This is a genomic window from Nocardia sp. NPDC049149, assembly GCF_043197455.1.
In the GTDB taxonomy this organism is placed as follows: domain Bacteria; phylum Actinomycetota; class Actinomycetes; order Mycobacteriales; family Mycobacteriaceae; genus Nocardia.
Genome location: NZ_JBICTD010000003.1, coordinates 932485 through 989074 on the forward strand (window position 1 = coordinate 932485; position 56590 = coordinate 989074).

50 protein-coding genes (1 of these 50 cut by a window edge) are annotated in these 56590 nt (G+C 67.1%); 24 read left to right on the forward strand and 26 right to left on the reverse strand.

Features of this window, described 5'->3' with window-relative positions:
* Window positions 1–571, forward strand: partial view of a PucR family transcriptional regulator gene (locus ACGFNJ_RS14990; protein WP_393447467.1) — the 3' portion only. 686 nt of this gene lie to the left of the window's left edge; 571 of the gene's 1257 nt are visible here — the last part of the coding sequence; its start codon lies beyond the left edge, outside the window; the stop codon is at window positions 569–571.
* An 11-nt stretch (window positions 572–582) separates the two neighbouring features.
* Here ACGFNJ_RS14990 and ACGFNJ_RS14995 read toward each other — a convergent pair whose 3' ends face one another.
* Together ACGFNJ_RS14995 and ACGFNJ_RS15000 are read right to left on the reverse strand one after the other, a co-directional pair.
* A complete protein-coding gene (locus ACGFNJ_RS14995) occupies window positions 583–1419 on the reverse strand; it encodes an alpha/beta fold hydrolase (protein WP_393447852.1) in 837 nt (278 codons plus the stop codon).
* Between the two features lie 312 nt (window positions 1420–1731).
* Window positions 1732–2568, reverse strand: coding sequence for a DUF72 domain-containing protein (locus ACGFNJ_RS15000; RefSeq protein WP_393447469.1), 837 nt, complete (start codon window positions 2566–2568; stop codon window positions 1732–1734).
* 84 nt (window positions 2569–2652) lie between these two features.
* On the opposite strand from ACGFNJ_RS15000, the gene ACGFNJ_RS15005 reads away from it, so the two are divergent.
* Window positions 2653–3075, forward strand: coding sequence for a PPOX class F420-dependent oxidoreductase (locus tag ACGFNJ_RS15005; RefSeq protein WP_393447471.1), 423 nt, complete (start codon window positions 2653–2655; stop codon window positions 3073–3075).
* A gap of 307 nt (window positions 3076–3382) precedes the next feature.
* Here the strand turns inward: ACGFNJ_RS15005 and ACGFNJ_RS15010 are convergent, their stop codons facing one another.
* Window positions 3383–4213, reverse strand: a complete 831-nt coding sequence (locus ACGFNJ_RS15010) for an SDR family NAD(P)-dependent oxidoreductase (RefSeq protein ID WP_393447473.1) — start codon at window positions 4211–4213, stop codon at window positions 3383–3385.
* 311 nt (window positions 4214–4524) lie between these two features.
* Between ACGFNJ_RS15010 and ACGFNJ_RS15015 the strand changes: the two genes are divergently transcribed.
* The 5 genes from ACGFNJ_RS15015 (at window position 4525) to ACGFNJ_RS15035 (ending at window position 8756) form a co-directional block, all read left to right on the forward strand.
* Entirely contained in the window at window positions 4525–5097 is a 573-nt protein-coding gene (locus tag ACGFNJ_RS15015; RefSeq protein WP_393447475.1) for a hypothetical protein, read from the forward strand.
* Window positions 5097–5408, forward strand: a complete 312-nt coding sequence (locus ACGFNJ_RS15020; RefSeq protein ID WP_393447477.1) for a hypothetical protein — start codon at window positions 5097–5099, stop codon at window positions 5406–5408. Before ACGFNJ_RS15015 ends, ACGFNJ_RS15020 begins: the two co-directional genes overlap by 1 nt.
* 2 nt (window positions 5409–5410) lie before the next feature.
* Window positions 5411–6256: a hypothetical protein gene (locus tag ACGFNJ_RS15025; RefSeq protein ID WP_393447479.1), complete on the forward strand. Its 846-nt coding sequence runs from the start codon at window positions 5411–5413 to the stop codon at window positions 6254–6256.
* Entirely contained in the window at window positions 6253–6846 is a 594-nt protein-coding gene (locus tag ACGFNJ_RS15030) for a hypothetical protein (RefSeq protein WP_393447481.1), read from the forward strand. Before ACGFNJ_RS15025 ends, ACGFNJ_RS15030 begins: the two co-directional genes overlap by 4 nt.
* 611 nt (window positions 6847–7457) lie before the next feature.
* Complete coding sequence (locus ACGFNJ_RS15035) at window positions 7458–8756, forward strand: fatty acid desaturase family protein (RefSeq protein WP_393447483.1); 1299 nt, start codon at window positions 7458–7460, stop codon at window positions 8754–8756.
* Window positions 8757–8762: 6 nt separating this feature from the next.
* Here ACGFNJ_RS15035 and glpK (ACGFNJ_RS15040) read toward each other — a convergent pair whose 3' ends face one another.
* Window positions 8763–10301 (reverse strand): glycerol kinase GlpK, encoded by a 1539-nt coding sequence (gene glpK / locus ACGFNJ_RS15040; protein WP_393447485.1) that lies wholly within the window; start codon window positions 10299–10301, stop codon window positions 8763–8765.
* A 36-nt stretch (window positions 10302–10337) separates the two neighbouring features.
* Window positions 10338–11096: an IclR family transcriptional regulator gene (locus tag ACGFNJ_RS15045; RefSeq protein WP_393447487.1), complete on the reverse strand. Its 759-nt coding sequence runs from the start codon at window positions 11094–11096 to the stop codon at window positions 10338–10340.
* Window positions 11097–11348: 252 nt separating this feature from the next.
* On the opposite strand from ACGFNJ_RS15045, the gene ACGFNJ_RS15050 reads away from it, so the two are divergent.
* The 3 genes from ACGFNJ_RS15050 to glpD all read left to right on the forward strand — a co-directional run bounded on the left by ACGFNJ_RS15050 (window position 11349) and on the right by glpD (window position 15485).
* Window positions 11349–12164, forward strand: a complete 816-nt coding sequence (locus ACGFNJ_RS15050) for an MIP/aquaporin family protein (RefSeq protein WP_393447489.1) — start codon at window positions 11349–11351, stop codon at window positions 12162–12164.
* Window positions 12165–12209: 45 nt separating this feature from the next.
* Window positions 12210–13730 (forward strand): glycerol kinase GlpK, encoded by a 1521-nt coding sequence (gene glpK / locus ACGFNJ_RS15055; RefSeq protein ID WP_393447491.1) that lies wholly within the window; start codon window positions 12210–12212, stop codon window positions 13728–13730.
* 75 nt (window positions 13731–13805) lie between these two features.
* Window positions 13806–15485 (forward strand): glycerol-3-phosphate dehydrogenase, encoded by a 1680-nt coding sequence (gene glpD / locus ACGFNJ_RS15060; protein WP_393447493.1) that lies wholly within the window; start codon window positions 13806–13808, stop codon window positions 15483–15485.
* Window positions 15486–15517: 32 nt separating this feature from the next.
* On the opposite strand, the gene ACGFNJ_RS15065 is transcribed toward glpD, so the two are convergent.
* Window positions 15518–16234: a tRNA-dependent cyclodipeptide synthase gene (locus ACGFNJ_RS15065; RefSeq protein WP_393447495.1), complete on the reverse strand. Its 717-nt coding sequence runs from the start codon at window positions 16232–16234 to the stop codon at window positions 15518–15520.
* Between the two features lie 177 nt (window positions 16235–16411).
* Here ACGFNJ_RS15065 and ACGFNJ_RS15070 point away from each other — a divergent pair, with 177 nt between their 5' ends.
* Entirely contained in the window at window positions 16412–17062 is a 651-nt protein-coding gene (locus ACGFNJ_RS15070) for a class I SAM-dependent methyltransferase (RefSeq protein ID WP_393447497.1), read from the forward strand.
* On the opposite strand, the gene ACGFNJ_RS15075 is transcribed toward ACGFNJ_RS15070, so the two are convergent.
* Window positions 17059–17493: a hypothetical protein gene (locus tag ACGFNJ_RS15075; RefSeq protein ID WP_393447499.1), complete on the reverse strand. Its 435-nt coding sequence runs from the start codon at window positions 17491–17493 to the stop codon at window positions 17059–17061. The genes ACGFNJ_RS15070 and ACGFNJ_RS15075 overlap by 4 nt on opposite strands.
* A gap of 129 nt (window positions 17494–17622) precedes the next feature.
* Between ACGFNJ_RS15075 and ACGFNJ_RS15080 the strand changes: the two genes are divergently transcribed.
* A complete protein-coding gene (locus tag ACGFNJ_RS15080) occupies window positions 17623–18333 on the forward strand; it encodes a M24 family metallopeptidase (protein ID WP_393447501.1) in 711 nt (236 codons plus the stop codon).
* 47 nt (window positions 18334–18380) lie between these two features.
* On the opposite strand, the gene ACGFNJ_RS15085 is transcribed toward ACGFNJ_RS15080, so the two are convergent.
* Together ACGFNJ_RS15085 and ACGFNJ_RS15090 are read right to left on the reverse strand one after the other, a co-directional pair.
* Window positions 18381–19343: a ketopantoate reductase family protein gene (locus tag ACGFNJ_RS15085; RefSeq protein WP_393447503.1), complete on the reverse strand. Its 963-nt coding sequence runs from the start codon at window positions 19341–19343 to the stop codon at window positions 18381–18383.
* 37 nt (window positions 19344–19380) lie between these two features.
* Complete coding sequence (locus ACGFNJ_RS15090; protein ID WP_393447505.1) at window positions 19381–19935, reverse strand: nuclear transport factor 2 family protein; 555 nt, start codon at window positions 19933–19935, stop codon at window positions 19381–19383.
* A 406-nt stretch (window positions 19936–20341) separates the two neighbouring features.
* Here ACGFNJ_RS15090 and ACGFNJ_RS15095 point away from each other — a divergent pair, with 406 nt between their 5' ends.
* From ACGFNJ_RS15095 to ACGFNJ_RS15105, 3 genes are all read left to right on the forward strand, one after another.
* Window positions 20342–21556, forward strand: a complete 1215-nt coding sequence (locus ACGFNJ_RS15095) for an Ig-like domain-containing protein (protein ID WP_393447507.1) — start codon at window positions 20342–20344, stop codon at window positions 21554–21556.
* 62 nt (window positions 21557–21618) lie between these two features.
* Window positions 21619–23007: a pyridoxal phosphate-dependent decarboxylase family protein gene (locus ACGFNJ_RS15100; protein WP_393447509.1), complete on the forward strand. Its 1389-nt coding sequence runs from the start codon at window positions 21619–21621 to the stop codon at window positions 23005–23007.
* Window positions 23008–23329: 322 nt separating this feature from the next.
* The gene (locus tag ACGFNJ_RS15105) at window positions 23330–24232 is read left to right on the forward strand and encodes an ABC transporter substrate-binding protein (RefSeq protein ID WP_393447511.1); all 903 of its coding nucleotides are present in this window, start codon (window positions 23330–23332) and stop codon (window positions 24230–24232) included.
* A 127-nt stretch (window positions 24233–24359) separates the two neighbouring features.
* On the opposite strand, the gene ACGFNJ_RS15110 is transcribed toward ACGFNJ_RS15105, so the two are convergent.
* Complete coding sequence (locus tag ACGFNJ_RS15110) at window positions 24360–24830, reverse strand: winged helix-turn-helix transcriptional regulator (protein ID WP_393447513.1); 471 nt, start codon at window positions 24828–24830, stop codon at window positions 24360–24362.
* Between the two features lie 132 nt (window positions 24831–24962).
* Between ACGFNJ_RS15110 and ACGFNJ_RS15115 the strand changes: the two genes are divergently transcribed.
* Window positions 24963–26213, forward strand: a complete 1251-nt coding sequence (locus tag ACGFNJ_RS15115) for a cytochrome P450 (RefSeq protein ID WP_393447515.1) — start codon at window positions 24963–24965, stop codon at window positions 26211–26213.
* 97 nt (window positions 26214–26310) lie between these two features.
* On the opposite strand, the gene ACGFNJ_RS15120 is transcribed toward ACGFNJ_RS15115, so the two are convergent.
* Window positions 26311–26964 (reverse strand): SDR family NAD(P)-dependent oxidoreductase, encoded by a 654-nt coding sequence (locus tag ACGFNJ_RS15120; protein WP_393447517.1) that lies wholly within the window; start codon window positions 26962–26964, stop codon window positions 26311–26313.
* Between the two features lie 445 nt (window positions 26965–27409).
* Here ACGFNJ_RS15120 and ACGFNJ_RS15125 point away from each other — a divergent pair, with 445 nt between their 5' ends.
* Complete coding sequence (locus ACGFNJ_RS15125) at window positions 27410–28897, forward strand: LCP family protein (RefSeq protein ID WP_393447854.1); 1488 nt, start codon at window positions 27410–27412, stop codon at window positions 28895–28897.
* 46 nt (window positions 28898–28943) lie between these two features.
* Here the strand turns inward: ACGFNJ_RS15125 and ACGFNJ_RS15130 are convergent, their stop codons facing one another.
* The gene (locus tag ACGFNJ_RS15130) at window positions 28944–29399 is read right to left on the reverse strand and encodes an SRPBCC family protein (RefSeq protein ID WP_393447519.1); all 456 of its coding nucleotides are present in this window, start codon (window positions 29397–29399) and stop codon (window positions 28944–28946) included.
* Between the two features lie 225 nt (window positions 29400–29624).
* A complete protein-coding gene (locus ACGFNJ_RS15135; RefSeq protein ID WP_393447521.1) occupies window positions 29625–31277 on the reverse strand; it encodes an FUSC family protein in 1653 nt (550 codons plus the stop codon).
* A gap of 187 nt (window positions 31278–31464) precedes the next feature.
* Here ACGFNJ_RS15135 and ACGFNJ_RS15140 point away from each other — a divergent pair, with 187 nt between their 5' ends.
* Complete coding sequence (locus ACGFNJ_RS15140) at window positions 31465–32874, forward strand: amidase (protein ID WP_393447523.1); 1410 nt, start codon at window positions 31465–31467, stop codon at window positions 32872–32874.
* Between the two features lie 1724 nt (window positions 32875–34598).
* Here ACGFNJ_RS15140 and ACGFNJ_RS15145 read toward each other — a convergent pair.
* From ACGFNJ_RS15145 to ACGFNJ_RS15155, 3 genes are all read right to left on the reverse strand, one after another.
* The gene (locus tag ACGFNJ_RS15145) at window positions 34599–35624 is read right to left on the reverse strand and encodes a cation diffusion facilitator family transporter (RefSeq protein ID WP_393447856.1); all 1026 of its coding nucleotides are present in this window, start codon (window positions 35622–35624) and stop codon (window positions 34599–34601) included.
* A 335-nt stretch (window positions 35625–35959) separates the two neighbouring features.
* Window positions 35960–36124, reverse strand: coding sequence for a hypothetical protein (locus ACGFNJ_RS15150; RefSeq protein ID WP_393447525.1), 165 nt, complete (start codon window positions 36122–36124; stop codon window positions 35960–35962).
* A complete protein-coding gene (locus ACGFNJ_RS15155; protein WP_393447527.1) occupies window positions 36121–37335 on the reverse strand; it encodes a sugar ABC transporter permease in 1215 nt (404 codons plus the stop codon). The genes ACGFNJ_RS15150 and ACGFNJ_RS15155 overlap by 4 nt, the downstream gene beginning before the upstream one ends.
* On the opposite strand from ACGFNJ_RS15155, the gene ACGFNJ_RS15160 reads away from it, so the two are divergent.
* Window positions 37334–37504: a hypothetical protein gene (locus tag ACGFNJ_RS15160; protein ID WP_393447529.1), complete on the forward strand. Its 171-nt coding sequence runs from the start codon at window positions 37334–37336 to the stop codon at window positions 37502–37504. The genes ACGFNJ_RS15155 and ACGFNJ_RS15160 overlap by 2 nt on opposite strands.
* Here the strand turns inward: ACGFNJ_RS15160 and ACGFNJ_RS15165 are convergent.
* Entirely contained in the window at window positions 37485–38222 is a 738-nt protein-coding gene (locus tag ACGFNJ_RS15165) for an ATP-binding cassette domain-containing protein (RefSeq protein ID WP_393447531.1), read from the reverse strand. The genes ACGFNJ_RS15160 and ACGFNJ_RS15165 overlap by 20 nt on opposite strands.
* Window positions 38219–39301, reverse strand: coding sequence for a sugar ABC transporter substrate-binding protein (locus tag ACGFNJ_RS15170; protein ID WP_393447533.1), 1083 nt, complete (start codon window positions 39299–39301; stop codon window positions 38219–38221). Before ACGFNJ_RS15170 ends, ACGFNJ_RS15165 begins: the two co-directional genes overlap by 4 nt.
* 103 nt (window positions 39302–39404) lie before the next feature.
* On the opposite strand from ACGFNJ_RS15170, the gene ACGFNJ_RS15175 reads away from it, so the two are divergent.
* Window positions 39405–40580 carry an ROK family protein gene (locus ACGFNJ_RS15175; protein ID WP_393447535.1) on the forward strand — a complete coding sequence of 392 codons (1176 nt, stop codon included), beginning with the start codon at window positions 39405–39407 and terminating at the stop codon, window positions 40578–40580.
* Window positions 40581–40735: 155 nt separating this feature from the next.
* Here ACGFNJ_RS15175 and ACGFNJ_RS15180 read toward each other — a convergent pair whose 3' ends face one another.
* The 6 genes from ACGFNJ_RS15180 to ACGFNJ_RS15205 all read right to left on the reverse strand — a co-directional run bounded on the left by ACGFNJ_RS15180 (window position 40736) and on the right by ACGFNJ_RS15205 (window position 48981).
* Window positions 40736–41332 carry a hypothetical protein gene (locus ACGFNJ_RS15180; RefSeq protein WP_393447537.1) on the reverse strand — a complete coding sequence of 199 codons (597 nt, stop codon included), beginning with the start codon at window positions 41330–41332 and terminating at the stop codon, window positions 40736–40738.
* On the reverse strand, window positions 41325–41606 hold the full coding sequence (locus tag ACGFNJ_RS15185; protein WP_393447539.1) for a hypothetical protein: 282 nt from the start codon (window positions 41604–41606) through the stop codon (window positions 41325–41327). The genes ACGFNJ_RS15180 and ACGFNJ_RS15185 overlap by 8 nt, the downstream gene beginning before the upstream one ends.
* A 43-nt stretch (window positions 41607–41649) precedes the next feature.
* Window positions 41650–42189: a hypothetical protein gene (locus ACGFNJ_RS15190; RefSeq protein WP_069167004.1), complete on the reverse strand. Its 540-nt coding sequence runs from the start codon at window positions 42187–42189 to the stop codon at window positions 41650–41652.
* A 65-nt stretch (window positions 42190–42254) separates the two neighbouring features.
* Window positions 42255–46823, reverse strand: coding sequence for a hypothetical protein (locus ACGFNJ_RS15195; RefSeq protein WP_393447541.1), 4569 nt, complete (start codon window positions 46821–46823; stop codon window positions 42255–42257).
* A gap of 123 nt (window positions 46824–46946) precedes the next feature.
* Window positions 46947–47285 carry a hypothetical protein gene (locus tag ACGFNJ_RS15200; RefSeq protein WP_393447543.1) on the reverse strand — a complete coding sequence of 113 codons (339 nt, stop codon included), beginning with the start codon at window positions 47283–47285 and terminating at the stop codon, window positions 46947–46949.
* 340 nt (window positions 47286–47625) lie between these two features.
* Entirely contained in the window at window positions 47626–48981 is a 1356-nt protein-coding gene (locus ACGFNJ_RS15205; RefSeq protein WP_393447545.1) for a flavin monoamine oxidase family protein, read from the reverse strand.
* 189 nt (window positions 48982–49170) lie between these two features.
* Here ACGFNJ_RS15205 and ACGFNJ_RS15210 point away from each other — a divergent pair, with 189 nt between their 5' ends.
* Window positions 49171–50532: a DUF2252 domain-containing protein gene (locus tag ACGFNJ_RS15210; protein WP_393447547.1), complete on the forward strand. Its 1362-nt coding sequence runs from the start codon at window positions 49171–49173 to the stop codon at window positions 50530–50532.
* Window positions 50533–50536: 4 nt separating this feature from the next.
* Here ACGFNJ_RS15210 and ACGFNJ_RS15215 read toward each other — a convergent pair whose 3' ends face one another.
* Window positions 50537–51037 carry a CGNR zinc finger domain-containing protein gene (locus ACGFNJ_RS15215; protein WP_393447549.1) on the reverse strand — a complete coding sequence of 167 codons (501 nt, stop codon included), beginning with the start codon at window positions 51035–51037 and terminating at the stop codon, window positions 50537–50539.
* Window positions 51038–51311: 274 nt separating this feature from the next.
* Between ACGFNJ_RS15215 and ACGFNJ_RS15220 the strand changes: the two genes are divergently transcribed.
* From ACGFNJ_RS15220 to ACGFNJ_RS15230, 3 genes are all read left to right on the forward strand, one after another.
* Window positions 51312–52568: a hypothetical protein gene (locus ACGFNJ_RS15220; protein WP_393447551.1), complete on the forward strand. Its 1257-nt coding sequence runs from the start codon at window positions 51312–51314 to the stop codon at window positions 52566–52568.
* A 340-nt stretch (window positions 52569–52908) separates the two neighbouring features.
* A complete protein-coding gene (locus tag ACGFNJ_RS15225) occupies window positions 52909–53784 on the forward strand; it encodes a cytochrome P450 (RefSeq protein WP_393447553.1) in 876 nt (291 codons plus the stop codon).
* 138 nt (window positions 53785–53922) lie between these two features.
* Window positions 53923–55176, forward strand: coding sequence for a hypothetical protein (locus ACGFNJ_RS15230; RefSeq protein ID WP_393447555.1), 1254 nt, complete (start codon window positions 53923–53925; stop codon window positions 55174–55176).
* Window positions 55177–55355: 179 nt separating this feature from the next.
* Here ACGFNJ_RS15230 and ACGFNJ_RS15235 read toward each other — a convergent pair whose 3' ends face one another.
* Window positions 55356–56447, reverse strand: coding sequence for a CSLREA domain-containing protein (locus tag ACGFNJ_RS15235; protein WP_393447557.1), 1092 nt, complete (start codon window positions 56445–56447; stop codon window positions 55356–55358).
* Window positions 56448–56590: the final 143 nt, after the last annotated feature.

Here is a 56590-nt window from a genome sequence, read left to right on the forward strand (position 1 = left end):
CGATGCCGCGCGGCCGTTGATGCTGTCGTCCGGTGTGCGCGGCATGTGGGTGTGGGTCGCCACCGCGGGCGTCCCCGATCTCACCGGGTTGCCGCTCGGCGGGCAGCCTGGGCTGCATGCCGCCGTCGGCTCGTCGGCGCCGGGCGCCACCGGGTTCAGGCAGAGCCATCGCGAAGCACTCGCCGCCCAGCGGGTGGCGATCGAAACCGACTATGCCCCAGCGGTTATCCGCTACACCGACGTCGAATTGGTCTGTCTCACCACCGGTGACGGCAGCGTCGAGGCGATAAGGGTCATGGCGGCAAGGGAATTGGGCGCGTTGACGAGCGCCGACGAGACCACCGCGCGGTTGCGCGAGACCGTGCTCGCCTACCTGGCGAGCGGCCGTAACGTGCCCGCCACCGCCCAGCTGCTGACCGTGCACCCCAACACGGTGCGCTACCGCATCAACCAATCCGAGGAACTGCTCGGTCATTCCATCGAGGAACGGGCCACCTATCTCGAATTGGCGTTGCGCTGCGCCCAGATCTACGGCGACAAGATCCTCGCCCCGGATCGCGCAGGCACCTGAATCAGCCATGCTCAGCCGTCGACATCGGCGAGGAACGACTGCAGCAGTGTCGTGACCACGGTCGGCTGCTCGAGCACGCAGCTGTGCCCGGCCCGTTCGATGATCTCCAACCGCGCCTTGGGGATCAGCGCCGCGAGCCGCTGCGCGTCCTGGATCGGGGTCACCGTGTCGTCGACGCCGACCGCGACCAGGGTCGGCACCGAGACGCCGGTGATCTCCCGATCAGCGGGCGCGCGGCCGACCACCCCGAGGATCGCCTTGCGGGTGCCGACGCTGTCGATGCGATCGAGCCGCTGGGCCCATTCGTCGAGGAGATCCGCGGCGGCGGGATCGCGCAGGAAGGCGGGCCCGAACAGTAGCCGCGCAAGTTTGCCGCGGACCGCGTCGACGCCGAAAAGCCTTACGGCCCAGGCGAGCCGGGTGTACCTGCCGATCTTGGCCGGATCCTCGGGTCCCGCGCTGGTGTCGAGCAGGGTCAGCGACCGCAACAGCTCGCCGTGTCTGGCGGCGACGCGCTGACCAACGAAACCGCCCATACCGACGCCGACCCAGTGCACCGGTGCGAGCGTCAATCCGCGGATCACCCCGACGGCGTCAGCGGTCAGCGTGTCCATGTCATAGCCGTCCGGCGTGGGCTGGGTGCCACCCTGCCCACGCCAGTCGATGGCGATGCACCGATAGTGCCTGCGCAGCACGTCGATCTGGGCCCGGAACATCCAGCCGCCGAACAGCAGGCTGTGCCCGAACACGATGACCGGGCTGCCTGAGCGACCGGTCGGGTCGCCGCTGTCGGTGTATCCGATCGGCACGCCGTCGACATCGATCGTCCGAATGACCGTGGACAGCATCACCGGTACGCCCGCCCCCGACGCGACGCGCGTACTCCCCGAGGTCCCTCACCCCCAGCGAGTCGAGCGGGCAAACCAACCGCCCGCGGCCCGGCCGCACGTTCGAAAGCAGGGATCTGGTCAGCGAAGCGATGAACAACGAGCCAGGGCACGAGATGCTCCTCAGGAGTTGCCTCAACCGAACACGGAAGAACGCTCCCTCATCGTCTCAGGGGAACGCCCCGATTCGCTTGGCGCAGCCACCAACACGATTGCCGGGGGTTGTCATCGGGCACAACCCGCAGCGCGCGCCGCCGCCGGGCGAAGGTGTTCTCAGAACAATGTCATCGGTCCGGTCGGGGCCGGTTCCGGGAGCGGTTCCAGCTCGGGCACCCTGGCGGCCACCTCGGCGTGGAAGCGGCGCGCCAGCGTGACGGCGTCGGCGTTGTTCGGGGTATGCAGGAAGACGGTGGGCGAGCGCCCCTCACGCAACCAGTCGGCGACGATGCCGACCCAGCGTTGCCAGCCCTCGACGGTGCGGTCGGTCGACTCGCGGCCGTGGTAGCGGACGATCGGGTACTCGGTGAGGGCACGGGTGCGTAGGGGGACGCGTGGCTTCTTCGACCACGCCTCCTGTTCTCCCGGAGTAGGCAGGCCGTCGAAAAGCACTGTGGTGTCGAAGGTCAGCCATTCCGCGTGCACTCGCGCGAGCACGCGTTCCAGGTAGCGGGTCGCCTGCTCGTTCTCGAAGAACGCCGGGTGGCGGACCTCGACGGCGCAGCGGTACGAGCGCGGCAGCTCGCGCAGGAAACCGGCCAGCGCGCCGAGATCGTTGGGGCCGAACGAGCTCGGCAATTGGATCCAGAGGGCATGCGCGCTCGGGCCGAGCGGCTCGATCGCCGACAGGAACGTGCGCAGCTCCTCGTCGGCGCCGTTCAGCCTGCGCTCGTGGGTGATCGACTTGTGCAGTTTGGGCAGGAAACGGAACTCCGGAGTGAGCTGTGCGGCCCACGACTCGACCGTGCGCACCGCGGGGATGGCGTAGAAGGTCGTGTTGCCCTCCACCGCGTTGCATCGCGCGGCGTAGGCGGCCAGCCGATCCCCCGACGCCGGTTGCCATTCCTGCCATGCCGCGTGCGTCCACATCGCACAGCCCACGTGAAGCCGCATGCCAGCGACGGTAGTACAACCGTCCGACGTGCTCGAAGCGCGGCGGCCGGGAATGAAAGCGACGGCCGCGGGGTAGACAACAGCATGAAACTCGACGACGAAGCCCGCGCCCTCATCGGCGCCGGTGCCGACGCCACGCTGGTCACGCTCAACCCGGACGGCAGCCCCCAGGTCAGCGTGGTGTGGGTGGCGCTGCAGTCGACGCCGGACGGCGACGAACTCGTCACCGCCCACCTCGGCGAATACAAGAAAGTACGCAATGTCCGGCGAGACGGCAGGGTCGCGGTGACGATCCTCGCGCAGGAACCCGGCGAGTTCATGCGCCCGTACCTGTCGGTCACCGGAACCGCGCGCATCGTCGAGGGCGGCGCCCCCGAATTGCTCACGGAGCTGGCCAAGACCCTGGCCAGTCCCAGCGTCGACTTCCCGCCCGCCGACGCGCCGCCCGGCCTGCTCACCCGCATCCGGATCGAGAAGGTCGGCGGTATCGGTCCGTGGGCATCCTGATCACGATTCGACGCGACTGACCCCACGAATATTCATTCGTCTCTTAAAGTTTCGGTAAAGCCGCAGTGGGCACCCGCCGTGTGCGGGCTGCCCCGCGTACCGTCACCGATTCCGAGGAGATCGTCCGTCGTGGTTCCTTCAGACAGCTCCACCCGTCCCAAGCAGGTGTCCTTGGACGCGACAGGCCGCGTCGGCCCCACGGTCGTCTGGCCCGAACCGAGCCCACTCGCGTCCTGGTGGCAGCAGGTCATGCGATCGGGCGCAGGCGAACGCGGGACCGGCGAAGCCGGGTGAGCTGCGCACCGTCCTAGATGTTGAATCCACCGCCGCAGACCAGCGTCTGGCCGCTCACGTAGTCGGATTCGGGGATGCAGAACAGATACACCGCGCCCGCCGCCTCGGCGGGGGTGCCGCCTCGGCCGAGCGGCACCATCTGCTCCATCGCGGCGAGCAGGTTCGGGTTCACGCCGACCTTGATTTCCTTGCCCTGCACGTCGATTGTGCCGCCGGTGCCTGCGGGCGCCTCGGTGAGCCGCGTCTTGATCAACCCGAACGCGACCGCGTTGACGGTGACGTTGTAGCGCCCCCATTCCTTCGACAGCGCCTTGGTGAGGCCGAGCACGCCCGCCTTGCCTGACGAGTAATTCGCCTGTCCCGCATTGCCTCCGGTGCCTGCCATCGAGGAGATGTTGACGACCTTGCGGCACGGCACGGGCTCGCCGGCTTCCTTGGCCCGCTTCACCGCCGCGGAGATGATCGGTTGTGCGGCACGCAGGATCCGGAACGGGGCCTTGAGATGGACGTCGAGGATGGCGTCCCATTGCTCGTCGGTCATCTTCTGGATCACCGAATCCCAGGTGTAGCCCGCATTGTTGACGATGATGTCCAGCCCGCCGAACTCGTCGACGGCGGTCTGCACGAAACGCTCGGCGAACCCGTCCTCGGTGACGCTGCCGACGCACGAGACCGCCTGTCCCCCAGCGGCTTCGATCGCGGCGAGGGTTTCCTTCGCCGGATCGTCGTCGAGGTCGTTCACCACAACCCGCGCACCCTCACCCGCCAGTTTCAGCGCGATCTCACGCCCGATGCCACGCCCCGATCCGGAGACAATGGCGACCTTGCCATCGAGAGTTCCCATGTCCTTCGTGTCCTTCCCAGCGACCCATGAACGACTGTTCACTTATTCAACCGCAGCCCTTCGGGAGCCGAGCACGAAAGCCGAAGACGGTCCCGTAGCCGTTGCGCTTGCCGCGTCCGCGAGCTGGCCAGTAGGGTCTGACCAGCACATCGTTCAGGGCGATCCGCCCTGGTCAGTGCCGATACACCACGGTTGGCGGCGCGGGGGCCAGTGACCAAGGGGGGTGTGCTGGACTGCCGCCATGGTCGCTTGATTCGATAGCCGCCCTTCGATGGATCGACACGCACAGCTGTCGTACAGAAGGGAACGCAGTGACTACTGGCTTGATCGGCGTCGGGCTTTTCACCATGACCCTCGACGAAGGCCGTCTCCCGACTCAGGTCGAGGTGAGTCGAAATATCCACGACCGCTTGAATCCATCCGATCTGTCGGCGGCCGCGATGACCGGCTACTACGTGGCGCTGTGGCAGCACGACGCGCAGGCCATCGCCTCGGGCAGATGGACCGAATTGACCGTATCGCCTTCTCGCCGAACAGAACTGATCACGCTGCTCGATACGGGATCGCTCGCCGAATTCGAGAGGGTCGAACGATCGCTGCGACAGAGTGACGAATTCGTCGGCCGAGGGCCGATAACCGACTTCGGGACGTCCTCGATCATGGTGGCCGCGAGCATCTCTCGCATCGGCAGCATCGAGATCGATCCGCGGTGGGCTGCCACTGCCAACCCCGCCGACATCGCGCACGACATCCTCGACTGTGCGAATCAGATCCGGAAGCAACGGCCGCGATTCCACGAAGACGGGTCGTGGGCCGATCGTACCGACGACGAGCTCGAACACGAACTATCCGAATACCAGCGCTACCTGACGAGGAACTCGTAATGGTCAATTTCTCAACGGATCTCAACCAGTTGGTCAAAGCTTCCCGTGCCTGGGATCACGCATCGGATGCGCTCACCGTGGCCGCGCAGCAGGCACAGAGCATTCACTTCAGTCACCAGGATGTTGTGTGGGGACTGTTCCGGGAAACCTGGGATGCCCAGCTGGCCGCCGCGCGGTATATGTACGACAGGCTCGTCGAGGGCCGAGACGAAACCGACTCCATCGCCAAGGTTCTCGACCATGTTGCGAAAGTCTTTCAGGAACAGGACCAGAACTTCGCCAATGTCCTGATCAAGCTGGAGGAGGATTAGCAATGGGCCTGACGAAATCTCTGGACGATATCAACAGCGTGCTCGACACGTTCTCCGACCAGATCGCGGAGATCCGGGACCAGCCTGCCAAGGTCGATGAGGCGTTCCGCAGGGCGGCGATCGCCGCGGCCGAGGTCGAGGGAGCATCCGTCTTCGGCTTGGTCGGTGCGGTGGCAGGCGCTGTCTACGGCTCGATCACCGAAGACGACTTCACCGGGTACATGCAAGAGCACAAGGAAGCGATCAAGAAGAAGATCCAGGAGCTGTTGGACAAACTGCAGAGCGCGGTCGACAGCCTGAAAGCGCCCATCGCCTTCCTGCGAACGAGCGAGGCGTGGACGACGTTGAAGGGCAAGATCGGCGAGGCACAGAACAATGAGGTGGTCAACGGGAGCATCACCGGCTACTGGGCCGGGGCGGCTGCACTCAAGTACACGGCGGCACGGACACTCCAAGACACCACAATGGATTCCGCGAAATCGACCTGCGACAAGATGGCGGACGCCCTCGCCAAGATATCGGATACCGCTTGGGACTTTTACTCGAAGATCGTCACGGACATCGCGGATCTGCTCATCAAGCTCGGGAAGGCGCTTGCCAAGATCGCTACCTTCATCGCCGCTCCGGTCGGCGTCTCCGACGCGATCGATGTCCTCGGAAAAGTGATCAGTAACGCCGTCGAGTACACCGACAAGCTCGTAAAGGCGCTCATCACGCAGCGCGAGAGCATTACCAAAATCGACGAATCGAAGACGAACCAGAAGGGGTTCCTCAACAACCGTTGGCCACGAAGTACTTCCGACGACTTCAACATCAACTCGCCCAACTCCGAATGGCAAGCGACATGAACTTGCATAAGCTACTGGCGATCTCGGCACTGTCGGTACTGCTATGCGGCTGCGGCCTGTTGTCGCGTCCACATCCCGAACAGCATGCGATACCGACGAGCAACCACACCATCCAGGAGTTGTGCGACGCCACAAGACATTTCTACGCCACCCGAGCTGGTACCGAGAATCTGAAGATCAGTCCCGGCGCCGGCGGTAAGGCGCTGACCGATAAAATCGACACCGGAAATGGCTGCTTCTACGAGACGGAAGACCCGTCCGCATCACCGTCTCACCTCGGATACGTATCGCTGTTTCGCATCATCGTCAGTGGCAACCCTCCGTTGTCCACCCCCGCACCGGCCAGCGAGAGCTACCCGACCAGGACCATCACCGTCGACGGCGTGACCGTCAAGGTGGCCACGGAGCCGATGCCGAAGGGGGGCGAGTCCGCCACCACACTGCTCGACGCCTACCTCACAGCCAGTATCGACGGATGGGAGGGGGAACTCCTCTTCAAAGGGACCGAGAAGGAAACGGCGCGAGATGATCAAACGACCCGAGCGGCTGCACAAGGCTTGGTGAAGATGATCCGCACCCTGAAGGGCTGAAACCCCGCGGCGCACCGCCACACTCACGCCACGAGCCCCCGCATCTCGTAGGCGGATGCGGGGGCTCGTGGCGCGTTCGATGTCAACCAGCGGGCGGCATGGCCTCCCTGGGAACAGAGCCGGGAACCTCTTCGGCCCTACTGAATACCGGCTGATGGTGTATGTCACTGCTTTCGGCAGGGGTGTACACCGGGATGGGTACGGTGTCGTGGCTGAATAGCCCGGACCCTTGCCCGCTTTCCTGACTCATCCGTCGAGCCTCCTCCGATCGGCCGCGAATAGCCAATCCCCTCTATTCAACCCCCTCGGTCCGCCGAGACGCGCATGATCCCGCCGCAACGCCGCCGTGTTCGGTGTGGCGCCCGTGCTCGGCGGGCGGCAATGTCCCCGATCCGGCGCGGACATGTCCCGTTGATCTGCCGTCCGCCTGCCGTTGCCGCACCGGTGTCCGGCACGGTGGTAGCTTCGAGGTACGAATCATCGTCGGCCTTTTCTCTCGACCGACCATCGAGCCCGGGTCACATCACCCGAGCAACGCCGATCACGACGCGCGTCGGCGGCCAGACCGGGCGTACCCGCGCCCGCGCAGCCGATCCATTCGAAGAGGACCAATGGCCATCACCGATATCGCCGTGTACGCACACCTGAGCAAGGAAGACATCGAGGCACTCGGCGCCGAGCTCGACACCATCCATCGTGACGTCAGTGAGTCCCTCGGCGGCCGCGACGCGGCCTATATCCGGCGCACCATCCGCTTCCAGCGCGCCCTCGAAGCCGCCGCCCGACTGCTCGTCGCGGTCAACCGGAACCGGACGGGCTGGCTGCTCGGCGCGGTCTCGCTGGCCGCGGCGAAGAGCATCGAGAACATGGAGATCGGGCACAACGTCTCGCACGGGCAGTGGGACTGGATGAACGATCCGGAGATCCACTCCAGCACCTGGGAGTGGGACATGGTCGGGCTGTCCACCCAGTGGAAGTACTCGCACAACTTCCGCCACCACCTCTACACCAACGTCATCGACATGGACGACGACATCGGCTTCGGCGTGATGCGGGTGACCAGGGACCAGCAGTGGCGGGCCGAGCATCTGCTGCAGCCGCTGCAGAACCTGCTGCTGGCCACCACGTTCGAGGTGGGCATCGGCCTGCACGGCCTGTACGCGGACCGGGACCGGTTCGAGTCGAAGGCCGAGAAGAAGGCCGTGACAATGGCTTTCCTGCGCAAGGCGTCCCGGCAGGCGATCAAGGACTACGTGCTGTTCCCCGCGTTGAGCGGAAAGCGTTGGCGCCGTGCGCTGACGGCAAACCTCGCCGCCAACGTCATGCGCAACGCCTGGGCGTACGTGGTCATCTTCTGCGGCCACTTCCCCGACGGCGCCGAGAAATTCACGGAGGCCGCGCTGGAGAACGAGACCAAGTCCGAGTGGTATCTACGCCAGATGCTCGGCACCGCGAACTTCGATGCCGGACCGACCCTGGCCTTTGCCAGTGGAAACCTGTGTTACCAGATCGAACACCACCTGTTCCCCGATCTGCCGAGCAACCGCTACGCCGAGATCGCGCAACGGGTTCGGGCACTGTGCGACAAGTACGACCTGCCCTACACCAGCGCATCGCTGCTGCGCCAGTACCTGCTCACCATGCGCACCATCCACAAGCTCGCGCTGCCAGACCGGTTCCTGATCGCCACCTCCGACGACGCGCCGGAAACCGCCTCCGAGAAGAAGTTCCAGGCTGCGCTCGCGGTCTCCGAGATCTCCGGTGTGACAACGGGGTTGCGGACCGCGCTGCACAATGCCCGGATGCGGCTCGAGCAGGAGGCCGGGGTGGAGGGCGGACGGCTGCGCCGCACCGCCGCCAAGGTCAAGGCGAATATCGTAGGGTCGCTGCGGGCTCCAGTTTCCGGCTAGCCCGCGCTACCCGGCGGGACGCGCCCGCGCCGCGTCCCGCCGTCGCTTGGACCGCATCCAGCCGAACGTCAATTGCACCGCGTGCTGCCAGTTTTCGTACTCGTCGGCGCGGTGCACCGGATCCATCTGCGGCCGCCACTGCCCGGCTAGTCGCCAGTTGTTGCGCAGACCTTCCAGATCCGGCCAGTAGCCGACGGCGAGCCCGGCCGCGTATGCCGCACCGAGCGAGACGGTTTCGGAGACGAACGGGCGCATCACGGGAATGTCGAGGACGTCGGCGACGATCTGCATGAGCAGGTTGTCCGAGGTCATCCCGCCGTCGACGCGCAGCGCACGCGCCTGCAAACCGGAGTCCGCGTTCATCGCGTCCACCACCTCGCGGGTCTGCCATGCGGTCGCCTCCAGGACCGCACGGGCGATGTGTCCCTTGGTGATGTAGGACGTGAGGCCCGCGATGAGTCCGCGGGCGTCGCTGCGCCAGTGCGGCGCGTACAGCCCGGAGAACGCGGGCACGATGTAGCAACCACCGTTGTCTTCCACTGTGCGAGCGAGGGTTTCGATCTCCGGCGCGCTGGTGACCAGGCCGATGTTGTCCCGCACCCACTGCACCAGCGAGCCGGTGACCGCGATCGGTCCCTCCAGCGCGTACACCGGCTGCGGGCCGATCTGGTAACCGATGGTGGTGAGCAGCCCGTGCTCGGACTGCACCAACTCTTGGCCGGTGTTCATCATCAGGAAGCCACCGGTGCCGTAGGTGCATTTGGTCTCCCCACGGGCGAAACAGGTTTGGCCGAACAGTGCGGCATGCTGGTCGCCGAGCGCGGCGGCGATCGGGATGCCTGGCACCACGCGGCGAGTGGTGCCGTAGGACGCGGTCGAGGCCTGGATGCGCGGCAGCATCGCGGCAGGAATGCCGAAGAAGTTCAGCAATTCCTCGTCCCAGGTGAGCGTGGTGAGGTTCATCAGCAGCGTGCGACTGGCGTTGGTGACGTCGGTGAGATGCAGGCCGCCGTCGACCCCGCCGGTCAGGTTCCAGATCAGCCAGGTCTCCATGGTGCCGAACAGCACCTCGCCGCGTTCGGCCCGATCCCGCAGGCCCGCAATGGTATCGAGCAGCCAGCGCAGCCGCGGCGCGGCGAAGTAGGTGGCGAGCGGCAGCCCGCACAGTTCCCGAATCCGGTGCGCGCCAGGCCTTTCCTCGAACTCGCTGACCAGGTCCTCGGTGCGGGTGTCCTGCCAGACGATGGCGCGCCGGATCGGCAGGCCGGTGTGGCGATCCCACACCACCGTGGTCTCGCGCTGGTTCGCGATGCCAAGGGCGGCAACCTGATCCGCGGTGATGCCGGAGTCGCGCAGCGCCTGCGGCACGATCCGGTCGACGTTGCGCCAGATCTCCATCGCGTCCTGCTCGACCCAGCCGGGACGCGGGTAGTGCTGCTGGTGTTCGCGCTGCGCGACGCCGACCAGGCGGGCGCGCTGATCGAACAGGATGCACCGGGTCGAGGTGGTGCCCTGGTCGATCGCGAGCACATAGCGTTGCGTCATCCGCGTCCTTTCGTGCTACGAGTCGATGAGTCGGTGTCAGGCACCCAAATCCCGGGAGACTGCCCGTGCGGCGTCGCGTACCTGGGTGACCAGTGCAGGCCGGTGTCGTAGTTGCGCATCGCAGAGCCGGTCGACCGGCCCGCTGATGCCGATGGCGCCGACCACGAGCCCGCCGTGTGCGCGGATCGGCGCCGCGATGCCCGCCTCGCCCGGCCGGAATTCCTCGGTCTCCCCCGCCCAGCCTGCCTGGCGGACTGCGGCGAGGGCGCGGTTGAGCGCGACCCGGTCGGCGATGGTGCGGCGGGTGAGCGAGGTGAGGTCGCCGCCGCGCACGGCGGCCGCGAGCTCCGCGTCGAAGGCGAGGAGAACCTTGCCGAGCGCGGTGGCGTGCGGCGGCAGCAGTTCGCCGACCGCGAGTGCCTGCTCGGTGTTGTCCGGGCGGAAGACGTGATGAACCACCACGACGGTGCCGTCGACCGGCGCCCCGATCCGCACCGATTCGCCGGTGCGTGCGGCCAGTGCGTCGGCCCAGTTGATCGCGCGGGAGCGCAGTTCGTTGGCATCGAGATAGCTGGTGCCGAGGTGGACCAGTGCGGCGCCGAGCTGATATTTGCCGGTCGCCGGGTCCTGTTCGACGAAGCCGACCCCCTGCAACGTGCGCAGGATGCCGTGCACGGTCGGTTTGGCGAGTCCGAGCGCGCCCGCGATCTCACCGACCCCGAGGCGCCCGGCACCGCGGGCGAGCAGCCGGAGAATGGCCGCCGCTCGCTCGATCGACTGGATCGGACCGGGCATGACCGAAACCTAACGTTTCCATTCGACAATGTCGAACATGTGGTGAACAGGTGGCAACACTCCCGAAGGCCGGTGTGACGTGCGTCATGCCCGCTTACTCGGGCGCCTGACCGTAGCGGCGGAGGCCCCGCCCAACCAGCCCTACCGTTCGGCATTGTCGAACGGGCGCTATGTCCGGTCTGTCGCTCGCGTCGTAACGTCGTGCTCCGCAGGGTCGCGACGGCGACCAACAGGGCGAACGGAGACTCAACGGTGAACTTCGGCTCGATCTTCCTCAGCGAAGCACTCGGCACGGGCGTGCTGATATTGCTTGGCGCTGGCGTGGTCGCGAACGTGTTGCTGACCAAATCCAAGGGATTCGACGGCGGCTGGTTACTGATCAACTTCGGGTGGGGGCTCGGAGTTATGGCAGGCGTCTATGTCGCCTACAAGAGCGGTGGCCATCTCAATCCCGCCTACACCATCGGTGTGCTGTTCAGCGGCGCGGACGAATACGCGCCAGGCGTCAGCATCACTGTCGCCACCACCCTCGCCTACGTCTTGGGGCAGCTGGTCGGCGCGTTCCTCGGCGCGAATCTCGCCTATGTCGTCTACAAACGGCACTTCGACGAGGAGACCGACGAGGCAAAGAAGCTCAGCGTGTTCGCGACCGGTCCGGCGATCCGCAGCTTCAGCTGGAACTTTGCCACCGAGCTGATCGCGACCTTCGCCCTGGTGCTTGTGCTGCTGTCGATGGGCCACACCGCGACCGGGCTCGGACCGGTGGCGGCGGCGCTGCTCGTCGTCGGTATCGGCGCCTCGCTCGGCGGTCCCACCGGCTATGCCATCAATCCCGCCCGTGACCTCGGCCCCCGGCTCGCGCATGCGCTGCTGCCGGTCAGCAAGGTGGCCGCGCCGGTGCGGGAGCCCGCGACCGCGGGCGGCTATGCGGCCGAACCGCGCCCCGAAGCCGCGACCGCTCAGGTCAACGGCGGCAAGGACTCCGACTGGGGTTATGCCTGGGTGCCCATCCTCGGACCGCTGGCAGGCGGCGTGCTCGCCGGGCTGGCTTCGCACATCCTTTTCTGAAATCTCTTCTCGCAGTAGTTAGTTCATTCTTTCGAAAGGACGGCGATGAGCCAGTACGTAGGCGCCATCGACCAGGGCACCACCAGCACGCGCTTCATGGTGTTCGATCACAGCGGCAACGAAATCGCCCGCCACCAGCTCGAGCACCAGCAGATTCTGCCGCAGGCAGGCTGGGTGGAGCACGACCCGACCGAGATCTGGGAGCGGACCCGCGCGGTCATCCAGAGCACGCTCACCAAGGCCGACCTCGACGCGAGTGACCTGGCCGCGGTCGGCGTCACCAACCAGCGCGAGACCACCGTGGTGTGGAACCGCAGGACCGGTCGCCCGTACTGCAACGCGATCGTCTGGCAGGACACCCGCACCGACAAGATCGCCGCCGAACTCGAGCGCGCCGGACACGGCGACACCATCCGGCACAAGGCCGGATTGCCGCCTGCCACTTACTTTTCCGGCGGTAAGCTGCGCTGGATCCTGGACAACGTGCCCGGGGTCGCCGAGGCCGCCGAACGCGGCGAGGCGATCTTCGGCACCACCGACAGCTGGCTGCTGTGGAACCTGACCGGCGGGGTCGACGGCGGCGTGCACGTCACCGATCCGACCAACGCCAGCCGCACCATGCTGATGAACCTGGAGACCTCGGACTGGGACGACGAGTTGTTGTCCATCTTCGGGATTCCGCGCGCGATGCTCCCGACGATCGCGCCGTCGTCGAACCCGGCGCTGTTCGGAAAGACCAGGGCCGATGGACCTTTCGGCGGCGAGGTGCCGCTGTCCGGCGTGCTCGGCGATCAGCAGGCCGCCACGGTCGGCCAGGTGTGTTTCCGGCCCGGCGAGGCCAAGAACACCTACGGCACCGGAAACTTCTTGCTGCTCAACACCGGTACCGAGATCGTGCGCTCGCAGCACGGACTGCTCACCACGGTGGCCTACCAGTTCGGCGACGACAAGCCGGTGTACGCGCTGGAGGGGTCGATCGCGGTGACCGGGTCGGCGGTGCAGTGGCTGCGCGACCAGCTCGGCATCATTTCCGGTGCGGCGCAAAGCGAAGCGCTGGCACGGCAGGTCGAGGACAACGGCGGCGTGTACTTCGTGCCCGCGTTCTCCGGGCTGTTCGCGCCGTACTGGCGCTCCGACGCACGGGGCGCGATCGTCGGGCTTTCCCGCTTCAGCACCAACGCCCACCTGGCGCGGGCGACGCTGGAATCCATTTGCTACCAGACCCGTGACGTCGTCGAGGCGATGCAGGCCGACTCCGGCGTGCAGCTCGACGTGCTGCGGGTGGACGGCGGCGTCACCGCCAACGAGCTGTGCATGCAGTTGCAGGCCGACTTCCTCGGCGTTCCGGTGTCGCGCCCGGTGGTCGCGGAGACCACCGCGCTCGGCGCCGCGTATGCGGCGGGCCTTGCCGTCGGATTCTGGGACAGCACAGACGAACTGGTAGCCAACTGGCACGAGGACAAGCGCTGGCACCCCACCGGGACCGAGGAACAGCGCACGAAGGGCTATGCCCGCTGGCAGAAGGCCGTGTCGCGCACGCTCGACTGGATCGACGTCGACGAATAACCGCGCGCCGCGAATTTCACTGAGCCAGAGCTTGTTTCACCACTAGAGCTTAATTCAGAAGTAGAGGAGATTCACATGTCGGCACGATTAGATCCCACCTACCGCAGCACCGCGGTGAATGCACTGGGCGACACCGAGATCGATGTGCTCGTGATCGGTGGCGGCGTGGTCGGCGCGGGCGCCGCGCTCGACGCCGCATCGCGCGGCCTCAGCGTCACCCTGGTGGAAGCCAGGGACTTCGCGGCAGGCACCTCCAGCCGCTCGAGCAAGCTCATCCACGGTGGGCTTCGCTATCTCGAGCAGCTCGACTTCTGGCTGGTGCGTGAGGCTTTGAAGGAACGCGGCCTGTTGCTCAACAAGCTGGCGCCGCACCTGGTCCGCCCGGTGTCGTTCCTGATTCCACTGCAGCACCGGGTGTGGGAACGGGCCTACATCGGGGCGGGCGTCGCGCTGTACGACACGCTCGGCGGCGCCCGCGCCGTGCCCATGCACCGGCACCTGACCCGTACTCGCGCACTGGAATTGACGCCAGCGCTGCGCGAAGACGCGATGACCGGCGCCATCCGGTACTACGACGCACAGGTCGACGACGCGCGGCACACCATGACGATCGCCCGCACCGCGGCACAGCACGGCGCGACCGTGCTCACCCGCACCAAGGTCACCGGGCTGCTGCGCGACGGTGCACGGGTGATCGGCGCGCACGTCACCGACCTGGAGACCGGCCGTGAACACACCGTGCGTGCCCGCAGGGTGATCAGCGCGACCGGCGTGTGGACCGACGAAATGAACCGGATGACCGGTGTCGACTTCCCGTTCCATGTGCGCATGTCCAAGGGCGTGCACATCCTGGTGCCGCGCGAGCGCCTCGACCTGGACACCGGACTGATCATGCGCACCGAGAAGAGCGTGCTGTTCGTGATCCCGTGGCACAAGCACTGGATCATCGGCACCACCGACACCGACTGGTCGCTGGACAAGGATCATCCGGCCGCCAGCAACGCCGACGTGCAGTACATCCTCGACCACGTGAACGCGGTGCTGCGGCAGCCGCTGACCCGCGACGACATCGTCGGGACCTACGCGGGCCTGCGTCCGCTGCTGTCCGGCGCATCCAGCGACACCTCGAAGTTGTCGCGGGAACACGCTGTGGCAGAACCGGTTCCCGGACTGTTCGTGATCGCGGGCGGCAAATACACCACCTACCGGGTGATGGCCGCCGACGTGGTGGACGCGGCCGTCGAAGGCCTCGGCCGCGCCGTCGCCCCGTCGGTCACCGACAAGCTGCCGCTGCTCGGCGCCGTCGGCTACCAGGAGATGCTCGCCGACCTCGACAGCCTGGCGCAGCGCGTCGGCCTGCCGAAAGCGAGCGTCGAACATCTGCTCGGCCGTTACGGTTCCGCCGCGACCGACCTGTTGGACCTGATCGCTGCGGACCCCGACCTGGCCAAGCCGCTGACCGGGGCCGACGACTACCTCGCTGCCGAAGCGGTGTACGCGGTCACCCACGAGGGCGCCATCCATCTCGACGACGTCCTCACCCGCCGCACCCGCATCTCCATCGAGGCCGCCGACCGCGGCCTGGCCGCCGCCGCGGAGGTCGCCTTCCTCATCGGCTCCCACCTGGGCTGGGACGCCGCCGATGCCGAACGCGAACTCACCCGCTACCGCGACCGGGTGCACGCCGAACTGGCCGCCAACCAGGCCGCCGACGACGAAGCCGCCAACGCGGCCCGTCTGGTCGCCGTCGCCTGACCTCGCGTCCGCCGGCGAGCTCGATCCTGTGCTCAGGCCTGTTGTTTCGGCTGCACATCGGGCTCGCCGGACGCCCGGACGGTCAAATACCCCTGCCGCGCAACCGGTTGCATCGGCAGTTCGCGACGGAAGAGCGCGTCGATGAACGGGACGACGCGGTGGTAGGCGTACAGCGAGGTTTCGCTGCCGACGACGCCCGCGGTGTCGACCAGCAGCGGGATGTCGGCCAGAAAGTACTGTGCCGCAAGCCGACACTGCTCGATGGTCGGCTCACTGCCGTCGGTGAGCCGGTGCCGCAAAACATTTCGGGTCGTCTCCAGGCACAGGTCACGGAAGACCGCATCACTGGCGAACAGATCCGTCGCTTCCCGAAGCAGGTCGACGAACACCGGATTCTCTTCCAGGTACGCCCAATCGACCACTCGCGCGTCCAAGTCCGACAAGCCTGCCGCTGCCAGCCCGTCCCGAATCCGGTTGCGCATCTTCGACCCGTTCTCGCGCACCCGCTTCCGCGCCTTGTCCGCGGGCAACCCGAGCGCTTGCAGCGTGAATACACCGGGCACATCGGGCAAATGGAACTGGACGTAGGCGAACTCACCGAGCGCCCACCTCGTCAGCTCCACGATCCGGACCCGCTTGAAGTAACTGTTGAACGGGCTGATCCCCAAGAGCACGTGGTCTCTTCGCGCGAAGAGCTCCGCACAGTTGGGCGTCAGCGGCAAAGCAGTGAGCTCCAGCGCCGTCTGCATCAGAGCATGCTGCCAAACCCGCCGACGATCTCGGCCCTGACACACCGTCCGTAGTCCGCCGATCAGGTAATCGCAGGTCCGAGGCAGATCCCGACTGCAAACCGGTGGCCGTTGACGGGACGATTCGCGAAAAGTCAACGTTGACCTCTAGACGGGTTCAGGTTTAACGATGGAGGTATGACTCTTCCGGCTGATTTCTGGAACACCGTTTATGACAACGACACTGCGCCGTGGGTGATCGGCGGGCCACAACCGGCGATCGTCGCCCTGGAACTGGACGGATGGATTCGGGGCCGCGTGCTCGATCCTGGTTGCGGCGCAGGCGAACACACGATCCTGTTGACCAAACTGGGTTACGACGTGCTCGGCATCGACCTGTCGCCGAGTGCGGTCCAGTACGCCACCAGAAATGCTGCGGCACAAGATGTTTCCAGCGCGCGGTTCGAGGTGGCCGACGCGATCGCGCTGGGCTCCGCCGCGGCGGAGCCCACCTACGACACCATCGTCGACAGCGCCCTGTTCCACATCTTCGTCGACGATCCCGAATCCCGCGCCGCCTATGTGCGCAGCCTGCATGCCCTGTGCAAGCCGGGCGGGCTCGTCGACATCCTCGCCCTCTCCGACGTCGAGCCCGGCTTCGGGCCGCGGATCAGCGACGCGCTCATCCGCGAATCATTCGGCGCCGGTTGGGAACTCGAAGACCTACAGCCCGCGCGATACCACGGCCGCGTCACCGAGGCCGTTCTCGAGCAGGACGAAGACCTGACCCTACCCGCAGGCACCCCCGTCGACCTGGCCGCCTGGCAGGCCCGAATCCGCCGCCTCTAATCCATCCCGCTGTGCCCGTCCGGGGTCGACTCGTCCGTCTCGAGCTCGGCCCCCTTCGGGTGCTCATCCGCATGCGTGGCCTTCGAATGCTCCGCCGCAAAGTCCTCCTCCCCCAATTCGATCTCCGCCGTCGTCCGATCCATCTCCGGTCCACTCATGCCCGCCGAATACCCCACCTCGGCGTCTCGAATCCGAGCGTGCAGATGCATGTCGTGCCACCCGTCGGCATGCCAGCCGGCACTGCGCATGGTCCCTTCCAGGGCATAGCCGCACTTGACCGCTATCAGTGGATCCTGAAATGCCTCGAAGACCGGGGGCGCGTCGTCGGGCGCCCAGGGCCGGAGGATCAACCCTGCCCCCGCTTGGATAGTCGGTTGCGTAGTCCGCGTGAATATTTCGGCGGCGACCAAGTCGTCCGTCAACACCGGCATGCGTCGAATCTTCCCGCCCACAGCACCTACGAGGCAAGAACCGTGCTTGTGCTCGGGTGGATTCGCGGGGACATTGCGTGTGCTGGATCGACGGCGGAGTGAGTGGTCGAGATGATCTAGGGTCGGGTTATGGAGATGGTGGGTGAGGGAGAAGCGGAGCGGGTTGCGGCCTTGTTGGCTGCGGAGGCAAACGCTGTTGCTTTGTTCGATGAGGTGGTCGCGCGCGGGATGATCGCGCCGGGGGCCAGGGAATCGGTGGTCAGCGATGCGGTGCGCGACCTGGCCGACGAGATGTTCGGGACGCGGCGGTTCTGGCACAAGCGGATCGTGCGGTCCGGGATCAACACGCTCGAGCCGTACAGCGGCAACCCGCCGGACCGGGTGATCGGCGAGGACGACATCTGCTTCCTGGACTTCGGGCCGATCTTCGCGGAGTGGGAAGCCGATTTCGGGCGGACCTTCGTGCTCGGCGACGATCCGGCCAAGCTGGCACTGCGCGACGCACTCGAACCGCTGTGGGAGCAGGGGCGCGCGCACTTCGACGCGCATCCCGACATCACCGGCGAGGAGCTCTACCACTGGGTTTCGGCGCAGGCGAGCGCGCAGGGCTGGGAGTTCACCGCCGAGATCGCAGGCCATCTGGTCGGCGAGTTCCCGCACAAGCAGATCTCCGGCACCGAGATCACCACCTACGTCGCGGCGGGCTCGACAACGCCGATGCGCCGCGTCGACCCCAAAGGCCGTGCCTGCCATTGGATTCTGGAGATCCACCTGGTGGACCGGGCGAACAACATCGGCGGGTTCTTCGAGCAGCTGCTCGACGTGCGCCCCGCCGCGTAATCACCGACGCCTCGTCCAGGAACGTGCCGACGTTCCTGGACGGGGCACTAGCCCAGGGCGGCCACCAGTTCCGCGAGCGGCACCGAACCTGGTGGCCGCCCTTCGCGCGCAACGACTTCAGCGAAGTGCTGGATCCGCTCGTTGACCGGCGTCGGCACCCCGTGCCTGCGGCCGAGCAACACGATCTCGCCATTCAGATAGTCGGTTTCGATGCTGCCCGTGCCCCTGGCCAGACTCTGCCACGACGAGCTGACCGAACGCCGGACGCCGACGCGCAGGATATCGCCGCGCCGTGCGCCGTCCTCGACGGCGGTTACAAACGAAATTCCCGCCGCGGTAAGGACTTTCATTCCTTCGATGCGGGCACGCTCGAGGATCTCGGTGACGTCCTCGTCCGGCCGGACGATCGCGTCGACGGCGTTGCCGAGGTTCATCAGCAGCTTGTGATACTTCCACCGCATGATGTCGGCGCGGGGCACCGCGTGGCATCCGGCCGAACGGAACGCGGCCGCAACCGCTTCCGCCGCGCCGTCGACGCCTGCCGGGTATCTGCCGATGTCGAGGATCGCAGGCACCGGCCACGCCCGTGCTTCCACCACACCCGGCTCCAGATGCGTGGTCGGGAACATCACGCAGACTCCGTACACATTCGGGAACATCCGCAGTGCGGCAGGCTCGTTGGCGACACCGTTCTGCAGGCACACGATCGGGGTCGCCCGATCCACCGCCGTGATCAGATCACGCAGTGCCGCTTCGGTATTCATGCTTTTCACGGCCAACAGGACCACATCGCCCGCCGCGCCGACGAGCTGGTCGGGGCCGGACACGGCGGGAATGGTCTGCGTCGCCGCCCCCGCGCCGGTGACCACGCGCAACCCCTGGGCGCGGATCGCGTCCAGGTGCGGGCCGCGCACGATCAGCACGACCTCGTGTCCCGCGCGGTGCAGGAACGCGCCGAGACTGCCGCCGACCGCACCGGCCCCGTACACGATGAAACGTTTGACATCCACCTGATCGAGCCTGCCCGTTCCGATCAATTCGCGCCCGTCAGGCGACGGCCTCCTCGCCGCATTTCCCCGTGGTGTGCGGCACGGTGGGCCCGTGTCCAGGCGCGTTGATCCCTGGCACGTCTGCGCCCAACGCGATGATCTGATGCAACACGTTGTGATAGGACCACGCTTCGGCGACGCGCCCGTCCCGGAAGCGCACCTCCCCGACGTAGGCGGCGTGGTAGTTGCGTTCGCTCTCCAGTGCGGTGAGCTCGCCCTCCGCGTCGACGAACCAGGCGTGCGGGGTGGCGAACGGGCGCACCCTGATGCGGGAGAGGCTGCCCTCGTGCCACAGCACGTCGCTCGACCAGCGAACGCTCTGGCAGAGGTCCGCGCGGCCGACGATGCGATCGGGTAGGCCCGGCAACTGCCATGGCATGTGGATCCGCACGTCGTCGGTGACCAGATCCTGGATCTGCTCGTGATCGTGCAGGAACAGCAGTTCGTAGAAGCGTTCGATGACGGCGCATTCGTCTGCGGCATCGATCAGGCCTGCGGTGGACCGATCGGACCGAACGCCGACACGTCTCCGGCCTTGCGGAGCGGTTGTCATGCCGATGATCATCACAAGCCTTCCCTGTCGTACCGGTAGATCGTTCAATCTCAAGTCAGCAAATCACGAGCAAACACACACCGTCAATGCCGACTTCGCTAAGAACGCGACAACACGGGTGGTGTGGATCACCAGGGAGATGCGGCGAGCACACCGGCGTCGTCACCGAGCAGCAATGTTTCAGCATGCAGATGCCGCGGCCGCTGGACGCGCTCGAGCGGACGGGCAGCGTGATCGTGCCGGACACGGAACTACCGCAACGCTTTTCAGCGAGCCGATGACTACCGGGTAGCGGAGTCGAGCCTCGGGCGCGCTCAACCCACTCCGGCGGCCCGGTAAACTCGCTGAGCGGGACCGAAAGTCGAGGGTGCGCGGCGGGAAGCGCACGGCGAACACAGGAGAAATCATGTCGAGTCGCCGCTTCCGATCCAGTGCTGCCGGGATCGCTGTCCTGGTCATGGCGCTGGTGGTGGTTGCCGGTTGTTCATCGGAGTCGAAGAAACCTGGGTCGCACGACCCCTTGCCCGCCCCGATCTCCATCACGCCCGCACAGGGCGCCAAGAGTATCGATCCCCTCTCACCGGTCCAGGTGAACGCGGGCGACGGCATGCTGACCTCGGTCGTCATGACCAACGAGCAAGGCAAGCCGATCGAGGGGATCCTGACCCCGGACAAGACGGCGTGGAAACCCACCGAGCCGCTCGGCTACGGCCACACGTACACGATCACCGCAGAAGGACTCACCATCACCGGCCGCAGCGGCCCGCTGACCTCGACGTTCTCGACGCTGACGCCGAACAACCAGACCAAGGTCTACTTCGAGACCACCGGCGGCGGCCTGCTCGACGGCGGCACCTTCGGGGTCGGCGCGGTCGTCGTCGCCCACTTCGACGAGGACGTCCCCGATCGAGCGCTCGCCGAGAAGCGGCTGTCGGTGACCACGACGCCCCCGCTGGAGGGCTCGTGGTACTGGCTGGACAACCGGCGCGCGCACTGGCGGCCGAAGGAGTACTACCCGGCGGGCACGAAGGTGAACGTCAAGGCCAGCATCTACGCGGTAGACCTCGGGAAGGGGCTCTACGGCCAGGAGGATTCGAAGGCCTCGTTCACCATCGGCGCCTCACACGTCTCGGTCGCCGACGACAACACCCATCAGGTCCAGGTGTTCGAGAACGGCAATCTGATCCGCACCATGCCGACCTCGATGGGGATGGGCGGCAGCGAAAACGTCGGCGGCAAGACCATCACCTTCTGGACCCAGCCCGGCGTCTACACGGTGATGAGCAAGGCCAATCCAGTGATCATGGACTCCTCCACCTTCGGCCTGCCGATCAACTCGCGGCTCGGCTACAAGGAAACCATCAACTGGGCGACCCGGATCAGCACCGACGGCATCTACCTGCACGAGCTGGCCTCTACCGTGTGGGCGCAGGGCAACACCAACACCTCGCACGGCTGCCTGAATCTCAGCCCCGAGAACGCGCGCTGGTTCTACGATTTCGCCGTCACCGGCGATGTGGTGGAGATCAAGCACACCGGTGGCGCGCCGCTCGAGGTGTGGCAGAACGGCGACTGGGGTGTGCCGTGGAACGAATGGGTGCAGGGCAGCGCGTTGCACTAGCCGGTCCAGTTCCTGACGACTGGACCACGACAACGGCGGTACCGGGCTCGTAGCGTCGACCTGTGGACGAGAACCTTGCCATCGACCGTGCCGAGCTGCCCGCGCTGCTGGATGCCGTGCGTGCGTCGGCGACGGAGGTGTTGACCGGCATCGAGTCGCGGCCGGTCGCGCGGGCACCGAAAGCGGCAGGGGCCGAGGAGTTTCCGGAACAGGGTGTGGGGCTACGCGAGACGCTCGCGCGCTTCGAGGAGCGCTGGGCGCCCGGCTTCTCCGGCAGCGCGGGTCCGCGCTACTTCGGCTTCGTCACCGGCGGCGCCACTCCCGCATCGATCGCTGGCGACTGGCTGACCGCCGCGTTCGACCAGAACGCGATGTCCAGCGAGGATTCCACGGCCAGCGAGCTGGAGCAGTTGACGGTGGGCTGGATCGGGCGGCTGTTCGGATTGCCCGAGCACACCGGCGCTTTCGTCAGCGGGGCGACCATGTCGAATTTCGTCGGCCTGGCGATCGCGCGTGAATGGCTCGGCGAACAGCTCGGCGTCTCGGTGGCGCAGGACGGTGTCGGGGCGCTCGGCCCGGTCCGCGTGCTCTCGGGGACGCCACACTCGAGCATCGTCAAGTCGGTGTCCATGCTCGGCATGGGACGTACCAGTGTGCGACCCGTGCCGACCCTGCGCGGCAGAGAAGCCGTCGATGTGGACGCGCTCGCCGCGGCGCTCGACGTCCTCGACGGGCGTCCCGCCATCGTCGTCGCCAATGCCGGGACGGTGAACACCGTCGACTTCGACGACCTGCGCGCGATTGCCGCACTGCGCCAGCGTTATCCGTTCTGGCTGCACGTTGACGGCGCGTTCGGTGCCTTCGCCGCGCTCGCACCGTCGCACGCCGAGCTCGTAGACGGTCTCGCCGAAGCGGATTCGGTCTGCGTCGACCTGCACAAGTGGCTCAACGTGCCCTACGACGCGGCAGTCCAATTCACCCGGCGCCGAGACCTTCAGCTGCGCGTATTCCTCAACGCAGCCGCCTATTTGACTGCCCCTGCAGGCACCCCGGATTTCGGCCACCTGGTGCCGGAGAATTCCCGCCGACTCCGCGCTTTGACGGCCTGGTTCTCCCTGACCGCGTACGGCCGCGCCGGCCACCGAGATATCGTGCAGCGCAACATCTCCGCCGCCCGTCGCCTCGCCGACCAACTCACGACCGGACCACTCCGGCTGGTCGCCCCGGTCCGGCTCAACGTCGCATGCTTCACCCTCACCGACCGCCCCACCCAGGAACGCATCGACGCCATGGTTACCGCCGTCGCCGAAAGCGGCGAAACCTTTGTCACCCCAACGGTCTACGCCGGTGTCCCCGCCCTGCGCGCCGCTTTCAGCAACTGGCGAACCACCGATTCCGACGTCGACCGCGCAGCCAAGGCGATCATCGCCGCAGCTCGCGAAATCTCCTGACCGACAGCACATTCAGCGAAGAGTGACGGAAATCTGCTGGCCGCCCGGGTGAGGTGCGGACGGGCCAGAAGCCGCCTCTGCTGTTGGTGAAGGTGGGGTTCATCGGCGAGTAGCGAAAAAGCTTCGGCGGCTTGGGGACTGCGCCCTGCTCGGTCGATCGACCAAAACAAGGGCAGTCCCCATTCCGTTCGAATAACTAACCAAGTACTTCCCATTTGTGGCGGTATCGAGCGGGCACGGACCGCACCTTCTCGCTATTTTCGGCGGCGGCATCGCGTATTGGCGGTGCTCGTTTGCCAATTCGTGAATATGGAGGGTTCTTGTGTCTACCCGATCAATTACTGGCAGGCACACCCTGCGAGCAGCGTGCCTTCTTGCCTGCGGCGCACTGATCCTGGCGGGGTGCAGTAATGCCGAAGACACCGGGCCCAAGGCGGAGAAGGTGTCGATCGAGAAGAACGACGCCATCGCCGCGCAGCTTCCCGACAAGATCAAGCAGTCCGGCAAGCTGGTCGTCAGCGTCAGTGTTCCGTACCAGCCCAACGAGTACAGGGACGCCAGCGGCAAGATCGTCGGCTACGAAGTCGACCTGATGGACGCCGTCGCCGCCACCCTCGGGGTGCGGGCCGAGTATGTGGCGTCCGCCTTCGAGAAGATCATCCCCACCGTTCAGGCGGGCACCTACGACGTCGGCATGTCGTCGATGACCGACTCCAAGGAACGTGAGCAGCAGGTCGACTTCACCACCTACTTCAGCGCCGGTATCCAGTGGGCACAGCAGAAGGGCAAGCCGGTCGACCCGAACAACGCCTGCGGCAAGAAGGTCGCCGTGCAGGCGACCACGGCCGAGCACACCGACGAGATCCCCGCGAAGAGCACGAAGTGCGTCGCCGAGGGCAAGCCCGCCATCGATATCAAGGCTTTCACTGAGCAGAGCGCCGCGACCAACGCGCTGATGCTCGGCCAGGTCGACGCGATGTCCGCCGACTCGCCACTGACCGCCTACGCCATCAAGCAGAGCGAGGGCAAGCTCGAAAAGGCAGGCCCCCCTTCCGATTCCGCGCCGTACGGCTGGGCAGTGCCGAAGGGCTCACCGCTGGCGGCCGTGCTGCAGAAGGCCGTGCAGAGCCTGATCGACAACGGCAAGTACCTGGAGATCGCGAAGAACTGGGGCGTCGAGGAAGGCGCGATCACCAAGTCGGTCGTCAACGGCGCCATGAGCTGATCGATGACATCGGACGAATCCGGCCTATAAGTGGGACGCCTACGTCAGTAGTTGTTCGATACCTGGATCCCATCCGGTGTGGTGGTCGCTATGGAACTGACTGCGCTGCACCGTCCCACAATCGACGTCAACTTGCGGGCTCTGTGGCGGGCGGCGGATGGAAGCCGGGTCCCGGGCGCGGGTCGACGTCGCGCGGGTCCAGTTCGGCGTGGCAGTGGTCGCAGACCAGCAGCGGTGTCATGACGTGGCCGCAGGTGCGGTGTTCGAGGATGAGCGGTGGGCCGTCCTGGTCGGCCAGGTGGCGGTCGCCCCAGCTCATCAACGCGAGGATGGTGGGGTAGAGCTCGCGGCCCGGGGCGGTGAGGTGGTAGTCGACGCGACCGCCACCCTCGTCGGTGCGGGTGAGGATGTCGGCGTCGATCAGCATGCGCAAGCGGCTGGTGAGCAGGTTGCGGTTGGAGATGCCGATATTGCGGGCAAAGTCGCTGAATCGGCGCACGCCGAAGAATGCCTCGGCGATGATCAGGATCGTCCATCGGTCGCCGAGCAGCTCGACGACACGGGTCACCGAATCATCGGCCGGGCGTCGAATGGTCATGCGGGACATCTTCGCATCCGTTGAGTTCACCCAGCCCCGGCCGACTTACCTCTATCGGTATTTCATTCCTACCGATAGTATCTAAATAATACTAGCCGACAAGGTCGGTCTGGTGGATGAGGTAGGAGTCCGATGCCAACAGCAGAACAGTCGATCGCCGACTATGTGCGCCTGCTCGATCCCGCGGTGCGGGCGAATCCCTATCCCCTGTTCGCGCGAATACGCGAATTCGGCCCGTTCCGGATCGGCAACGCACCGGTCGTCATCGTGCCGACGCATGCCGGATGCACGGCCGTCCTTCGCGATCCGCGCAGCAGCGTCGACCGCTCGCTCGCGCGGCTGCAACTCGGCTCGATGCCGATCTACGACGCCGCGAAAACCACTGCGGAACAGGCCAAACCATCGTTCCTGTTCCTCGATCCACCGGATCACACCCGGCTGCGGCGACTGGTGTCGAAGGCGTTCACGCCGCGCGTGGTGCGCCAGCTCGAGCCGCGGATCACCGAGATCGTCGACGACATCCTCGACCGACGCGCGGCGGCAGGCACTTTCGATGCCGTCACCGACCTCGCCTATCCGCTGCCGGTGACCGTCATCTGCGAGCTGCTCGGCGTGCCTTTGGAAGACGAAGCACGGCTGAGCCAATGGTCATCGGTGCTGGCCCGCTCCCTGGACCCGACCTCACGCGACGCCGCCGAGTTCCGCATCGATCCCGACGAATTACAGCGCGCGGGTACCGAACTCAGCGTCTACTTCGAGCAGCTGACCGAACGCCGCCGCGCCACACCGGGACCCGACCTGCTCTCGGAGCTGCTCGCCGCCGAGGACGCAGGCGACAAGCTCAGCCACGACGAGTTGATCTCCACCTGCGCGCTGCTGCTCGTCGCAGGCCACGAGACCACCGTCAACCTCATCGCCAACGCGACGCTCGCCCTGCTCCGCCGCCCCGACGAGCTCGCCGCATTGCGCGCGAATCCCGAACGGGCACAAGGCGTCGTCGAGGAAACCCTGCGCTTCGACCCGCCGGTGCAACTGATTCCACGGATCGCCGCAGACGAGATGACGGTGGACGGCATGCCCATCGAACGCGGCGAACTGGTGGTGCTGCTGGTCGCCGCCGCGCACCGCGACCCCGCCGTGTTCCCCGACCCCGACCGCTTCGATCCGACCAGGGACAACCGTCATCTGGCCTTCGGCCTCGGCGCGCACTTCTGCCTCGGCGCACCGCTGGCCCGCATGGAGGCGCGGATCGCACTCACCCGCTTCGCCCAGCGCGTCGAATCACCCCGGCTGCCAACGGATCCGCCCGCCTACCGTGAACATATGAACCTACGCGGGCCCGCACACCTCCCACTCGAGTTCGCCGCGATCCTGCCGCGCTAGCTCGAACGCCAACGCAAGCGGTACGCGATCTTCGGCGGTTCGCCGGATGCAGGTCGAATCAGCAAGAGCGTCAGGTGATTCGACGCAGTTCGCCTGGTCACCCGTCGTAGGAAACGTGCGGCGTCCACTCGTCGAGAGATCGCGTCGCGGCTGCGTGCAATGCCTCGGCGACCAGGTCCCTGGTGAACGCGCCCGAGCCGAGCACACCGTTGATCTGCACCGCAACAGCTCGAAAACCCTTGGGCGCCAATGTGGTATCCAAGCTGGTAACCAGGTTGCGGACCGCCGCCTTCTGCACGCCGAGCGAGGCGGCCTTGTTCCACGGCTTGTCCGCCGCGGCACTTCCGGTGACCAGCACTCGCGCGCCATCGGCGAAGAACGGCAGCGCCCCCTGCACAGCGGGCAGCAGCGCAGCGGCGCCGATGGTGAAGTCCTCGATCAGCTCCGGCACCGACAACTCCAACGGATCGGCCTCGCGGAACATGCTCGGGTTGAAATGCAGCACGTCGATCCGGCCGAGCTGCGCGCCGACCTCGGTCACCAACCGGGTGATGTCGGCGGGATCGGACAGATCGACCCCGCCACCGTCGGCGGTGTGTCCCTCGCCGCGGAGCTCAGCGACGAGCGGCTCGGCTTCCTCTGCCAGCCTGGTGGCCAGGAAGACGGCATAACCGTCTCCGGCGAAGAGGCGGGCAACGGTCAATCCGACACCGGGACCGGCGCCGAGTACGAGAAGCACGGGAGCAGACATGGCCACGAGCCTAGAGCCGCGACGGTGCGTATGCGGCTCGGCGCGGGCGCTAGTTCACGGTGACATAACCCGCTCTACGCGGGGTATCACCCGCGCGTGCGTACTCTCGAATGAGGCGTAGCAGGGACTAGAGGGCAAGGAACGATCCGTGAGGCGAGTGCCGAGGAAGGCGCGTTGGGCAGAGTCTGCCGCGCCGATCGATGACGACACCGTCGAGTTAGCGCAGGTCACCGACCCGCCCGCCCGGCATCGGCGGCGCGAGAGCAGGCCACCGGCAGCACCCGAGGGCGACGCCGCCGAACGTCGCCGTGCAGGCGCCAAGCGACGCCGCGCTGCCGCTGAATCATCCAGCCCTGCGGCGAAACCGCGCGGCGCCGCCAGGAAATCTCGGGAGTCCCGCACAAGATCACACGGCGCCGCGGCAACGTCGCATCGGGCCGGTCGGGTGGCGAAGATCGCGGTTCGCGTGCTCGTCTCGGCCACCGCGCTCGCGGTGCTGTCCGGCACCGGATTCGCCTGGTCCGAGAAGATCGACTTCAATCGCGGCTTCACCCGCACCGACGTCATCGACTCCGACGCGCCGCGCTCGCTCGGCGGCGACGTGAACATCCTGCTGATCGGGCTGGACACCCGCAAGGATCAGAACGGCAACAACCTGGAGAAGGCGATCCTCGACCAGCTGCACGCCGGCGACGGCGACGAAGGCGGCTACAACGCGAATTCGCTGATCCTGCTGCACATTCCGGCGGATATGAAGAGGATCGTCGCGTTCTCCATCCCGCGCGACGACTACGTCGCGGTATCCGGCATTCCCGGCTACGAGAAGGTGAAGATCAAGGAAGCCTACGGCTTGGCGAAGGCCAACGCCCAGGACAAGCTGGCCGCGAAAGGGGTGACGGACCAAGCCACCTTGGAGCGGCAAGGCCGGGAAGCGGGCAGAACGTCCATCGTGAAGACCGTCCGCACTCTGGTCGGCGTCCCGATCGACCGCTTCGCCGAGGTCTCCCTCGCCGGGTTCTATCACCTGGCCACCGCGCTCGGCGGCGTCGACGTCTGCCTCAACAAGGCCGTCGACGACAGTTTCTACTCCGGCGCCAAGTTCCCCGCGGGACCGCAGCATCTGGACGGCGCGCAGGCGCTGGCCTTCGTCCGCCAACGGCACGAACTGGAGAACGGCGACCTGGATCGAACGCACCGGCAGCAGGCGTTCCTCACTTCGGTGGGCAAGTCGCTCAAGGATTCCGGCACACTGACCAACCTGAGCAAGCTCTCCCAGCTGATCGATGTGGCGCACAAGGACGTGGTGCTCTCCGAAGGCTGGGACCTGGTCGATTTCGCGACCGACCTCGGCGCGGCCGGGTCCATCGGCATCGAGTTCCGGACGCTGCCGGTGCTGCGCTACGACAACATCAACGGCCAGGACGTCAACATCATCGATCCGGCAGCCATCAAGAAGGAAGTGCGCACCGCCTTCGGTGTCGAGGCGCCGAGCAGCACGCCGGCAAAGCCGACCAGCATCGTCGATGTGCAGAACGCGGGCAGCCTGACGGGCGCGGCCGCCAAACTCGCCACCGCGCTGCACGGCAAGGGCTACAGCAAAGGCACGGTCGACAACCGCGTCGACGCCAGCGGCACCACGATCACCACCAGCACCACCACGATCACCTACGGCACCGGCGCCGACACCGATGCCACCGCGCTGGCCGAGGCACTCGGCGGATTGACCGCCACCGCCTCGCCGAACGTCCAACCCGGCCACATCCAGGTGGTGCTCGGCAGCGACTTCACCATGCCCACCGAGCTGACGACGGACACCACGTCGACCACCAGCACGACAACGCCGACGACCACCACCACTCCGGCTGAGCCTGCCCCGGATTCGGGCAAGCCGTTCACCACCACGATCGGCAGCACGATCCCCTGCGTGAACTGAGCACATCCCGCACGTCAGATCTCCTTGCGACGTGCGGGGTCGGTGCCTACTCTTCGACGACCGCCTTGATCCGGTTCAGCGTTTCCCGCATCCCGTCGACGTTCGTCTTACGGCGCGCACGACCGGCAAGCAGCCAATACCCGCGCAGCACCGGATTGGCATGCAGCCGAAACGATTCGGTGACGTCGGTCCCTCCGTCGACCGGCTCGAATCGGTAGCGCCAGGTGTTCACCTGGACTCCGCCCGGGCCGAGCACGGTGAACGCGAATTCGCGCCCTGGCTCGCACGCGATGATCCGGCACACCGTCCAATACTTCAGACCCCAGCCGTTCCGGTTGACGTGCCCGCGAAACTTCACCCCGACAGCGGGCGCGGTTGCCCCACCCAACCATTCGGCCGCGAAGGTCTCCGGGCTGAACCGCCCGGTATTCGTGATATCGCTGACCAGACCCCAGATCCGCTCGGCGGGCGCGGCCATCCGGACTGTCACACTGTCCTGCATGCCCGCACGCTAGCAGCCCAAGCGACCAGATGGGTTGCGTGATCAGGCCGAGCGATCGAACGGGATCGGATCGACGCCGGAGAATCGGATCGCCAGAGGGTCGAGCCACCAGGCATGTTCGGCGACCAGCCAGTTGGGTCGCCACGCGGGAACCGGATCACTACCCCAGGGCGCGAGTCAGCGGCCAGCCAGAATGGGCCATCCAGCGGTCGGGCTGCCTGGCGGTCAGGCCGGTTTGGGTAGTGGGAGGACGGCGTCGAATGCCCGATCCCAGGAGTCCGGGTCGTCCAACAGTGCGCCGGGCGGTAGGGCCCAGCAGGCGGCGAGCAGGTCGTAGCCGAGGTGGGCGATGGCGGCGTGGACGGGCCAGCGTTCGCTGGTCCATGCCGGATCTTCAGTGGCGGAATCGATTCCGCTGCGGGCGACGCCGACCAGTTCGAATTGCAGCTGTTGGATCAGGACGACCGCGGGCGCGCCTGCCGGTTCGGTGCGCAGCAGATCGATCAATGCGTGGGCGCCGGTCCGGACGCGCTGCTCGATCCAGCGGAAGGTGCGCCGATGCGCGTGCGGTGCGACCACATGCTGGGCGAGCACCGCGACGACGACACCGATCACGGTCTCGACGAACCGGTCTCGGATCAGCGGCCCCACCGCGCCGTCGGGAGTCGCACCGACCGCGAGCAGCGCAACCGGAGTCAGGAAGACCGCGGCGATCGCGTAATTGCGCGGCACGAACATCTCCATGCCGAACAACAGCGCGGCCACCAGCACGATGAGGGTGTAGCCGGTCGGCGCGAGCTGGTGCACGGCCGCGAAAAACGCCAAACCGACGACGGTTCCGACGAAGCGATGGATGCCACGGACCTTGCCGAGGATTCGGTCAGGTCCGGTCTGCAAGACCATCAGCGCGGTGAACACCGCCCAGTGCGGCCGATCCTGGCCGAGCAATGCGCTGATGCCGCCGGCGACGAGGCACGCGAGACCCACCCGGTACGCACTGATCATGGCGTGCGAGTCGAACGAGAGCGCGCGCCGGAGCCGGAAGCGAATGCCGGGGCGGACGAACGAGATCAGCGGGTCGACGGCCAGGTCGTTGGTGTCGTCGTAGGCGGGGCCCGCCAACCGATGCCTGGCCGCGACCAGCGCGGCAAGCAAATCCGAATCGGGCATCCGACTCGGCAGCCGAGCGTCGTAGACCGCGGCCCACGCCCCTGCGATCGCACCGCCCGCCTGATGTCGCAAGTCGATGGCGGGCAGGCCCGCGGCCCGCGCCGAAAGGAAGGCGTCGACCGCATCGATCGCGGCCGCCACAGCGACCCGCTCCGGCTTGCGGCGGTCGCGCAGCACCCCGGCCATGGAGACGACGATCGACGAGACCACGCCGAACGCCGTGCAGGCCAACAGCACTTCCGTTGCAATGCCCGCTTCGGCGGCCATCATCGCGCCACCGCAGGCAATCACGAAGAGCAGCGCGCCAGGCGGCCCGAGCCGCAGCGCGTCGATCACGTACACCCCGAACACGGCGACCACCGTCAGCATGCCGACCGTCAACAGCGAAGCGCCCAGCCTGCCGGAGATCGTGTGACCGAGCAGCGCGCCCGCCGCGCAGGAGGCGAGCAACGCCACCCCTGCGGTGAGCACCACTCCCGCACGCACGCGATAGGCCCTTCGCTCCCCGTACATCACCGCGAACGCACCGAACAACACGAACAACGCGTAGTTCGGGTGCCCCGCCGCCACCACGATCCCGGCGGGCACCGCGAAGGCGATCGCCGTCCGCAGGCCAGTGCTCCAACGCCGGCCGACAGGCGGCAGCGCAAACAGCAGTGAGCCGAGCTTTCCCTTCGGCGGGAGCGGGTCGGAGACCGACGGGGGCATTGACATCCTTTCGAGTCGCGGAACATTGCCGAGTTGTCGAGACCGGGCCATCGAACACGGCTACCGAACGCCGCCGAGCATCGAGCCAGGCCAGCCGTCAAATGCGGTTGCCGTTCCACCGTATGCGCCGACCGGTCTGTCGGAGACAGTCGGTCCGGACACACCTCATGCGGCTACATTCGAAAATGTGACCGCTGACGCTCTGCCCACCCGCTTGCATTCCTTCGCCGATGACGCGCTCGGCGACCACGACGCGGTCGCACTGGCGGCCCTGGTGCGCAGCGGGGAACGCAGTGCGCGTGAGCTCGCCGAAGCGGCTGTCGCGCGCGCGGAACGCGTCGAGGAGTTGGCCGCGGTCGCCTACCCGAGCTACCACAAGCCGCTGCTGCCCGCCGCGCGCGACGGCCGGTTCTACGGTGTCCCGACCTTCGTGAAGGACAACGCCGACGTCGCGGGTATGCCGACAAATCAAGGGACCGCGGCGTTCCTGGCCAAGCCCGCCAAGGAGCACGGCCCGTACTCCCGCCAATTCCTCAGCGCCGGAATGACAGTGCTCGGCAAGAGCTCGCTGCCCGAATTCGGTTTCAACGCGACCACCGAACCGCCGTTCGCCCGGCCGACCCGGAACCCATGGCACACAAGCCATTCGGTGGGCGCGTCCTCCGGCGGCGCCGCCGCGCTCGTCGCATCCGGCGTGGTGCCGATCGCCCACGGCAACGACGGCGGCGGCTCGATTCGCATTCCGGCCGCCTGCACCGGGCTGGTCGGGCTGAAACCGAGCAGAGGACGGCACCTCGACACGGCGTTGGCGCGTGCGCTGCCGGTCAACATCATCAGCGAGGGTGTGCTGACCAGAACGGTGCGCGACACCGCCGCGTATACCGCTGCGGTGGAACAGTATTGGCGCAATCCCAAGCTCGCGCCGATCGGGTTGGTCGAAGGTCCCCCGGCGAAGCCGATGCGCATCGCCCTCGTCCTGGAGTCCATCAACGGGCCGGTGCCGCAAGGCCCGATCCGAGCGGCCGTCGAGCAGATCGCCACCCTGCTGGCGGCCCACGGTCATCGGGTCGAACCGGTCGCGATGCCGTTCGACGACACGCTGGAGGTGGCGTTCCTGCGCTACTGGGGTCTGCTCGCCGCGATGGTCGCCTCGACCGGAAAACTCGCCGACCGCACCTTCGACACCAGCAGACTCGACGACCTCACCCTCGGCCTACGCCGCTACTACCTGCGCAGCGCCCTCTCCACCCCGATCACGCTGTACCGACTACGCGCAGCGGCCGCCACCTACGAAACCGCCTTCGCCCCTTACGATGCCGCGCTCCTGCCCACCCTCGGCCACGAAACACCCGAACTCGGCTACCTCAGCCCCACCGTGCCCTTCGACGAACTCCTCGATCGCCTCCGCACCTACGTGGCCTTCACCCCCATCAACAACATCACCGGCACCCCCTCGATCTCCATCCCCGCAGGCCTGACCCCCACCGGCCTCCCCATCGGCGTTCAACTCGCAGGCACCCTGGGCACCGAACGCACCCTCCTCGAACTCGCCTACCTCATCGAAGCCGAACACCCCTTCCCCCACCTGAACCACTAACACCACTGAACCCCCACAGATTTCACAACTACCGGGAAACCCCGACCGCCTCGGCATCCCCTCTACAGTTGGTCAACTGATCACGGGGTACTGGTGCAGGGATCGCCCGAGAGGCCACCTGCACCAGTACCCCCTCGGCACGAAACATCCCCTTCGATCCCACATGGGGGTTCACGGGCACCCTTGAGACCGGTGGACGCGGCCAGCCCCGCCACAACGCCGAAATCCGCACCCCCACTGTGGATCCGCACCCCCACTGTGGATCCGCACCTCCACTGTGGATCCGCACACCTACCGTGGATCCACACCCCTTCTGGCAGCCCAGAACGAGTGCGAACCCCCAGAACGAGTGCGGATTCGAAGCCTCCGATCTTGAAGCCCCCGCAGCCGCACACTTTCTGTCTTCCCGCACACGATTTGGCATGCCAAATCGTGTGCGGGAACTCAAAAGGTGTGCGGCTGAGAGTCTTTGATCTTGAATCTCTATCTTTGATCTCGAAGTTCTCGAAACGGGACCACAGCCAAGCAACCCGGTCTGGAACGAGAGAACGCGTGAGCGAATGCGGAGGTCAGCCGGGTACGGCAGGCGTCGCCACCACGCTAATCCGGTGCAAACCCTTGGCTGCCGAATTCACAGGAGACCGTGAACCCGAAGGAGCTCTGCCTTCGCCGAGCCCAAAGCGGCACGGGCGCAGACCAACCCGCCCCGTGGGGCGCGGCCTCGGAGGGCGCAGCCTCGGACAGGCGCGGCCTCAGACGGGTGCGGCCTCAGACAGGCGCAGCCCCTCAGACAGGCGCAGCCCCTCGGACAGGCGCAGCCCCTCGGACAGGCGCAGCCCCTCGGACAGGCGCAGCCCCTCGGACAGGCGCAGCCCCTCGGACAGGCGCGGCTTTGGAGGGGCGCGGCTTGGGGGGTTAGTGCGGGTTTCGTAGGGCGAGTTGCGTTTGGGGTGGTGGTTTATCCGCGGGTTGGACGGTTTCCTGGCGAGTGGGACGGTTTCGGGGTTTGCACTGGATAGCGTGGTGGCGTCGTGTGCCGTACCCGGCTGACCTCCGCTGTCAGGTGCGGGTTGTCTTGTTCCAGACCGGGTTGCTTGGCTGTGGTCCGGTCCAAAGATCTTTCAGAAGTGATCTTGGGAAGTTGACGGGAGTCCTATGGTGGGCGTTTCGGCTCGTCTTGCCACCATTGGACTCCCGTCAATGAGGGGTAGCAACCATTTCACTCCCGTCAACGGCTCGGCAACCAATTCACTCCCGTCAACTGGGCCGCGCCGAGCCATCCAGAGGTAGCGACGACGACTCCAGCCGCGCGTACCCGGCATCGATTAGGTCAGCCCGACCCGCACCGCCACACCGTCACCAGGTTTCGGCCCGGCCAATCTGACTGTGATGCGGTCCAACGATCTTGAAATGTTGACGTGAGAGAAATGGTGCGTGTCTAGTCGCGCCGCAACCACTTCACTCACGCCAACGTAGCCCGGCAGCCACTTCACTCACGCCAACGCCGCCCGGCAGCCACTTCACTCACGCCAACACCGCCCGGCAACCACTTCACTCACGCCAACACCGCCCGGCAACCACTTCACTCACGCCAACACCGCCCGGCAACCACTTCACTCACGCTAACGCGGGCCAGCAACCCTTACGCGCCGAATCGAACTCACCAATCTGCCCCGGGCCGAACCCGTCGAAGCCATCCCCTCACCCGCGGAGCAGACCACCGATTACGTTGTCCGCGTGGTCGATCCTGGACGTTCACGGTGGACCGGGCCGTGCGAGTCGTCGCAGTGTTCTTCCAGCACCGGGAGTAGGCGGTCGGCGGCTGAGGTGACGCCGGTGGTGATCGGCTGGCTGTGGTCGACTTGCAAAGTGGTGTGGGTGATTTCGTAGTCGTGGTCGAGTAGGCGCTCGATTTGTTGACGCAGGCCGTGGCAGTCGGCGCCGGGCTGGACCAGGACATGGGCGGACAACGCAACGTTGCCGGAGGTGATCTGCCAGACGTGCAGGTCGTGCACCTCGTCGATGCCGGGCATTTCGACAAGTCGCCTGCCGAGCGCGTCCGGGTCGACGCCTGCGGGGGCCGCCTCCAGGAAGATGCGGCCGGATTCGGAGACCAGGCCGAGGCCTGCCTTCACCATCAGCGCGACGACCACCAGGGTGGCGATGGCGTCGGCGCGGGCGAATCCGGTGAGCAGCACGACGATGCCCGCGATGGCGGTGGCGATGAAGCCGTACAGGTCGTTGAGGACATGCTGGAATGCGCCTTCGACGTTCAGGCTGGTCCGGTTCGCTTTGCTGATCGACCAGGCCGCGGCCACGTTCACCACGATGCCGACGAGCGCGGTGATCACCACGAGCCCACCGGTCACCTCGGGCGGGGACAGCAGGCGGCGGATCGCCTCATAGGTCAGCCAACCGGCGAGCACCAGCAGCGTGATGCCGTTGGCCTGGGCGGACAGGATCTCGGCCCGCTTGAAGCCGTAGGTGTATTTGCCGCGGGCGGGCCGAGCGGCCAGCCGAATCGCGGTGAGCGCCAGCACGATCGAGGCCGCGTCGGTGAGCATGTGCGCGGCATCCGAGAGCAGCGCGAGCGAATTCGCCAGCAAGCCGATGACGACCTCGACCGTCATGAAGCCGACGATCAGCGCAAGCGCGAGCGTCAGCCACTTGCGGTCGGCGTCACCGGACACGCCATGCGAGTGCGCGTGCCCATTGCCGTGACCATGTCCGTGCTCGTGTTCGTGTCCCATGCCGCCCGCTTTCATCACCGCCATGTATGCGCATGTCTGCATCAATCTTACCCACCTTAGCCCACCCTATGCCGCCCGCAACCCGCTACCCCGGATGACCTGAATCACAGGCCACACCCGGGCGCGTCGGTCAGATGTCCAGGCCGAAGGCGTACACCAGCCAGGAGGCGCGCTCAGCCAGCGGCCTGGAATGTTCAGGCCGCGAGCGAGCACCAGCCATCGGGTATTTTCGACCAACCCAGAGATATGCCGATGGACCGGCCTCGATACCGAGACGCCGTGCGACCGTCACACGAACCGCAGGTCAGATACCCGAGGTCGCCGCGGCTACCCGGTCACGGGTTGTCGTGGACGCGGCGGACGAGTTCGCGCATCTGTGCGGTGCTCAGCTCGCCGCGCGCCCACTGCTCGACCACTGCCGCGGCGGCGGCGTTCGGTGCGAACCCCTCGGATCGCACCGCGGCGAACGCGTGTAGTCGGCCGCGTCCGCGGTCACTCATCGCGCACCTTCGGCGCCTCGCCGCGCCACCGAGTCGATGGCGACGGAGATGGCGAGGACGGCGCCGGTCACCATGAACCGGACCGACGAGTCGACGTTGAGCAGCAGCATGCCGTTGGTGATCGACTGAATGACCAGGATGCCGAGCAGTGCCGCGTAGGCACGGCCACGCCCGCCGAAGAGACTCGTCCCGCCGATCACCGCGGCGGCGATGGCGTTGAGCAGGATGTCGCTGCCGCCGGAACTCTGGTTCACCGCGACCAACCGGGACGCGGCCAGGATGCCGCCGAGGGTGGCCAGCGCCGAGCAGCCGACGAACGCGGCGATGCGAATCCCGGTGACGTTGATGCCCGCCCGCCGCGCCGCTTCCGCATTGCCACCGACCGCATAGATGCGGCGCCCGAAAACCGTTCGGCGCAGGATCAAGTCGACGACGAGAACGAGCCCACCGAAGATCACCAGGGTCAGCGGCACTCCACGATCGGTGTTCAGCACCAGCACCACACCGCCGAGCAGCGCGGCCAGGCCCCCCGAGCGCACCACGATCCACACCGGTGTCGACGCATCCAGCCCCGCATGCACCCGTTGATGCCGGGTGACCAAGCTCGCCGCAAGGTGACCGCCGGCCAGCAGCACCACCAGCAACCAACCGAGCATGGCAGGCAGCCAGGTGTCGCTGATGGTGGCGATGCCCCGATCGAACGGCAGGTTGACCGTGCCTTCCTTGCCGAGCAGATACAGCATCAACCCCTGCCAGCCGATCAGCCCGGCCAGCGTCACCACGAACGACGGCATGCTCAGCATCGTCCGCATGAGCCCGTGCAGCAGACCGATCGCGGCGCCGACAGCAATGGCGGCGAGCACAGCGAAGACGGTGTTCCACCCGTGCCGCACATAGAGCAGCGTCATCACCACGGCCGTCAGACCGCTGACCGAGCCAGCCGAGAGGTCTATTTCCCCGAGCAGCAGCACCAGCACGATGCCGAGCGCGATGGTTCCGGTCGCGGCCATCTGCAGTGCCAGGTTGGTGAGGTTCTCCGCCGAGAGGAAGTGCGCGTTGAGCCGATAGAACACGATCGCGATGATGACGAGCCCGATCGCGACCGGCACCGAGCCGACCTCGCCGCGGCGCAGCCGGTCCAGCCCGGCGTCGACCAGTCCGCGTGCCTGATTCGCTTGCCAGATAGGTCTTTTCACCACAATGTCACTCATGACCGCACCTCGCCACGGTCGATTCGGCCTGCTGCGGCGCACGCTGGGACATGAATCGATTCGCTACGCTCTCTCATCGCCGCACCTCGTCGCGCGCTCGCCGGTGATGTCCGATGCCACCTGCGACATGGTTGGTTCGCTGCGCTTTGTCATGCGGCCGCTCCTGTAATCGCTGCCACGATATCTTCTTGAGTCGCTTTTGCGGTCTCGAACTCGCCCGCATTGCGACCGAGGCGCAGCACGACCACGCGATCACTCACCGAACGAACATCCACCAGATTGTGCGAAATCAGTAGCACCGCAAGACCTCGCTCCCGCAATCTGCCGATCAAGGCCAGCACCTGAGCGGTCTGTTCGACACCGAGCGCCGCTGTCGGTTCGTCGAGAATCACCATTCGCGGCCGCCCGAGCAGCGCCCTGGCGATGGCGACCGACTGCCGCTGCCCGCCGGAGAGCGCGGACACCGGCGCGCGCACATCTTTGATCCGGACGTCGAGCGAGGCGAGCAGGTCGCGTGCGCTGCGCTCCATCTCGATCTCGTCGAGCACGCTCAAAATCGTGTTCTCGGCGCCGAGATGCAGGTTCGCGACGACATCGAGGTTGTCGCACAGCGCCAGGTCCTGGAACACGGTGGTGATGCCGAGCGCCTGCGCGTCCTGCGGGCGGGCGATCCGCACGTGCTCGCCGGCGAAGACGATCTCGCCTTCGTCGGCGACGGTCACCCCCGAAATCGCCTTCACCAGTGTCGATTTGCCCGCGCCGTTGTCACCGACCAGCGCGACCACCTCGCCGGCCCGCACCTCGAGGTCGGCTCCGGCGAGCGCCTGCACCGCGCCGTACCGTTTGGTCAGCCCCTTGGCCGCGAGAACCGTTGTGGTAACCGTCATTTGATGCCCGCGGCTTGGCACGCCGCCGCCACGTCCGGCGTGCAGATATCGGCGACCGAGTATAGGCCGTCCTTGATGATGGTGTCCTTGATGTTGTTCTTGCCGACCGCGATCGCCTCTAGCAGATACGACGGGATGTCGGCGACGCCGTTGTCGGTGCGCGCGGGCGCCGTCGGCTTCTCGCCCTTGGTGAGCGCCACGGCGAGCTCGGCCGCCTTCTCCGCCTGCGCACGGTAGTCGAGGTAGATGGTCATGGTCTGCTCGCCGGTCAGAATCCGTTGCACGCCTGCGAGTTCCGCGTCCTGTCCGGTCAGCGGCGGCAGCGTCGCGTAGCCTGCCCGCTTCAACGCGGCGATAGCGCCGCCCGCCATGCCGTCGTTGGCGGAGTAGACACCGACGATCGCGTCCTTACCGAGCGCGGTGATGGCCTGTTCCATCTGCTGCTGTGCCTTGTCCGGCGACCAGTCGGGGGTGTCGAATTCGCGCCCGACCTTCACTTTGCCGTCGAGCGCCTCGTGCGCGCCCTTCTTGTAGTCGCCCGCGCTGGGGTCGGTCGGCGAGCCGTTGATCACCACGACCTGCCCCTTCTCCGCGGTGCCGCGCTTGTACAGTTCCTCGAGCAGCGCCTGGCCCTGCACCTTGCCGACCTTCACGTTGTCGAACGACACGTAGTAGTCGTAGTCGATGCCGGAGATCAGCCGGTCGTAGGCGATGACCGGGATCTTCTTCTGCCGCGCCGTGTTCACCTGCGGCGCAACGGCATCCGCGTTGACCGCGTCGAAGACGATGACATCGGCGCCCTGGGTGAGTGCGGATTCGAACTGGCCCTGCTGTTTTGCCGCATCCTGATCGGCATTGAAGTAGAGCACCCTGCACTTGTCGCAGAGTTGCTTGACCTTCGCCTCGAACAGCGGACGATCGAAGGCTTCGTAACGAGTGGTCTTGGATTCCGGGAGCAGGAGCGCGATCGTCGGGTTGTCGCCACCCGACTTCGCGTCGTTCGCGCTGTCGCCGGAGCTACAGCCTGCCGCCAGGACGAGTGCGGCCGCCGCCGCGCTGAAGAGCTGAATACGACGCATGAGGTCACCGTGCCGAGAGGAGAGCGAGAGCGCCCGGTTGAGCGTTGGTAAGAAAGGTAGTTTACTAACAACGAGGTGTCCAGTGGTACGAGCAGGAGGATTGATGAGTAGGGTCGGCAATCCCCAGCTCCTTCGGACGATGAACGAGCGGCTGCTCCTCGACTACCTGCGCGTCAGCGGACCGGCATCGCGCGGCGAGCTGGCCAAGGCCAGCGGGCTCTCGAAACCTACCGTCTCGGCGGCACTTTCGGGTTTGGAACAGGCGGGACTTGTACAACTCGTCGGCTCGCTGAGCGGCAGGCCGGGCCCGACCACCGCGCTCTACGACGTCAACGTGCGCGCGGGCGTGGTGGCAGGCATCGACATCGGCAGGCACTGGATCCGGCTCGCCGTCGCCGACCTGCGCGGCGAGTTCATCGGCCGTCGCGACGTGCGCAACACCGCGCGCTCGGCCCCCGATCTGGTGCGGCGGGTGCGCACGCTGGCCGACGAGGTGGCCGACTCGGCCGGAATCGACTGGACCGCAGTCCATTACGCGGTGATCGGAAGTCCGGGCGTACTCAACGCCGACACCGGCCGGTTGGACTACGCCCAGAATCTGCCCGGCTGGGGCCGCGCCGGACTGGTCGGCCAGCTGCGCGACGCGCTCGGCGTCGAATCGACCATCGAGAACGACATCAACCTCGCCGCGGTCGGCGAGCTGACCTTCGGCGCAGGAGCCGGGCTGCGCAACTTCGTGCTCATCTCGATCGGCACCGGCGTCGGCATGGGCATCGTGATCAACGGCGAGCTCTACGTCGGCAACAGCGGCGCGGCGGGCGAGGTGTCGTTCCTGCCCGCCACCGAGGTCGACGCTCCCCCGCTCGACGCCCGCGAACGCGGCATGACCGAAACCGTCGCCGCCGCAGGCGGAGTCGCGCGCACGGCCGAGCAGATCGGACTGCCTGCGGCCTCCGCGAAGGAGATCTTCACCGCGGCGGCCGCAGGCGATCCGCGCGCCATGGCCGTGGTGGAGGCGGAGGGCCGCAGGATCGGCGCACTCGTCACCGCGGTCGCCGCAATCCTCGACCCCGAGCTCGTCGTGCTCAGCGGCGGCATCGGCAACAACCTGGAGCTACTCGGGTCGGCCATCGCGCGACGGATGGCGGAGCTCGGTCCGCTGCGGCCGCGCATCGTCGCCAGCACGCTCGGCGACGACGGTGTGCTCACCGGCGCGGTGTCGCGGGCGCTGTCGGTCGCCCGCGATCGGCTCTTCGAAAGACGTTCAGCAGGAGTCTGATTCAAGCGGTCAGCTGGCTCGCGCTGATCGTGTTCAGCGGGAACCTGAGTCGTGCGATCAACCAAACTCACATCGATCGTGTTCAGCGAGGCCGCACTCACGCGGACAGCCGGCGCACGCGTGGTTGCGCGTGCGCCGGCTGATCACGAGGGTCGTCACCGAGCCGTCAGCGGTGGCCCGTACGCGGGCCCCTTCGGCTCTGCGAAGACGACGGGGCAGGCCCGCTTCATCCGCTCCATGGAGCCGTTGAGCGAGGTCAGTGCCGCGCTCACCGCGTCAGCGACCGGTTGTGCCGGGCTGTTGTTGTCGATGGCGGTGTTGAAGTCCGCCAGCGCGGTGTTGAGTTGACCGCCAGCGGCCGCGACATCACGGTAAGCGCCGCCGATGAGCTTCGAATCCATCTTGTCGGCCACCGGGTTGATGGTCGCCGCGACCTGATTCGACAGCGCCATCCCCTGGGACGCACGCGATTTCACTTCGGCGATATCGCCGCGCTGGGCGGCGGGGCCGAGCCCGTCGAGCTGTTCGGACAGCTGCCGGAAGGTCTCCCGCAGACTGGCAACGGCTTGCCCGCCGCTGGTGCAATCCACGGTCGCCGGGTCGGGCGGGCTGTTGCGGTCCGCGTCGGCGGACTCCCCGCTCGAGCACGCGCTGAGCAGCGCGGCGCCGAGCAGGAACAGGAGCGCGAGGGCGGTCACGCCGAGGGAGGTCTTCCCTCGGCGTGCCGTCCGCTGACCTCGTTGGCTACCCATGAGTCAGCACCGTGAGGATCGCGTTCTGCACGGCAGGCAGGAAGGCGAGCGTAAACACGACCGCCATGCCCACCCCCGCCTGGATCTGCCGATGCCGGTTCCACCACCCGATCGGGGCGGTGCGGGATCGGGTATTCCATGCGACGCCTGCGGCGGTGGCCACCTCGTTGCTTTCGTAGTAACCGAACGCGACGGGCGCCGACCGAACGTCGAGCAGACCACCGAGCGCGTCAGCGGAGCCTACGCCGGAGCCGATAGTGCGCGAATCGAACATGCTGCCAACCCTTTCGGTGGTCCTGGAGCTGCGGTTTCCGGCGTCAGCCGATGATGTTGCTGCTCCACGGCTGCATCAGCTCGTCGTAGACGGCCTGGGTGAACTCACCCTGGCCGACCAGGTCGCTGAGCACCGCGGCGGTGACCGCCTGGCCGACCACCGTGACCGCACCGATCGAGCCGAGTGACTCGAACAGGCTGGTCAGATCGCCGGGGGCGGCGGCAGCGCTCGGCGCGGTGGCGTGTCCGGCGATCATGCCCGCGACCTGGATGTTGCGCGAACGGCCGAACGCCTTGGCGGTCGCGGCCGCGATATTCATCGGCTGCGCCGCGGCGGCCTGCGAGTTCATGCCCTGGCCGAGTCCGGCGAGCAGTCCGGCGAGACCGCCTTCGAGCCCGGCGCCGAAGCCTGCGCCGTTCGACATGGCCGTGACCTTGTCCTGGGCCAACTTCGACGCGGCGGCCTTGAGCTTGTCCTTCTCCTCGGCGGTCAGCTGGGCGGACCGCTCGATGATGCGGACCACGTCCTGCCACTGCGGGCCGTAGAGGTATTCCAGGTGCAGGGTCTCCATCGCGTGGGTCATGTCGATCTCCTCGTGTTCGGTGTATCGAGTGGAATGACTTGGAACAGTTCAGGATTCGTCAGAGCTCAGTGGTCAAAGGAAACGCTGACCAGCTGCGGTGTTCGGTCGTGCGTCACCGCGTCGGTGGCCCCCTTTCCGGTGTAGGGCAACTCCGAGTACGCGACCGGCTGCGGGGCGGACGCCTGCTGGCTCGGCAGCGGGGCGAGCAGTTGCTGCAGTGACGCGGCCAGCTGCTCGAGGCTCGGATCGTCGGGAATGTCGTCGAGGAACTGCGTTCCGGTCGTCGCGGCGCCGCCGCCGACGCCACCGAGCGGACCGTTGCGATCCAGCGCGGCGCGAATGCCGGAGATGATGCCGACGCGAGCGCCGGGGGTCAGCAGCACCGCGATCGCGAGGGCGAGTGCCGCGAGTGCGGCCGCGCCCACCGCGGCGAGCGGTGTGCCGATCAGTGCGGCGAGTGCGACCAGTGGCAAGACGGCCAGCGCGATCGCACCGACCGCGGCGAACGGCAGCGCGACGGCGAGCGCGGGCAGGACGACGGCGAGCACCGCGGCCAGCGCCGCTGCGGCCGCGGCGGCAATGGCACCACCGAGCAGCAGCTTCGGGATCTCGATCAGCGCGAACAGGCCGAGCGCCGCCAGCGGCAGACCGACCAGCGCGGCCAACGCACCGCCGGCAAGCAGCACCGGAAGGGCAAGCAGCGCAAGCGCACCCACCGTGGCTAGGGCGCCGACGGCCAACGCACCCAGTGCCAGCGCACCACCGACGAGGCCGGCCACGGCGAGTGCAGCGAGCGCAAGCGCACCGCCCACCAGCAAGACCGGAAGGGCAAGCAGCGCAAGCGCACCCAGCGTCAGCGGCAGGCAGATCAGCAGCTTCACCGCGACGAACGCCGCGGCCGCCAAGGCAAGTCCGCCACCGATCAGCAGGACCGGGAGCCCCACCGCCGCAAGGGCGAGCGCGCCGACGACCAGCACCGGCAGCGCGAGCACCGCGAGTGCGCCGAGGGCGAGTACACCGACCGCCGCCGCCGCGATGCCGCCGATCACCAAGACCGGAAGGGCAAGCAGGGCAAGCGCACCCACGGCGGCCAACGGCACACCGATCAGAGCGGCGAGCCCGGCCATGGCACCGCCGATCAGCACCACCGGCAGTGCAAGCAACGCGAGCGCACCGAGCACCGCCAACGGAACACCGATCGCCGCGGTCAACGCCCCGCCGATCAGCAGCACCGGAAGCGCAAGCAGCGCAAGCGCACCGACGGCGGCGAGGAGCAGCAGCGGCACGATCGCCAGGAACGCCACCGGAATGCCGATCGCCAGCGCACCGAGCAGGATCACCGCGCCGACGGCCACCACCGGTGCGGCGAGGACGGCGAGCGCACCCAGCCCGGCCAACGCCAGCAGCGGCACCGCGACGAGAGCGAGCAGCGCAAGCACCGGCAGCGCGAGCACGGCGAGTGCGAGCGCACCGAGTGCGAGCACCGGCACCGCGACCACGGCGGCGACGGCCAGCACCGGCAGCGCCACCAGGGCGAGCGCACCGAGCCCGGCCAGCGCGAGCACCGGCAGTGCCAGCAGCGCGAGCACCGGCAATGCGAGCAAGGTCAGCGCACCGAGTCCGGCCAAGGCGACCAGCGGCGCGAGCACCACCGCGACCAGGCCGAGAGTCGCGAAGTCGAGCAACAGGCTTGCGGCGAACAGCGTCACCGCGAGCGCACCGGTGACCACGGCAAGCGCAACGCCGATCACCGCCGCGAGCGCGGGCAAGCCGAACAGACCGAACAGGCTGACGCCGATGCCGAGTGCCGCGATCACCAGACCGGCCACCAGCACCGGCGACCACACCGCGAGCAACGCCAGCGCGATGACCGGCGAGAGCGCGGTCGAGACCACCACCGCGAACGGCCCGAAGACCAGGAACGGCAGTGTCAGCACCGCGGCCAGCACGAACCCGACCACGGCCACCGCCGCCGTCGCGACCACCGCGACCAGCGCGAGCGCGGCGGCGATCACCCAGCCGGCGAGCACGATCGCGCCGAGGCCGAGGCCGCCGACCCCGATGGTCGCCAGCGCGAGCACCGCCATGATCCCGAAGGCCGCCGCCGCGAGCGGCACGGTGACCAACAGCAACGGCGGGAACACCGCGGACACGGCGACGAAGACACCGAGCGCCAGCACCCCGAAGAACACCCACGCGGCCACCAGGCCGAGGCCGATCGCCCCGACGAAGCCGGCGAGCAGCGTGCTCACCACGGCGACAACGCCGATGGTGCCGAGCACACTCAGCAGCAGCCCACCGAAGATCAGCGGCAGCGCGATGAGCGCGAGCGGCGGGTTGATCACGATCAGCGCCAGCGCGGCGAGCGCGAGCATCACGAACGACAGCGCGGAGATCACCAGCCCGCCCGCGAACACGGTGGCGACGGCGGCAAGGCCGAGCGCGAGCAGGCCGAGCACGATGGCGCCGCCGCCGAGCCAGGTGACCACCACGAACGCCGCGGCGACCACCGTCAGCGCGGCTCCCGCGATGATCGAGAAGGCAAGGGCGCCAACCAGAATCAGCGGAATCGCGTACGGCATGGTGACCATCAGGAACAGCGAGGCGACCAGCGCCGCGCCGACCAGGCCCGCGATGGCGAGCAGGACCGTGCCGGTAAGGGCGAACACCGAGAACGCGGCCAACGCGAAACCGCCGAACAGGACCGTCAGACCCAGCGCCACCGGAATCGCGACCAGGCCGATGAACAGCAGCGGCGCCAACAGCGGGCCAAGGATCGGAATGCCGATCACCAGCGCCGCGGTAGCGAGCAGCCCGCCGACCACCGCGAGGGCGACACCGACCGCGGCAAAGGCGGCGAAGACGATGGCGCCCGCGGCAAGTCCGCCCCAGAACACGGCGGCGGCCACGAGCTGAATCGCGGTGGCCACCAACGCCAGCGCGAACAGTGCGATCACGGCAACGCCGGAGACGACCGAGAGCACGAGGAGCCCGGCGAGGGCGACCACCGCGAGGATCACGCCACCCGCAAGGCCGACCGCACCGAACAGCACGGCGGCAACAACCGCGAGCGCGAGCACAATCGGCACCAGGACGAGCCCGAGCGGAGTGAGCAGCGACAGCAGCCCGGCGCCGACGATCAGCCCGGCGGTGACCAGTCCGGCGACACCGAGCACGCCGAAGAACGCAGCGGCAGTAGCGATCAACGCGACAACGCCGAAGGCCAGCGCACCGGTGAAGAGCACCGGCGCGACGATCAGGCCGAGGAACGGCACGAACACCGTGGCAAGCAGGGCCGCAACGGTCAGCACGACGAATCCGACGACGCCGAGCACCAACCCACCGGCCAGCACCGCGACGGCAAGGGCGATGCCACCGACGGCGGCCACCGCGATCGCGGCGATCAGGCCGATGACGACGACCGGCGCCAGCACCGCGAGCGCGATCAGCACGACCGGAATCGCGATGAGCAGCACCGGAATTGCGATCAGCGCGAGCACGATCAGCACCGGGATCGCCAGCACCGCGAGCACCAGCCCGCCGAGCACGAGCGCGCCGAGCACCAAGGGCGCGAACAGGATTGCGCCGAGCACCACCGCGCCGAGCGCGAGCACCGCCGCAACGCCGAGCCCGCCGACGAACAGCAGCGGCACCACCGCGAGCACCGCGACCACCGGAATGGCGAGCAGGCCGATCGCGGTGGGGTGGCGGGCGTCGGAGATCATCGCCCGCACCGATTCCCGGATCTGGGTGAAGACCGCGCCGATCGCAGCGGCCGGGTTCGACGCGAGGGCGAGCAGCGGCGCGAGGAACGCGAGCGCCCCGGCGTTGCCCGCGAGCTGCGGCGCGAACAGGCCGACCACCGGCGCCGCGAGCGCGAGCAGGCCAGGCGGCAGCTGTGCCACCGAATCCTGGTGTCCGGCAGCGGGTTCGGTGAGCATGTCACGCAGCGCCTTGACCGGGTCCGGTCCGTCCTTGGGGAAACCGAACAGCGTGCGCGCCTGATCGATGAGGTCGTCGATGGCCGGTGCGCCCGCGTCGCGGCGCGTGCCTGCGAGCTGGGTGGCCTGCTCGACGAAGTTCAGCAGGTCGTTGACCGGACCACGCAGCGGACCGTCGGGGAACGTGGTGTCCGCCCAGGTGGCCAGCTTGTCGAGCTGGATGCCGGAGCCGTTGATCTGCGCGACGTTCGCCGCGAGGTCGGCGAGCGGCGCGGGGGCAGCCTGGCCCACCGCGTTCGTCACGGCCGGTCCGCCCTGCCCGCCGAACCACGGGGCGGGCGGTGCGCCGACACCACGGAAGGTGTCGATCGCCGAGTTCACCTGGTCGCCGAAGGGCGTGTACTGGTTGGCCGCGCCAGCGGCGTTGTCGAGTGCGCCGTCGATCGCGTCCTGCTGCGCCGGATCGAGCAGCTGCCCTGCCACGTCGCCCGCGCCGGACAGCAGGCCGTTCAGGTCGCTGGGCGGTGCCGGAAGTTCGAAGTCGGCGGAGGCGTTGCCTGCACCGATCATGGCGGTCGCCATCGAGGCGAAGGTGGCTGCGGCGTACAAGCCGCGACGATTGCGGACAACCTCTTTGCGATGGCGGCCTGCCGCCTTGGTTTCTCTGGTTCGTTCCTTCGTGTCTACGCGCATTAGCTCAAGCCTCTCCATACACCCGCCCGGTAGGACGTTCTGGTTAGGACGCGCGCTTGGCCCTGCTGGGGTGTGAAGGCTCTCGGCGCGGAAGGCATGCCGGGGGTTCTTCCCCGTCCGGATCTAGACCGGACCGTTTTCGGCCAGCGCACACACCGCGGTCGAACCGCCGCCATCGCGACCGATGGTCGGGCCGATGTGGGTGTGGGCCATGCCGAGAATGTCGCGGCAGCGGATGAAGGCGTGTGCGCCTTCGCCAGCGCCGGGTTCACATGTGAGCGTTAGTTGATTGGTAACAGAGGTATCGGTCGTGCACCCGGAAAGGTCGGGGTCCGCGGCAGCGTTGCCTGGTCCGACAAGCAGCCCGCCTGCCAGCACTGTGCACAGCATCAGCAGCACGGCCGTGAGGGCACGACTCGACGTGAGCCGCACCCTTTGCTGAACGTTTGCTAGATGTGCCATGGGGTCTATGGTTCGCGCCAAGCAGAATGGCAGTCAACATAACGGAGATCACTATTGGTCATTTCGCCAGGTCGAATGGCAGTTTTTTCTTCAGACACGGTGTAGCGCATAAATGAAGCGTCAATGCCTCTGTACTCGACCCAGCAACCGGTCTAGGATTCAGCAATTCATTTGGACAAATGCCCAGATAGTGAAGTTGGCCGGTCAGGGCCATGAACCCACACCGTGGATGCCTATATCTCTTATGTCTGCATGGGCGATGGACCGCAGAACTGTTTGCTGCGTCATTCTCCGGTCAGCGGCGGAAAGTGACCGACGCCACGACCGCCACATCGATTAGCTAGGCAACGGTGGCGGCCTGCTGTGCCGCGATGACTTCCTCGGCGGCCCGGTGACCGGACCGGATCGCACCCTCGATGTACCCCGACCACTCCGTTGCGGTCTCGCTGCCCGCCCAGTGGATCGCGCCGATCGGCTGCCGCAGCGCCGACCCGATGCTGGTCAGCACCCCCGGCGGGAAGAAGGCGCCGTAACCACCCCTGGTGTAGGGATCGTCGGCCCACACCTTCTCGCGCCAGTCGATCGGATTGCGGGCCACATGCCCGAACGCTCGGACGAGCGAACCGACGATCATGGTTCTACGCTCCGCGGCGGGCAACGCGGCCAGGCGATGAGCCGCACGGCCTGGCACGAGGACCCCGAGGCACCCCGGACCGCCTGGACGGGTGGCATCGAAGGTGACCGGGACCGGGTCGTAGAGATTCAACGCCTGGCCGGTGAGCTTGTCGTCGCGCCAGAAGGGTCGCTCGTACACAGCGAAGGCCTTCAGCACCGAACCCATCGGCATCCGCTGGGTCAGATGGTCGCGGGCGGCGGGCACCGGCGGGTCGTAGCAGATACGCCCCGCCAACGTGGGCGGCACCGCGACGATCACGTGCCCGGCCTGAACCCTGCCGAACGAACCCGCCACCGAAAGTCCCTGCGCCGCTTCGCGAATCGCCGTCACGGCGGAATCGAGCCGCAGCGCATCGCTCAACTCGGCCGCCATCGCGTTCGCCGGTCCGTCGGCACCGTCGACGAACAGCCGGGTCACCGTTTCCGCCGTCACGCCCGCCTCGACACCGCCTGCGGACCGGATGGTGGCAAGCAGCGCGAGCATCGAGACACTGCCGACGTCGACGCACAACTCCTCACCGATCATCACCTCGGCCAGGTGCCGCGACCTGCGCTCAGGCAGATTGCGGCGCAACCACGTCGCCGCGGTCATCGCATCGAGCCGGTCGGCGCCAGGCGACGCCCACGGGCGCGCCGGATCGATCCGCGCGGCCATCCGCTCGATCCGCCACATGGCCTGCCCGAGCACCAGCAGCACGAGCGGCGACAGCGGCGGCGTCGCCCCGCTGAACGGCCGCCGGACCGCGCCCTCGACCAGGAGATTCGCGCCGACGGACGGCGAGGCATAGGTGTCGGCGCCGTACGCCGCCGCCAGCGCGGCGAACTCGGTGTGGCCGCCCGAGATCCATTGCGCACCTAGATCGATGGCCCAATCACCGGCGAGCCGATCGGACAGCACCCGGCCGCCGACGCGCCCGCTCGCCTCCAGCACGATGACCGCACGGCCCGCCGCCCGCAAGGCGCGCGCCGCGCACAGCCCCGCATATCCGGCACCGACCACAACCACGTCAGCGTGGTCCATGCCGGCCCTCCCGTCGCTCAGGGTTCGTTGCACACCACTGTTGATCACCCTCGGCCGATGCGCAACCGTTCGGACGTCAATCGCCGAAGGCGATGTCGTGGTGTCGTTCCGGCCATCGGATGGCCCGGTCAAGGCCCGAAACACCGAGGAATTTGCTCATCAATTGCTCGAAAGTGCCACACTGGCACGATGGCGGACACCTTGGCGATCGCGGAACCAGGCTCGGCCGAAATAGGGCGGCGTGCCAGGAAACGGGTCGGCCGACGAACACTCGGCGTCTGGGAGCCGCCCACCGATCGTGGCGATCCGATCGCCGTTCTCGAACGCCAAGCCGCGACCAGAGTCCCCGAACTCGTCCCGATTCGCTACGCCAGAATGGCGGCGGGACAATTTCCGTTTCTGCGCGGTGCGCCCGCGATCATGGCGGCCGACCTCGCCGCCTCGCCCAACAGCGGCCTCACCGTCCAATTGTGCGGCGACGCGCACCTGTCGAACTTCGGCCTGTTCGCCTCGCCGGAGCGGGCGCTGGTTTTCGATCTCAACGATTTCGACGAGACGCTGCCCGGCCCGTTCGAATGGGACGTCAAACGGCTGGCGGCCAGCATCGCGGTCGCCGCACGGTCCAACGGGTTCGCCGACACCGACGCCGAAGCGGCCGTCGGCGCCGCCGCCGCAGCCTATCGGCAGGCGATGAACCGGCTGGCCGGACTCGGCGAGCTCGACGTCTGGTACGAGAAGGTGGACGCCGATGAGTTGGTCGCGGTGGCCCAGAAACCCAAGCGCCGCAAGGGCGTCGAGCAAACAGTGGCAGACGCGCGCACCCGGACCAACCTCCAGGCCCTCGAAAAGCTGACCGAACCGAATGCCGAGGGTGTCCCGCGCATCAAACACCGCCCGCCGCTGCTGATCCCGATCGAGCAGATCGACGAGAAGGTGATCCAACAGGTGTTCGCCGACTACCGTCGGACGCTCCCCGAAGAGCGCCGAGTCCTGATCGACCGGTACGAGCTGCTCGACCTGGCGGTGAAGGTGGTCGGCGTCGGCAGCGTCGGCACCCGCTGCTTCATCGCCCTGCTTGCCGGGCGGCCCAGCCGGAGCCCACTGTTCTTGCAGATCAAGGAGGCCGAGCAGTCGGTACTCGCGCCACACACCGCGGCGAGCAGGTTCCGCAATCAGGGCCATCGGGTGGTGCACGGACAGCGGCTGATGCAGGCCACCAGCGATATCTTTCTCGGCTGGTCGACGGGCCCGGACGACCGGCACTACTACTGCCGTCAACTGCGGGACATGAAGGGCAGCGCGGTCATCGAGGAAATGTCGCGCTCCTATCTCCGCGACTATGCCGCGCTCTGCGGGCACACGCTGGCCCGCGCACACGCCCGCTCTGGCGACCGCGTAGCTATCGCGGCGTACCTCGGCAGCAGCGACACTTTCGACCGCGCGATGGCCGACTTCGCGATCGCGTATGCCGACCAGACCGCCGCCGACTACGAAACCTTGCTTGCCGCAATCGAATCCGGGCGTGTGGTGGCAGCAGCGAAGGCGTACTGAGCGCTCAGCTCACGCGGCGGGAGCGGTGCTCGGCCACGTGCACCCGGTTCGAGCAGCGCGTCGAGCAGAAGCGACGTCGGCCGTTGCGGGAGGTGTCGATGAAGACGTCCTCGCACCCGTCCCTGGCGCAGCGGCCGATGCGATTCGGGTCTTCGCAGAACAACGTAGCGAGTCCAACAGCGGTGTAGGCCTTGACGCGTTCATGTACAGGTGCACTTTCATCTGCGAAGTGCAGGTGTGGGTTACGTCCGTCGTGTACCGAAATGTATGGCCTGCTCGTGGTTTTCGCGAGCAACGCGTTGAGCTGATCGACCGTCGGGTTGTCGAACATCGCGTCGAGTTTTCGGATCCAGCGCCGCAGCTCCACAGTTTGCGCGGCGGATACCGGGCCGAGAGGTTTGTAATCCGAGGCCGCGAGCAGCGCCACGAGATCCGCGTCCCGATCGGCGTTGACCAGCCGAGCAGCCAGTTCCGCCGCCGCGCCGCCGTAAGGGTTGAAATGCATAAAGCCATTACACCAGGCTTGGGCTCATGAGCGTGAATTGCCCCTCCTGCGCCTGGCCTGCACCGACAGTCGTCTCCGCGCACGGCACCGTCCGCTACCTGCGATGTGTCTGCGGCCAGTGGCTGATCGTCGACGATGGTCTCGTTGTGGCCACAACCGGAAACAGCCTGTTCGGTAGGCGCGATACATCACAGAGGTGAAGATCCCGAAAGACTGTGGTGTGCCCGGTTGTTCGAGCTAGCCTCGATGGGCAGTCTCATGTGGAGGGATCGACATGACCACGGCTACCGTCATCCGGCCGTTGGCACCGAGCGAGGAGATCTTCGCGGGTAGCGAAGTTCTCGTCGGCTATTCGGTGCGGCTGTCCGGCCGGTTGAACCTAGGCGCGTTGGCGGCGGCATTCGACGCCGTCCTCCGGGCCTACCCGGTGCTCGCGGCCCGTCTGGAGCCAGCCGGACGCGGCCACATCCTGGTCGGCGCGCCCGGCGCCCCGCCGGAAATCACCGTCGTCGACGGCGATCCTGAACAGTTGCTGGCCGGGGCCGACTTGGACCAGCGCACCGCACTCGCCGCATTGTGCGTGGTCCGCAACGGCGAACACGCCGGCGTGACGCTGGTGACCCACCACAGCATCGCCGACGCGTGCCATTCGCTGGCCGTGCTCGCCGAGCTATGGTCCTGCTACACCGACATCTGCCAGGGACGTTCGCCGAATCCGGCGCTGCACGGATATCCGGCCGCGGTCGAAGACCTGCTGGTTTCCCGAGGTGTCGAAAAGGCCATCGGCGTGCCGACCATTGTGCGACCGTTCGCGGTCGCCGAACCACTCACCGCCGTCCCGCCCGCAGTGACCGACTCGGCCTACCTCCTGCCGCTGACGGCACGATGCAGACTGACGAAACCGGAAACCGCCGCGCTGGCCGACCTCGCGCACCGCGAAGGCACAACGATCAACGGCCTCGCGTCGGCCGCGATCCTGCTCACCGAGGCCGAACTGCGCGAGCTACCGCTGACCGAACTCAGCTACACCTACTCCGTCGACCTGCGCAACCGGGTCACCCCCGTGATCGGCAGCACCGAAGGGACGAACATCCTCGGGTTCGCCGACTTCGTGCCCAGCCACGGCGCGGGCTCCACACTGATCGGGCTGGCCCGCGGCATCAGCGACGCGCTGCAGGCCGGCCTCGCCACCGGAGCCGTGCAGCAGTCACCACTGCACATCCCCGATATCGCGTCCACCCCGCCGCCGCGCGCCCCCGGCATCGTGCTCGCGACGAACTGGGGCAGGATCAGCCCGCCACGGATGCCGGACAACTTGCGCATCAACGACTTTCGCTCCGTGATGCTCGCCAAGCCGGACAAGGCCGGGCATCGGCTGCAGCAGCCGAGCGGCACCATCATCATCAGCACGTTCGACGATCAGTTGAGCATCGAGATCCATCATCCCGAGGAGACCACGGCGCAACAGCGACTGCGGGTGCGGGTGCTCGCGTCGCACTTGGACGCGGCCCGAGAGGTCGGGGCCGCGTAACCCCGTCCGATCGGATGGTGCGACGACGCATATCCTGTGCTCGAGTCGGCAGCGAGGGTTCGGGTGATGGTGGAGACAACGGTGATCGGCACGTCGGCGAGTACGCGGTGGGCTGAGCATGCGCGGATGCGCGGGGCGGTGCGGAGAGCGGAACTTCCTGGGGGACATCCTGTTTGGATATTCGCCGGGTACGACGAGGTGGCCGCGTTGCTTGCCGATCCCAGGTTGAGCGTGGACAAACGAACCTCTGGCGGCAAGTACACCGGATTCGCCCTGCCACCCGCGCTGGACCGGAATCTGTTGAATATGGACGGCAACGAGCACGGTCGGATCAGAAAGCTTGCCCTGCCTGCGTTTTCCCATCGATCGGCCGGACAATCTGCGCGCTGCGGTCGGGCGCATCACTGATCCACTGTTCACAGGTTTGCTTGAAAACGGCAGTGCAACAGTCGATTTGCTCGAAAGACTTTGCGTTCCAGTGCCCGCGCTCACGATCGGGGAATTGCTCGGCGTACCCGCCGATCTCTACCCCGACATGTTCGACGCCGCCACTGCGATGTTCACGTTCGACAGCACGTCGAAAGAATCCGGGCGGCGACTGGCCGAGGCTGTCGGCTGGCTTACCGACACCTTCGTCGCCTTGATCGCCTCGAAACGCGCGACCCCAGGCGAAGATCTGATCAGCGGCTGGATCCGGGCGAGAGACGATGACGACGCGCTCACCGAAGACGAGCTGGTATCTCTGGCTTTTCTGATGATGCTGGCAGGCTTGGAAAACGCCGTACTCATCACCGCAAGCATGATTGCGACGCTGCTCTGCTCCGACGACGCCCCCGCGACGGTCGCCGCGTGGCAGGCCCACCGTAGTGAGCTCATGGAGCGAGTTGCTCCTAGCCCGTTTTCCATTCGCAGGTTCGCGGTCGCCGACCTGACCTTCGGCGACGTGACCATTCCACAGGGTGACACCGTCCTGCTTTCACTGATTGGAGCCGACTCGGATCCAGCCCGGAACGGCAGGCGGAGTCTCATGTTCGGGCGCGGACCGCACTACTGCCTCGGTGCCCAGGTCACGAACCTGATCATCGATGCGGTCGTTCCCGAACTGTTCGTCCGGTTTCCCAAGGCCCGGCTGGCGATTCCCGAAGCCGATCTGGTCTATCGCGAGTCGTGGCGCTCCCACGGCCTGACTTCCCTCCCGGTGATCCTCACTCCCTGAACACGAAACCGGTCTGAGACGGCGGTGAAACGCCGCTCCAGGAGGGTGGTTCCCGGCCGGAAAACCGTTTGCTCCGGCGTGCGTGCGGCACTTTGATCGTGCCTGGCACGCAACTCGTCACAGATGAAGGGGAGCTCTATGACCACGTCCACTGTTGTCCGCCCGCTCGCGCCGAGCGAGCAGATGTTCGCGATGATCGGCGTCTACGTCGGGTATGCCGTCGGGGTGTCGGGGCGCCTCGATCTCGGGGCATTGTCGGCGGCCTACGAGGCTGTTCTGCGTGCATATCCGGTGCTGGCCGCACGCCTCGAACCGTCGGCACACGGTGGTCATGCCATCGTCTCCTCGACCGGCATCACACCGGACATCGTGGTCGTCGACGGTGATCCCGATCGGCTGGTCGGCGACCAGAAATTCGATCAGGGCACCGCGCTGAGCGCGGTGTGCGTTGTCCGCGACGGCGACCGCACGAGTGTGACCTTGCTTACCCATCACAGCATCGCGGACGGCTACCACTCCTTGGCGGTGCTGGCCGAGCTGTGGTCCTGCTACACCGATGCGGTGCGGGGCCTTTCGCTGGAGCGGGAGGTGCGCCCGTACCCGTTCCCCGTCGAGGAACTGCTCGCGGAACGCGGCATCGAGAAGATCGCGCTTCCGGTTCCGGACGCGCCACCGCCCGCTGCGGAGGCCACCGAACCAGTGGCGCCGGCGCCGACCGCCGACGAGGACGATTGGCAGCAGGCGCCGTCCAGCTCACGGTGCCGCTTCTCCGAGGCCGAGACGGCGGCACTGGTCGACCTCGGGCATCGCGAGGGCGTCACGATCAACGGCCTGGTCTCCGCCGCGGTCGTGCTCAGCGAGGCCGAGCTCCGCGGTCTGCCGTTGACCGACATCGTCTACACCTACCCGGTCGATCTGCGTACCCGCGTCACCCCGCAGGTCGGCAAGACCGACGGCACCAACCTGCTCGGATTCGCCACCTACATCCCCACCGGCCCCGTCGAGCTGCTCGATATGGCCCGCAGCATCTGCGAGTCGCTGCGGGTCGGTCTGGAGACGGGCGCCGTGCACCAGACGCCGCTGCACATTCCGGACATGATGGCGGCAGGTGCGCCCGCCCCGGCTCCCGGCATGGTCATCGTGACCAACTGGGGCCGGGTACCGGAACTGCGCAGCCCAAAGGATTTGCGGTTCACCGACTTCCGCTCCACCCTTGTCGCCACCCCGAACCCCGATGTGCCGCAGCCGACTCCGCCGGGCGGCGGCGCCTGCATCCTCAGCACCTTCGACGGCCGTTTGAGCATCGAGGTCCATCACGCGAAATCGGCTGCCGCACAGCAGCAGCGGCGGGTGGACGCCTTCGCGGCGAAACTCCGCGACGCTATTTCCTAACCGGGACAACAGTTCCGGCGGTAGACATCGTAGGTCTTCATCACCTTTGGTCAGGAGGATCCGGCGGTGGCGCCGGAGACCAGCATCGACATCACCCACGCGAAAGCCTGGCCGAGACCGGTCATCCAATCGCCGACGTTGAACGATCCCATGCGTAATTCCTTCTGGTTGTGGGCATTTCACCGCATGCCCGCGTCGGGGCGGACCTCGTCGCCGGTGGCGGTCAGGTCACACGAGTGGTCGTTGCTGAGGTTGCCGCCGGTGGACAGGATGTTGGCGAACACCTTTTTGCAGTTCTGTTCGCCGAGGCCCGCGGTGTTCTGCGCGATGGTGGTGCCACGCAGAATCAGATGGGCCATGCCGGGATTGAAGACATCGGTGAACTGATACGGCAGCGTGTCGAGGTAGGCGGGGGCGATATTGATGCCGCCGCCACCCTCGTCGGCGCGGTTGCGGAGCACGCTGCTGTCGATGAGAACCACCTCGCCGACGCCGCGGATGTCGAGTCCGCCACCGCGACCGGCGAATCCGCCGAACCGGTACCACTTGACGCGTGGGTTGACGACGACGTTATCGGTGATTTCGGTGCGGGTGAAGGTGCAGGTGTTGTCGCAGCGCACGCCCCCGGCTTCGCCCGCGGCGTTGGCGGTGATGATGCTGTCGGTCGCCTTCATGTCGGCGACCGGGATGTTGAAGATGCCGCCGCCGTAGTCCGCGGCGTTCCCGGTGACCGTGACGTGATCGAGGATCAGCTTGCCGGAGTTGGCGATTCCGCCGCCGCCGGTTTCGAACAGCGGGATCTCGTGCTGGCTCGCGTTGCCGCCGGTGATCGTCATCCCGGACAGCGCGACCCGCGCCGTGGTCAGCATGACCCGATCGCGGTGGCCCGCGTCGATGACGGTCAGGTCCTGGCCTGCGCCCTCGATGGTGGTGTCGGTGTTGACGTCGAGGTCGCCGGTGGCGGCATCGATCAAGGGGCCGTTGGTATTCCAGAAGTTCGGCGGGATGGTCAGTTCGTAGCGGCCCGCCGGCACCCGAATGGTGCTGCCGGGCCGGACATTCGCGGCTTGGACGGCAGCGCGCAGTGTGCACTCGCCTGCTTCGGTGCGGCAGCGACCCTCGAAGGGGTTCGTGGCAGGCGCGTCGGCGGTGGTCGTCACGGTGAACACCTCGGGCCCCGCCGAGCCGGTTTGGGCGTCGGCGCGCAACGGCGCGACGCACAGTGCGCCGAGGACAACGGCACCGATCATCGACATCGACGAATTCTTCATCTGACCAACCACTCTCGGCGTGTCTGCGGGTCGAGACAGCGCGTCGGAGACGCACTGTCTCAGTCGTCTGAGTTCTAACAGACCGGAAACACGAGCACTGGCGGGTCGGACAGTTCCTTCACTAATGCACAATTTCGCTGGGC

Bases quoted from the DNA above. Each gene is read 5' to 3' on its own strand.
- ACGFNJ_RS15165 (WP_393447531.1), bottom strand. From the start codon at position 38,222: ATGACGGTTACCACAACGGTTCTCGCGGCCAAGGGGCTGACCAAACGG.
- ACGFNJ_RS15220 (WP_393447551.1), top strand. From the start codon at position 51,312: ATGACCACGGCTACCGTCATCCGGCCGTTGGCACCGAGCGAGGAGATC.
- ACGFNJ_RS15000 (WP_393447469.1), bottom strand. From the start codon at position 2,568: ATGCGGCTTCACGTGGGCTGTGCGATGTGGACGCACGCGGCATGGCAG.
- glpD (WP_393447493.1), top strand. From the start codon at position 13,806: ATGTCGGCACGATTAGATCCCACCTACCGCAGCACCGCGGTGAATGCA.
- ACGFNJ_RS15230 (WP_393447555.1), top strand. From the start codon at position 53,923: ATGACCACGTCCACTGTTGTCCGCCCGCTCGCGCCGAGCGAGCAGATG.
- ACGFNJ_RS15020 (WP_393447477.1), top strand. From the start codon at position 5,097: ATGGTCAATTTCTCAACGGATCTCAACCAGTTGGTCAAAGCTTCCCGT.
- ACGFNJ_RS15110 (WP_393447513.1), bottom strand. From the start codon at position 24,830: ATGACCATTCGACGCCCGGCCGATGATTCGGTGACCCGTGTCGTCGAG.
- ACGFNJ_RS14995 (WP_393447852.1), bottom strand. From the start codon at position 1,419: ATGCTGTCCACGGTCATTCGGACGATCGATGTCGACGGCGTGCCGATC.
- glpK (WP_393447485.1), bottom strand. From the start codon at position 10,301: ATGACGCAACGCTATGTGCTCGCGATCGACCAGGGCACCACCTCGACC.
- ACGFNJ_RS15115 (WP_393447515.1), top strand. From the start codon at position 24,963: ATGCCAACAGCAGAACAGTCGATCGCCGACTATGTGCGCCTGCTCGAT.
- ACGFNJ_RS15145 (WP_393447856.1), bottom strand. From the start codon at position 35,624: ATGGGACACGAACACGAGCACGGACATGGTCACGGCAATGGGCACGCG.
- glpK (WP_393447491.1), top strand. From the start codon at position 12,210: ATGAGCCAGTACGTAGGCGCCATCGACCAGGGCACCACCAGCACGCGC.
- ACGFNJ_RS15065 (WP_393447495.1), bottom strand. From the start codon at position 16,234: ATGCAGACGGCGCTGGAGCTCACTGCTTTGCCGCTGACGCCCAACTGT.
- ACGFNJ_RS15030 (WP_393447481.1), top strand. From the start codon at position 6,253: ATGAACTTGCATAAGCTACTGGCGATCTCGGCACTGTCGGTACTGCTA.
- ACGFNJ_RS15185 (WP_393447539.1), bottom strand. From the start codon at position 41,606: ATGTTCGATTCGCGCACTATCGGCTCCGGCGTAGGCTCCGCTGACGCG.
- ACGFNJ_RS15235 (WP_393447557.1), bottom strand. From the start codon at position 56,447: ATGAAGAATTCGTCGATGTCGATGATCGGTGCCGTTGTCCTCGGCGCA.
- ACGFNJ_RS15190 (WP_069167004.1), bottom strand. From the start codon at position 42,189: ATGACCCACGCGATGGAGACCCTGCACCTGGAATACCTCTACGGCCCG.
- ACGFNJ_RS15195 (WP_393447541.1), bottom strand. From the start codon at position 46,823: ATGCGCGTAGACACGAAGGAACGAACCAGAGAAACCAAGGCGGCAGGC.
- ACGFNJ_RS15205 (WP_393447545.1), bottom strand. From the start codon at position 48,981: ATGGACCACGCTGACGTGGTTGTGGTCGGTGCCGGATATGCGGGGCTG.
- ACGFNJ_RS15135 (WP_393447521.1), bottom strand. From the start codon at position 31,277: ATGCCCCCGTCGGTCTCCGACCCGCTCCCGCCGAAGGGAAAGCTCGGC.
- ACGFNJ_RS15035 (WP_393447483.1), top strand. From the start codon at position 7,458: ATGGCCATCACCGATATCGCCGTGTACGCACACCTGAGCAAGGAAGAC.
- ACGFNJ_RS15175 (WP_393447535.1), top strand. From the start codon at position 39,405: ATGAGTAGGGTCGGCAATCCCCAGCTCCTTCGGACGATGAACGAGCGG.
- ACGFNJ_RS15200 (WP_393447543.1), bottom strand. From the start codon at position 47,285: ATGGCACATCTAGCAAACGTTCAGCAAAGGGTGCGGCTCACGTCGAGT.
- ACGFNJ_RS15095 (WP_393447507.1), top strand. From the start codon at position 20,342: ATGTCGAGTCGCCGCTTCCGATCCAGTGCTGCCGGGATCGCTGTCCTG.
- ACGFNJ_RS15210 (WP_393447547.1), top strand. From the start codon at position 49,171: ATGGCGGACACCTTGGCGATCGCGGAACCAGGCTCGGCCGAAATAGGG.
- ACGFNJ_RS15070 (WP_393447497.1), top strand. From the start codon at position 16,412: ATGACTCTTCCGGCTGATTTCTGGAACACCGTTTATGACAACGACACT.
- ACGFNJ_RS15155 (WP_393447527.1), bottom strand. From the start codon at position 37,335: ATGAGTGACATTGTGGTGAAAAGACCTATCTGGCAAGCGAATCAGGCA.
- ACGFNJ_RS15160 (WP_393447529.1), top strand. From the start codon at position 37,334: ATGACCGCACCTCGCCACGGTCGATTCGGCCTGCTGCGGCGCACGCTG.
- ACGFNJ_RS15075 (WP_393447499.1), bottom strand. From the start codon at position 17,493: ATGCCGGTGTTGACGGACGACTTGGTCGCCGCCGAAATATTCACGCGG.
- ACGFNJ_RS15005 (WP_393447471.1), top strand. From the start codon at position 2,653: ATGAAACTCGACGACGAAGCCCGCGCCCTCATCGGCGCCGGTGCCGAC.
- ACGFNJ_RS15045 (WP_393447487.1), bottom strand. From the start codon at position 11,096: ATGCCCGGTCCGATCCAGTCGATCGAGCGAGCGGCGGCCATTCTCCGG.
- ACGFNJ_RS15080 (WP_393447501.1), top strand. From the start codon at position 17,623: ATGGAGATGGTGGGTGAGGGAGAAGCGGAGCGGGTTGCGGCCTTGTTG.
- ACGFNJ_RS15215 (WP_393447549.1), bottom strand. From the start codon at position 51,037: ATGCATTTCAACCCTTACGGCGGCGCGGCGGCGGAACTGGCTGCTCGG.
- ACGFNJ_RS15180 (WP_393447537.1), bottom strand. From the start codon at position 41,332: ATGGGTAGCCAACGAGGTCAGCGGACGGCACGCCGAGGGAAGACCTCC.
- ACGFNJ_RS15130 (WP_393447519.1), bottom strand. From the start codon at position 29,399: ATGCAGGACAGTGTGACAGTCCGGATGGCCGCGCCCGCCGAGCGGATC.
- ACGFNJ_RS15120 (WP_393447517.1), bottom strand. From the start codon at position 26,964: ATGTCTGCTCCCGTGCTTCTCGTACTCGGCGCCGGTCCCGGTGTCGGA.
- ACGFNJ_RS15025 (WP_393447479.1), top strand. From the start codon at position 5,411: ATGGGCCTGACGAAATCTCTGGACGATATCAACAGCGTGCTCGACACG.
- ACGFNJ_RS15090 (WP_393447505.1), bottom strand. From the start codon at position 19,935: ATGACAACCGCTCCGCAAGGCCGGAGACGTGTCGGCGTTCGGTCCGAT.
- ACGFNJ_RS15150 (WP_393447525.1), bottom strand. From the start codon at position 36,124: ATGAGTGACCGCGGACGCGGCCGACTACACGCGTTCGCCGCGGTGCGA.
- ACGFNJ_RS15170 (WP_393447533.1), bottom strand. From the start codon at position 39,301: ATGCGTCGTATTCAGCTCTTCAGCGCGGCGGCGGCCGCACTCGTCCTG.
- ACGFNJ_RS15010 (WP_393447473.1), bottom strand. From the start codon at position 4,213: ATGGGAACTCTCGATGGCAAGGTCGCCATTGTCTCCGGATCGGGGCGT.